Here is a 57,671-nt window from a genome sequence, read left to right as displayed (position 1 = left end):
CTTGCGCCGGGCGGCGCCTATCCGCCCGTCAACGCGCGCGAGCCGCGTTACCGGGCAACGCGATGCCCGGCGTCGCCCATGGAAACCGCAGGATGCTCCCGCTCGCCGACTCGGTGACGAACACCTCGTCGCGCGATGCGCCGCCGAACGCGACGTTGCTCGTCGCCCGCCCCTCAAGCGAGCGAAAACGGCGGATCACCTCGCCATCCGGATTCACGACGAACACGGTCCCCAGCGAGACGTGCGAGACGAACAGGTTGCCGGCTTCGTCCATCGCGAGGCCGTCCGGCCCGCCGGTGCCGTGGAATGCGCAGAACCGCCCGACCTTCGTCGCCGAACCGTCGGGCAGCAAAGGCAGGCGCCAGATCGCGTTGTCGCGGGTCATCGCGACGAACAGCACCGACTCGTCGGGCGACAGCACGAGGCCGTTCGGACTCGGCCCGTTCGAGATCAGCAGGTCGAGCCGACCGTCCGAACGCAGCCGGAACACGCGGCCGGTCGGATCGTGGAGCCCCGTCTGCCCCTGGTCCGTGAAATACAGGTCGCCCGAACGCGCGAACGTCAAATCGTTGAGCCCCTTGAAACCCTCCGCGTTGCGCCGCGCGAGCACGTCGTGCACAGCGCCGCTGTGCGTGTCGATGCTCAGCAGGCCGCGCCGGCAATCCGCGACGAACAGGCGGCCGTCCGGATGCAGCGCCAGCCCGTTGGGCTCGCCGTCGTACTCGGCGAGGACCGACCACTCGCCGGCCGGCGTCACGCGAAAAATCCGGCCGTGCGGAATGTCGACGACGAACAGGTTGCCCGCGTCGTCGAAGCACGGCCCCTCGAGAAAGCTGTCCACCTGGCGGCCGCCCGCGTTGGCCCGCGACCACGTCGTCACGACCGGACGGCGAAGCGCGTCGGGCAGCCGGGTCCATACGGACATGTCGATGCGCGCAACGTCCGTCATCAGAGGTCCCCCTGTGCCATGTGGAGCGCGCCCGACGGGCCCGATGAACTCGACGTACCCGCCGCGTCCCGGTCGTGAACCGGCGGACCGCCGAGCGGACGCGACGCGAAGACCAGCACCGTGAAGGCGCCGACGATCGCGAGCACGCCGGCAATCGCGAACGCGGCATCGAAATGCCCGGTCGCCCGGACCACGTAGCCGGTCACGATCGGCGCGACGATGCCGAACAGGTTGCCGCCCAGCGTCAGCGCCGCGAACGCGACGCCCGCATCGTCCGCAGAGCGCAGCAGATCGTTCGTCAGCGCGAAGTTCCAGGCCATCGCGCAGGCGCTGGCCAGCATCGACAACGAGAACAGCACGATCACGAGCGGCGTCGAGCGCAACGACGGCGCAACGAGCACGTCGGCCGAGAGCAGCAGGAACAGCGCGACCGCATAGCGCCGCTTGCCCGCGTACAGCGCCTGCATGTCGAACAGCCGGTCCGCCGCCATGCTGATCAGCAGGCAGCCGACGACCGTCACCGCATAGGGAATCGCCGTATAGAAACCGCTGCTCAGGATCGTCAGGCCGCGCGCGGTCTGCAGATAGGTCGGAAACCACGTCAGAAACAGATACTGCGTGTACGTCATGCAGCCCTGCGTCAGCGCCAGCGCCCACATCGTCGGCGACGCGAGCAGCCCGCGCAGGCCGGCCGGACGCGCGGCATGCCGGTCCGCCTGCATGTCGCGCCGCGCGAGAATCTGCTCGCGCTCCGCGGCCCCGAGCCAGCGCGCTTCTTCCGGTAGACGAAACCGCGCGAGCCACAGCGTGAGCCAGGCGAGGCCGAGCACACCCGTGACGATGAACGATATCCGCCATCCGTAGCGGGTCACGAGCCAGGCGACGACCGGCGCGCCGAGCGCCGGTCCCGCATACGATCCCATGATGAACGCCGACGTGGCGCTGCCCCGTTCGTTGCGCGGCGCCCATTCGCGAATGGCCCGATTGCCGGCGGCGTTCGTCGGCGACTCGAACACGCCGAGGCCGATTCGCGCCGCGACCAGCGACACGAGCCCGAACGCGCAGCCGCCCAGAATCTGGCAGACCGACCACAGCCCGATCGCCACGCCGATCACGCGACGCGTGCCGAACCGGTCCGTCAGCGCGCCGGCGGGCAGCAGGCACAGGATGTAGATCCACAGCGACGACGAATACAGATAGCCGAGCGCGACCGGCCCGAGATGCAGCTCGGCCGCGAGCGGCTTGCCGGCGATCGACATCGCGATACGGTCCAGATAATTGATGAGCAGCAGCAGAAACAGCAGCGCATAGACGAGCAGCCGCTTGCGATTCGCGAACATCGGTGTCTCCTGCACGACCTTCCGGTCGTGCCCAGGTTTTTGTTATTCGTTTTGCGGCGCCGAAGCGTGACGGGTTCAGTGTGCCGCCGCGCCCGCATGGTCGGGCTGGGCGAGGCCGGCCGCGCCGACCACTTCGAAACCGGCCGCGCCGAGCTGTTGCTGCAACGTCGAGCGCTGCGCCGCGTCGAGCTCGACGAGCGGCGGCCGCACCGTCGCCCACTCCGCATCGCCCGACTGCCAGGCGATCGCCGCCTTCATCGCGGCGATCATCGGAAACTGCTGGAAAATCGCGCGAATCGCATCGAGCTTCTGCTGCCGGAGCGCCGCGTCCGCCGCCCGCCAGTCGCGCGCGAGTCGCGCAATCGCCTGCGCGTTCACGTTGCCCGTCGCCGTAATGCAACCGGCGCCGCCGCCCTGCAGCGTGCGCAGCAGGAACGTCTCGCTGCCGGCGAACACGTCGAAGCCGCGCGGCTGGAAACGCTCGAGCATTATCGCGGTGTTCGCCCAGTCTCCCGAGCTGTCCTTGATCCCGGCGACGATTCCCGGGAACGCGTCCAGCAGCCGCTCGATCAACGACGTGCCGATGCCGACCTGCGATACGGGCGGAATGTGATAGAGATAGATGCGCAGCCGGTCGTCGGCCACCGCATCGATCACCCGCGCGAACGCACGGAACAATCCCTCGTCGCCGACGCCCTTGTAGTAGAACGGCGGCAGCATCAACACGCCGGCGCAACCGCTCGCCACCGCATGCCGGGTCAGTTCGATTGTGTCGGGCAAGGCGCAGGCGCCGGTGCCGGGCATCATCCGGGCCGCGGGCAAGCCGGCCTCGAGCAGCGCGTCGAGCAACGCGCGCTTTTCGTGCAGCGACAGCGAATTCGCCTCGGAATTCGTACCGAAGATCGCGAGCCCGACCGACTGTTCGAGCAGGGATCGGCACAGCCGCACGAAGCGCTCGCCGGACGGCGCGCCGTTCGCGTCGAACGGCGTGAGGACCGGCGAGAGCACGCCGGTCAGGCGCGGCGCCGCCGCGCTCATCGCCCGGCTCCCGACTTGACGACGCGCTGCCACGGCCCGCTCTCGCCCGTTTGCGTCACGCCGTAACGCGCGATCGCGTCGTCCGAGAAGCGGAAGCCGAGCCCCGGCGTCTGCGGCAGCAGCAGATGCCCTTTTTCCGCGACGATCTGCGTGTCGATCAGCTCGCGGAAGTTGACGATGTGGGCGTCCGGCATGAATTCGACGTAAGTGGCGTTCGGCGCGGAAGCGACCAGATGCACGTGCAGATCGTGCCACGCATGCGGCGCCACGGAGATGCCGAAGCTGGCCGCCGTCGCCGTGATGCGCCGCCACTCGGTCACGCCGCCGCACACCGTCGCGTCGGTCTGCAGCAGCGTGGTGGCCTCGCGGGCCAGCAGCTCCTTGAAGCGCCAGCGGCCCGCCTCGATCTCGCCCGTCGCCACCGTCACGCGCGTCGCCTTCGCAAGCCGCGCATGGTTGTCGATGTCGTCGGGCGAAAACGGCTCCTCGATCCAGAACGGGTCGTAGCGTTCGAAGCGCCGGACGTATTCGAGCGCGGTCGGGAAATCCTGCCACGCGTTGTTGGCGTCGAGCATCAGCCGCACGTTCGGGCCGATCGCCTCGCGCACGTGGGCGAGGCGCGATTCCTCTTCGGCGGGGCTCAGGCGCCCCGTCTTCATCTTGACCGCATCGAAGCCGTTCGCCACGTGCGAGGCCATCTCGTCGGCCAGCGCCTTGTTGGTCTTGCCGGGCCAGTAGTAGCCGCCGCTCGCGTAGGCCGGCACGCGCTCGTCGCGGGTCGAGCCGAGATAGCGGAAAAGCGGCAGCCCCGCGGCACGCGCGTTGAGGTCCCAGATCGCGGTGTCGAGCGCGGACAGCGCGCGCAGCACGACGCCGGCGCGCCCCTGCAGCAGCGCTTCCTGATACATCGACTGCCACAAGCCCTCGACCCGCAGCGACTCTTCGCCGACCACGACCGGCGCGAGCAGATCGGTCACGGCCACCGCCAGCAGCCGGCCCGACGTGTTCACCGCATAGCAGTAGCCCACGCCTTCGATGCCGTCGACGCTGCGCACGCGGACCAGACAATATTCGCGCGCCTGCACGGTGCGGGTGGAAAAGGTGACGGGATTGCCGAGCGGAACGCGGGCGACACAGACGGAAACCGATTCGATAAGAGCCATGAAGAAATCCTGTTAGCAACCGATGGATAGCGGGGATAAGTCCGGGCGACCGCGCGTCTCCCATCTGTTCCTGCGAGACCGGACCGCCCTCATGCGCCGCGTGATCCGGCGCATCGATTCGAAAAACGATACGGCAGTTGCAAGGCCATAACAAATCGATTAATTGTATGGATTAATCCGCTTTACGGATCAATTGGAAAACTCTGTCTGCTACGCTGCGCTGTCTTTCCCGCGAGCCTACCGCCATGAATCTCTCGATCCGTCATCTACGCGCATTCACGACGCTCGCGGCCGTACGCAGCTTCACGCGCGCGGCCGAACAGTGCCATCTGTCTCAACCTGCGTTCAGCGCGCTGATACAGAACCTCGAAGACCATGCCGGCGTCCGGCTGTTCAACCGCAGCACGCGCAACGTCGAACTGACCGCCGAAGGCGCACTGTTCGAAGCGGTGGCGGCGCGCCTGCTGAACGACATGACGCATGCGTTCGACGAGCTGAACGACCATGCGAACCGCCGTCGCGGGCGCGTGACGATCGCGGCCCTGCCGACGGTCGCGGCCGGCGCGCTGCCGCCCGTGCTGACGGCGTTCCGCGAGCGGCATCCTGGCATCGAGATCGTACTGAAGGACGTGACGGCCGACACCTGCCTCGAGATCCTGCGCAACAACCAGGCCGACCTCGCGCTCAGCGCGCCGATTTCGCCGGGCCGCGATCTCGTCAGCGAGCCGCTCTTATCCGACACGTTCCACTTCGTGTGCCGCGACGACCATCCGCTCGCGGCGCGCCAGGAACTGGTCGCGCGCGACGTGCTGGACCAGCCGATGATCAAGTTCGCCCGCACGAGCAGCATCCGCCAGCACATCGAGGCCGCGTTCTATCCGTCGTCGCCGCCGACCGAATTCGAGGTCTACAACCTCGTGACGGCCGCGGGCCTGATCTCGAGCGGCATCGGCACGACCCTCGTCCCGACGCTCGCCCTGTTCCAGTTCCAGATGCCGGGCCTCGTCGCGATACCGATCCGGCTGCCGATCAGCGACCGCCGGATCTGTCTGATCCGGCGCCGCAACGACGCCGGATCGGCGGCCGTCACGGCCTTCGTCGAACTGCTGCGCGAGCGCTGGTCCGACCTGGCGCAGGGGCGCACGACCCGGCGGCAACGCGCGACGACGCGGGCGCTACCGGCCGCGCCCGGCCAGCGACAACGCCGCCAGGCGTCCTGATCGCGCCGCGGCAAAGCCACGCCCGCCATTCAGTTGAAAACCCGATAAATTAATCCGCAATATCGATTTGATTGTTCAATCAGGCCTCCATAGTATGTGCCCCACGAACCGGCCCTGACCGGAGAACAATGCCGCGGCGCATCGAACGCCGCCGGACAGACGGAGGAGACATGCCCCGAGCCCGTTGGACGATGATTGCGATGTGCTTTGCCGCCAGCGCAATCAATTACATCGATCGCGCGAACCTTGCCGTCGCCGCCCCGTTCATCCAGCGCGAGCTGCATCTGAACGCGGCTGCGATGAGCTTCGTTCTCGGCGCGTTCTTCTGGACCTACGCGGCGATGCAGATTCCGTTCGGCTGGCTTGCCGACCGGATCGGCGCGCGCGTGACGATGGCCGTCTCCGTAGTCTGGTGGTCCGCCTTCACCATGCTGACGGGCGCGATGCGCAGCGTGCCCGGCCTCGTCGCCGCGCGCCTGCTGCTCGGCGCGGGCGAGGCCGGCGCCTATCCGGCCTGCACGAAGGTCGTGTCGACGTGGTTTCCGCGCAGCGAGCGCGGACTCGCCTCGGGCATCTTCACGAGCGGCGTCGAGATCGGCGCGGCGCTTTCGCTGCCCGTCGTCGCCTGGGCGATCGCCAGGTTCGGCTGGAAGTGGTCGTTTCTCGTGACCGGCACGTTCGGCTTCGCATGGGTTGTCGTCTGGCTGCTCGTCTACCGCGACCCCGAGCGGCATCCGCGCGTCGAACCTGCCGAATTGCATGCGTTGCAACTCGCGCGCGGCGCGCAGGACGCACCGGACGCCGACGCGCCGAACCTGCGCTGGGCCGCGTTGCTGCGCCATCGCACGATCGTCGGGATGATGCTCGGCTTCTTCTGCATGAACTTCGTCAAGTACTTCTTCATCACGTGGTTCCCGACCTACCTGATGAGCGCGCGCGGCTTCTCGCTCGCGCAACTGGGGACGCTGGGCATGCTGCCCGCGCTGTGCGCGATACCGGCAAGCTGGATCGGCGGCGGCACGTCCGACCTGCTGTTCCGCCGCGGCTGGAGCATGACGGCCGCGCGCAAGACCTGCCTCGTCGCCGGCATGCTGCTCTCGTCCGCGATCACGCTGTGCGCGTTCGCCGATAGCCGGACCGTCGCGCTCGCGCTGTTCGTCGTGACGTACTTCAGCCTGTCGTTCACGTCGGCCAACGCGTGGTCGCTGCCGGCCGACGTCGCGCCGACGCCGCGTCACGTCGCGACGCTGAGCGCGGTCCAAAACACCGCGTCGAACGTCGCCGGCATTCTCACGTCCACTTTCACCGGCGTCATGCTGACCCTCACGCACGGCTCGTTCGTCGTGCCGCTCGTCACCGCCGGCCTGTTCTGCGTGATAGGCGCATGCAGTTACCTGTTCGTCGTCGGCCCGGTCGAACCGATCCGGCCGGACGGCCCGTCACGCTGTCCCCACCCCCAGCTCGGCGCCGCCTGAACGGCGCGCCCCTACAGGCTCGCCCATAACGACACGGCACGGCGTGCCGCGGAACGGCGCGCGAACGCCGGCCCCGGTCCGTCACGTTCCACTTTCACCACGACCCGTTCGAGGACATTCATGAAGCGAATCGTTCCGCTTGCGGCATGCGCCGCGTTTTCCCTGCATGCTCAGGCACAGAGCAGCGTCACGCTGTACGGCATCATCGACGAGGGCATCAACTACAACAGCAACATGGAGGGCGGCCGCTCGTACGGGCTGGAAAGCGCCGTGATGCAGGGCAGCCGCTGGGGCTTTCGCGGCGACGAAGACCTGGGCAACGGTTTGCATGCGATCTTCACGCTCGAAAACGGCTTCGACAACAACACGGGCAAATCCGACCAGAACGGCGCGCTGTTCGGCCGGCAGGCATTCGTCGGGCTGTCGAAGAAATCGTGGGGCGCGCTGACCTTCGGGCGCCAATACGACGTCAACGCCGACTTCGTGGGTCCGCTCGAAGCCGCGTCGCAATGGGCCGGCAACATCGGCGCGCACCTCGGCGACATGGACAACCTGAACGACGCATGGCGGATCAACAATTCGGTCAAGTACACCTCGGCGGTGTATCACGGCCTGTCGTTCGGCGCGCTCTATGGTCTCGGCGGCGTACCCGGCAGCGTGGGACGCAACCAGGCATGGTCGGTCGCGCTTCGCTATGCGCAGGGACCGCTCGTCCTCGCCGCCGGCTACAACAACGTGCGCAACCCGAACGTCAGCGTGTTCGGCAACGAGATCCCCGCCGCGCAGGCGGCCGAGACCGAAAACTCGACCTATCCGTCGTTCAGCGGGTTCATGTCGGCACGCACGTGGCAGGTCGCGAGCGTCGGCGGCAACTACACGTTCGGCGCATCGACCGTCGGGCTCGTCTATTCGAACATCGCGTTCCAGTCGCTCGGCGACACGTCGAGCGGGCCCGATCCGTCCGGTTACGAAGGCAGCGTCCACTTCAGCACGATCGAAGGCAGCTACCGCTACCAGTTCACGCCCTCGCTGCTCGTCGGCATCGCATACGTCTACACGAACCGCAGCCGCATCTCGTCGAGTACCGGAGTCAATCCCGGCGCGACCTACCAGCAGGCCATGGCGGCAATCGACTACTCGCTCTCGACGCGTACCGACGTCTACCTGCTCGGCGTGTTCCAGCAGGCGTCCGGCACCGATTCGCTCGACCTTCCCGCCGTCGCCTCGATCACCAACCAGGCCGAACCGTCGTCGAGCGACCGCCAGACCGTCATACGCATCGGCATCCGGCATCGGTTCTAGCCGGCCGGGACATCGCGCGAGAACTTCGTTGCCGCAGGCGCGCGCCGTTCGCGAGACCGGTGCGCCGCCCTGCCACGCGATTCACCTACCCCGCATCCGCCGACGCAGGCGGCGCAACCGACACGCCCTCGATGCCATGCCGCGCGAGCAGTTGCGCGACGCGCCCGGACGCCTTCATCTCCTCGACGAACGCCGCCACGTAGCGCAGCGCGGCGTCGCCGCGCCCCTGGGCCACGCCCATCGCCTGCCGGATCACCATGAACGGCTCGTCGATGAGCCGGAGGTCGTCGTGGCGCGCCCGGTCCGCCTCGAGCTGCTGCCGCACGCCCGCGGCCACCTCGAGCCGCTGCGCGACGAACGTTTCGACGACCGCCTGGGAAGTCGTCACGCGCACGATCTGCGCGGCCTTGAGTTCGCGCGACAGAAACAGGTCGTACGCGCTGCCGCCGCCGACGGCCACGCGGTTGCCGTCCCGATCGACGTCGGCGTTCGCCACGATCGGCGAATCGTCGCGCACGAGGTAGCAGCCCTCGATCAGGACGTACGGCGCCGTGAACGAAATGCCGGCGCCGCGCACCGGATCGACGGCGAAGAATCCAACGTCCGCCGCGCCGCTGCGGACCGCCTCGACGGACTTCGCCGCAGCGTCGACGACGACGTGCTCGACGGCCAGGCCCAGACGCCGCGCCAGCTCCGCGGCGAGATCGACCGACACGCCGGCCGGCCGGCCGTCGGCCTCGCGTCGCGCGAGCACCGCATTGCCGAGGTTGATCGCCACGCGCAACGTACCCGAAGGCGCAATGGCGGAAACGGGAAGGGTATCGGGCATCGTCATCTCTCTTCGTTTCGGGAAACAGGGAAATTCATTCGTCGCCGCATTCGTCGGCATCCCAGGTCGCGCCGGCCATGCCGTCCATCTGTTTCTCGCAGGGATCGGGGCGGCCCGTCACGCGCAGCAGAATCCGGTCTCTCGCAACCGGATCCGCCCGCAGGCTGTCCATCCGAAAAAACACGCCCTCGCTCGGGCCGCCCCGCATGTAGACGGTCGGAATCCTGCTCTGGGCCATGAATCACTCCTGGAGTCGCCCGCATCCTGCAACGAGGATGCGCCTGGGCTTATGGGTATCGGCAAGGATACCAGTCTGGCGGAGAGCGGCGCGTCGACGCTCTCCCCAGGCTCGGGAACGGGAGCCCTGGTTTCGGCGATCGAGCAAACGGGCCGTCGACGGCGGAACGCGGCGCCGGGCCCGATGCCTCACGCCGGAAGAAACCGGTCCTGAAGATCTCGAAGAGCCGATGCAATTTTCCGGACCTCTGGCGCACGGCACCGATTTCATATAAATTTCCTTTTACGAAAGTCACTTTCAGAGGAAATCGTGAATCCGAGAACCGGCAAGGACTATGTCGAAGCGTTGCGGGACGGCCGCAACGTCTACATCGACGGCGCGCGGGTCGACGACGTGACGACGCACCCCGCGTTCCGCAACACGGTGGCGTCGTTCGCGAACCTGTACGATTTTCAGGCCCGACCCGAGAATCAGGCGCTGATGACGATCGCGAGCCCGGGCAACGGGCGGCGCGTCAGCCGGGCCTGGGACCTGCCGACGGACCACGCGGGACTCGTCACGCGGCGGCGCGCGCTCGAAGCGTCGTTGCGGCTCCATCACGGGTTTCTCGGGCGTTCCCCCGACCATCTGGCGACCACGCTGAGCGGCATGGTGATGGGCATCGAGATCTTTCGCCGCCACGACGCGCGGCGCGCGCAGGCGCTTGCCGACTACTTCGCCCATGCACGGGACAACGACCTGTTCGTGAGCTACGCGATCCAGAACCCGCAGGCGGACAAGACGCGTACCGCCTCCACGCAGGCGAGAGATCTCGTCGCCCGCGTGATCCGCGAGGAGGAAGCCGGCATCGTCGTCAGCGGCGCCAAGATGCTCGGCACCAGTTCGATCATGGCCGACGAGCTGCTGGTCGCCAACATTCAGCCGCTCAGGCCCGGCGAAGAGCGCTACGCGTTCAGTTGCGCGGTGCCGTCGGCGACGCCGGGCCTGCATTTCCTGTCGCGGCGCTCGTACGAGCAGGCGGCCGCGTCGCGATTCGATCATCCGCTGTCGTCGCGTCTCGACGAAAACGACGCCATCGTCTATTTCGACGAAGTCCGCATGCCGTGGCACCGCGTCTTCCTGCTGGGCGACATCGAGGCGGCCCGCCGGCAATGGAGCGATACGCCGGCCCACGTCTACCAGAACTATCAGGCCCAGATCCGGCTCTCGGTGAAACTGCAGTTTCTCGCCGGCCTTGCGCACCGGATCGCCGAAACCACGGGCAGCATCGACATCCCGCAAGTCAAAGGGCAGATCGGCCGGCTCGCGGCACAGGCGACTCTCGTCGAGGGTCTCGTCAGCGGGATGGAGGCCGCCGCGCTACGCGTCGGCGATTACGTGGTCCCCAACGCCGCGATGCTGTATGCCGCGCAAACCCTCACTCAGGAGCTTTACCCCGCCTTCATCCAGACGATTCGGGAAATTTCCGGCGGCGGGCTGATCATGCTGCCCTCGTCCGCCGCCGACTTCGAGAATCCGGCCATCGCCGCAATGATCGACGCCACCCAGGTTTCCTCCGCCACCGACAGCCTCGGCCGCGTGCGGCTGTTCAAGCTCGCATGGGACGCGATCGGCTCGGAATTCGCGTCGCGACATCTGCAGTACGAAATGTTTTACGCCGGCTCGGCCTACGTGAATCACGGCAACATGTACCGGCATTACGACTGGCCGGCCGCGCTCGGGCAGGTCGACGCCGCGTTGCGCGACATGGGCGCGCCCGCGATGGACGCGCGGTCCGCCGCATGAGCGCGTGCTCTTCGCGCGACGACGGCGAATCAGGCCGGTCGCCGCAGCGCGACCGCCAGGGGATGCGAGCCGTCAAGCCGGGACGACAGCAGCGCCCGGTCGACCATCGCATGGACGCCCTTCTCGCCGTTCACCATCTGCGTGACGTGCAGATCGCAGGCCATGCTGCAGAACACATAGGCGTCCTCGCGCGCCCATCCCGTCATGTCGCCGAGCAGCGCGATCATTCCCCGCAGCGCCTGCCGGGCCGCGGTGTCCAGGTCCTCGTCGAAACCCATCGTGATGAGATGCGTGGGAGACAAACCGAGCGGCATCGGCGCGTGCACCGCCTTGTGCAGATGAAACTCGAACAACCCCGCGAGCGACGTCTCGAGCGCCGTGAGAATGACTTCGCCGTCGCCCTGCACCGCGTGCCCGTCGCCCGCCGAAAAAAGCGCGCCGCTTGCGTGAACCGGCAGGAACAGCGTCGCGCCGGCGCCCAGCTCCTTGTTGTCGATGTTGCCGCCGTGCTCGCGCGGCTCGATCGAACTGATCGCGCCGTAGGCCGGCGGCGGCGCGACGCCCATCACGCCGAAGAACGGGCGCAGCGGCAAGGTGATGCCGAACGGCAGCGTCGCCGTCCGCTGCACGCGGTCTATCGGCACGTGCAGCAGCCGGGTGCGCGGAAAATCGTCGGGCAACGTGCCGCGCAAAGGACGCATCGCATTCCAGCCCCAGTCCTGGCGCAGTTCGATTTCGCGCACGCGCACTTCGAGAAGATCGCCCGGCTCCGCGCCGTTGATCGCGACCGGGCCCGTGACGATATGCGGCCCGAGCTTCGGCGCACAGGCCTCGTGGATGCGCCGATGCTCCGGCAGCATGTCGAACGGCAGGCCGACGAGATCGCGCGGCTGACCGTTCACCGACTCGATACGGACCGAGTCGCCAGGCTCGACCGTGAGCACAGGCGCGAGCGCGGCGTCGAAGTAGCCCCAATGGACCGTCTCCGGCCCGGCATGCAATACGTGTGACCGTCCCATTCATCCTCCGGTACCTGAAAAATACGTTGAATCGCATTCCCGGGCGCCGACCAGCCGCGCAATAACTTATCCGCACGGCCGATCGGGAGCCGATCGGGAAACCGGCTTGGCCTTTGCAGGCATCTTGCCCATTTATAATGCGGCTTTCAACAGCCACGCCTGTCTCGCGAGGAAGCGCCGAACATGCCGCGAACGAAGAAAGATTCACCCGCCGCTGCCGGCGCGTCTCGCAAAACCGGGGCGCCCTCCCGCTCGACCGCCGTGAAGAAAAGCCCGGCCCGCGCGACGAACGTCGACGCGCGCCGCGAGGCGGTACACCATGCCGCCGAGACCGACGACGAGCCGTACATCGGCGTCCAGCTTCGCCATTACCGCACGCTGCGCCGGCTCAAGCTGAGGGAGCTGGCCGAACTCGCCGACTGCTCCGAGAGCCTGCTCTCCCGCATCGAAAACAACCGGCTGAATCCGTCGTTCAGCACGTTGCGCAAGCTCTGCAAGGCGCTCGACGTGAACGTGGGGCAACTGCTCTCGATCAGGGAGGAAACCCTCTGCACGACCTACGCCGAAGGCGCGCGGCCGGTCATCGGCCGAACCCGTCTGCGGACCGACCTGCGGAAAGTGGCGGCCGAGGTCTTCATCCCGTATGCGGAAGGACGCCTGCTCGAAGGTTTCGTGATGGTGTTCGAGCCGGGCGGCGGCAGCAACGGCAAGGTCTCCCATCGCGGCGAGGAAGCGGGTTACGTCGTCGAAGGTCAGCTGAAGCTGGTCGTCGACCGGGAAACCTACCTGCTCGAGACGGGCGCGACGTTCTTCTTCCGTTCGGACATTCCGCACGAATACTCGAATCCGGGCACGACGGTGACCCGGGTCGTCTGGATCAATACGCCGCCCTCGATCTGACCGCGGCGCACGGCGCGGCGGCAGGCCTTCGGCGGCCCATTCACGCGTTTCAGGCGCCAACCATCAACTCCCCGCCCGTCAGGCCCAGCACGTTGCCGGTCATGTAGCTGGACCGGTCCGAGGCGAGGAACTCGACCAGATTGGACACGTCCGCCGGTTCGCCGTAGCGGCCGAGCGGAATGCCGTTCAATCTCGCCTCGCTGGCCAGCAACAGGTCCGTCCTGATGCCGCCCGGCGCCACGCAGTTCACGTTGATCGACCACGGCGCCAGCTCGCGCGCCCACGATTTCGTGAAGCCGAGCAGCGCGGCCTTGGTCGCCGCGTAGAGCGACGAGTCGGCCTGCCCGGTCAATCCCCAGTTCGACGACGTATTGACGATCTTGCCGCGCCGCCGCGCCTTCATCGTCCCGACGACGGCCTGCGTCGCGACGAGGCTGCTCAGTACGTTGACGCGAAACGCCACGTCGAACGCATCGGCCGTAATCGCTTCGAGCGGACAGTCGGCGGCAATCCCGACGTTGTTGACCAGCACGTCGATCCCGCCCAATTCGTCGCCGACGCGCTCGATCCCGGCGCGAAAGCGGGTGCACTGGCTCACGTCGGCGATCAGGGGCACGGCGCGGCCGCCCGCATCGACGGCACCGTCCACGACCTCGCGCACCCGTGCCGCGTCCACGTCGTGCACGATCACCGTCGCGCCGAGGCCGGCGAAGTGCATCGCGTGCGATCGCCCGATGCCCGAGCCCGCGCCGGTCACGAGGACCACCTTGCCGTCGAATTCGCGTCGATCCATCCGTTTCACCTCTCCCGTGAACCCGCAGACGCGTAGGTCGACAATCCCTGCTCCAACGACACGCGAGGGATGAAATTCAGGTCGCGCGTCGCCGCGCCGATGTCGAGCGCCCCGATATGCCCGTCGGAAAAGCGCGGCGCCTCGAAGAGCCGATAGCGCACGCCCGCGTATCGCGCCGCCACCGCCTGCGCCAGCCCGGCTTCGGAGATCGTCGTGCCGCTCGCGATGTTGTAGGCGAACTGCAACGGCGCGGTACTGTCCAGCGCGAGCAATACACCGTGCACACAGTCGTCGATGTGGATTAGCTGCCGCAGACTCAGCGGCGATGCGCTCACGTCCACATGCTCCGCATCGTCGTTGGCCGAATCGATCAATGCCTGAACGAGGCACGGCGTACGGCGCGCGGGACCGTAAATCGACGATACGCGCAACGCAACCACCGGCACGCCGAACGATGCCCTATAGCAGAGCGCGAACCGTTCGGCCACCGCCTTGCTGGAACCGTACGGGTCGTCCGCCAGCAGCGGCGCGTGCTCGGCGACGGGCGTTAGCGCCGGATGATCGCCGTAGACGGCGATCGACGACAGCAGCACGAACCGCCCGACCCGATGAATGCGGGCGGATTCGAGCAGATTCAGCGTGCCCGCCGCATTGACCCGATGCATCGTCAACGGGTCGTCGCGACAGAGCATCGGTCCCGAGATCGCGCCGGCATGCACGACGCGGTCGATTGCGCCATTCCGGAACAACGCTTCCACCTGCCCGAAATCGGTCAGGTCGCATCGCACCCGCTCCAACGAAACGCCCCCGAAACCCTCGTCGAACTCGACGTCCGCCGCGACCACGCCCGTGCCGCGCGCCGCGAGCATGCGGCACACCGCACGGCCGACGAAGCCGTTTGCGCCGGTGACCAGCACGCGGGCGCTCATCGGCGTGGCGCCTCGCGACCGGGCGGCGGAAACGCCGCCGCCCAATGATGGGCGATGTCGGCACCCGTGCAGAACCAGACCCCGGGCTTTTTCGACGCGTAGTCGAGGAAATCGACGAGCCCCCTGATGCGCGCCGGCCGACCGATGAGCCGGTCGTGCAGACCGATCGAGAGAATCGCCGGCCGATGTATGCCCTCCGCGTAAAGCCGGTCGAACGCGTCGATCATGTACTCGGAGAAATGGCGGGCCACGCTGAACCCTGAGTTTTCGTTGAAACGGTTGTCGTTCGTCTCGTACGAGTACGGAACGACCAGATGGGGGCGGCCGCCCACGGCGGTCCAGTACGGCAGCTCGTCGTTGAGTTCGTCGCGATCGTACAGAACGTGGCCCGTCGCCGCGATCAGCGAGCGCGTGTTGATGCCCGGCCGTCCCGTCATCCAGCCGAACGGTGTGCCGCCGGACACCTTGAGCATGAAGTCGACGGCGGCCTCGACGTGCGAGCGCTCCTCTTCGAGCGGCATCGTCTGATAGTCGAGCCAGCGGTAGCCATGGCAGACCAGTTCATGGCCGTCCCGCCGGACCGCTCGCAGCACGTCCGGCGCACGCGTCAGCGCCGTGACGACGCCGAGCACGCTGACCTTCAGCCGGTATTGGCGCAGCACGTCGAGCACCCGCCAGACGCCGACCCGGGACCCGTACTCGAATACCGATTCGGACAGCGGACTGCGCAATCCCGCATAGCACGGCATGCCGATGTCGTTCAGCATGCCCTCGGAACACGCGTCGCCGTCGGCGACGTTGCGCTCCCCGCCGCCTTCGAAGTTCAGGTTGAGATTGACCGCGATGCGCGCGCCTGCGGGCCAGCGTGCATCGGGCGGATGCTCGCCGTATCCGGCGAAATCGCGTTCCCGCGTCATGGGCGTTTCTCCTTCTTCGGTCTTCGCCGCGCCGTCCGGCCTGCAGAATCGTTCACGGCGTCACCTCGCCGGGCACGGGAGCATCGTGCGCGACGACGTTCAGGAACTTGCGCGTGCGTTCGTGGCCCGGGTTGTCGATGACCTGCTCCGGCGGCCCCTGTTCGATCACCTCGCCGCCGTCCATGAAGACCACCCGGTCGGCCACTTCGCGCGCGAAACGGATTTCGTGCGTGACGACGATCATCGTCATCCCCGCGTCGGCAAGACCGCGCATGACGTTCAACACGTCTCCGACGAGTTCCGGGTCGAGCGCCGAGGTCGGCTCGTCGAACAGCATCAGTTTCGGCTTCACCGCGAGCGCGCGCGCAATGGCGACGCGTTGCTGCTGGCCCCCGGAAAGCCGATGCGGCAGATGATCCGCGTGCGCGGCGAGCCCGACGCTCGCGAGCAGCGCCCGGCCCAGCGTCTCGGCCTCGCGACGCGGCGCCGAATACACCCGGCACGGCGCCTCCATGACGTTCTGCAACGCCGTCAGATGACTGAACAGATTGAAATGCTGGAACACCATGCCGATGCGGCTCTGCGCGCGGGCGCGCGCGAGATTGCGCACCGGCCGCAGCGCGCCGTTCGGACCTTCGCGATAGCCGACGTATTCCGAATCCACCTTGATCGACCCCCAGTCCATGGGCTCGAGGTGATTGATCAGCCGGAGCAACGTGCTCTTGCCCGAACCGCTGGGGCCGAGGATGACCACGACCTCGCCGCGCTCGATCGTCAGGTCCACGCCGCGCAGAATCTCGCGGTCGCCGTACGATTTCCAGACCTTCTTGCAGACGACGAACGGCGCGCGGCCGTCGTGCGCGTGCGCGTCCTCCCGCGGCAACAGCGTGCGAATCCAGGCATGGGCGTCGTTCGACGGCGTGGGCTCGAAACCCGGCTGCGCGACGTCCGGTTCGCGAAGCGTTTCCCCGCCGGCTTCGCCGGGCACGGCCCGCCTGGCCGCGCGCAACCCCAGAAAGGAAAAACGCAGGCGATGATCGCTTTCGTAATCGAACCTGCGCTCGAGCGCGATCTGCAGCACCGAAATGGCGCTCGTGAGCGCCAGATAGATCACGGCGGCCGCGCCGAACACGGTAAAGAATTTGAAGTTCTGCCCGACGATCTGCTGGGAACGGAACGTGAGCTCGTTCACGAAGATCACCGACGCGATCGACGTCAGCTTCAGCATGTTGATCGTGTCGTTCGCGAGGCCCGGCACGAGGGCCCGCATCGACTGCGGCATGACGATGCGGCGCAACGTGAGGAACGGCCCCATGCCGAGCGCGGCCGCCGCGATGGACTGCGAACGATTCACCGACAGGATTCCCGAGCGGAACATCTCGGCGCTGAACGCCGCCTCGTTGAGCGCGAACCCGATCACGGCGGTCGTGAACGCGTCGAAGCGCAAGCCGATCAACGGCAGCGCATCGAAGATGAACACGAGCTGCAAAAGCTGGGGCGTTCCCCGCACGAACCAGATGTAGCTCCACGCCGCGCCGCTCAGCGCCTTGTACCGCGACAGCCGCATCAGCGCGAGCGCGAGGCCGAGCACGACGCCGATCGCCATTGCGCACACGGTGATCCTGACGGCCATCCAGGCGCCGCCGAGCAGAAACGACGAACCGACGTAGCCGAACAATTCCCTGAAGCCGCCGGCGACCGCCTCGCCCGACAATCCGGCCGCGCCGGCCGACTGGGCGGCGAACAGCGCGGCCGCGACGAGCGCGTAACTACGACAATGGCGAAGGTTGGGCATACCGGTCGACCTCGATGGCGCGGGGCACGACTACTGCGTCAGCACCGTGACGGGCGCGATCAGCTTCGGATCGACGTTGTACTTCCTGAAGATGGCGGCCTGCGTCTGGTTGGCCTGCATCGCCTTGAGGCCGTCGGATACGGCTGCCATCAGGTCGTTGTTGCCCTTCTTGATGCCGACGGCGATCTTCATCCCGCTCATCACCATGAAACCGCGCGTATAGAGCTGCGGATTCTGGCTCGCCAGTTGGTCGACCAGCGCGAGGTCGTACATCATCACGTCGGCGCGGCGGCTCGCCACGAGCCGGGCGCCCGAAGCAATGTCCTGGAACGTCATGAGGTTCACTGCCGGCTTGCCTGCCGCCGTGCACTCGTCGGACTGCTTCTGGGCCATCTGGTCTTCGACCGTGCCGACGCCGGCGGCAACCGTCATGCCGCACAGCTTGCCGATGTCGTCGATCTTCTTCGGGTTGCCCGCCTGGACCAGACCGCCCGTCGCCGCCTGCATGTACGTGACGAAGTTCGTCTGTTGCGCGCGGGCGGGCGTGTAATACAGGTTATCCCACATCACGTCGATCTGGCCTGCGTTGAGCGCCGGCAGCAGCCCCGACCATCCGCCGGAGAAGAATTCCACCTTGACGCCAGCGCAGGCGAAGACCGCGCGGGCGAGATCGGCGTCGATGCCGACGAAGTTGTTGAAGTCCTTGCTGTCGCGAAAGACGTAGGGCGGCGACTCGGGATCGATGCCGATCTTCAGCGTCTTGCCCGCCAGCGACGGATACTTCTGCGCGACCTGGCCCGGCTCGCAGGATTGCGCATAGGCGCCGGAAGCAAAGAAGAAACTCGCGACGGCCAACAACAGCAGTTTGAATATTTTCGATGAAAACATGGGTCACCTGACGAAGTTGAACATCAAATGGACTGCGAATCCTGGCCTGTCGGCACAGCCAAGGGGCCGTGCCGGTCGCGAGGTCGAGACGGCAGCTACCGCCGCCGCGATCCATGCGCGGACATTCCGACTGCGGATACGTCCGGCCGCCCCGCACGGCAGCCGGCCAAACGCCGGGCCGTCACGGCCGTGACGCTCTCAGCGCGGCGGTCGCTGCGGCGTCGACCGCCCCGGTGTCGGTCAGCGCGACGCGGTAGATATCGCGGGCGCGCGCGCGGCCAACCCATCCCTCGGCCACGTCGCGCGCGACGCGCTCCGGGTCGCGCGCCGCCGGATCGCCGTATCCGCCGCCGCCGTTGGTCATCGAGACGACCCGCTGATCGCGGCGCACGTAGACGTGCTCCGAGGTGCCGAGTTCGCGTACCTCGCCCGCATCGGATTCGAGGTATTGCCGGGCCGCCCGCGCGTTGCCGCCGCCGCGCGTCCCGAGCGACGGATTCACCGTGCCGTCCGAACAGAACCCGAGCTCGAAATCGCAATCGACGGGACGAAACGCGGTCACGATGCCCGGCGCGCCGCGATGGGTGCCCGCGCCCTCGCTGTCGGCGATGACCTTGCGAACCTCGATCATCATCGGGTGCAGCATTTCGTCGATCTCCACGCTGTCGTAGAACGGCATGCCGGCATTGCCCATGCAGAACAGAGAGAGCCATCCATCCTCGACCGGCGTGCCGGGGCCGCCGCCGGCGGCAAGGATCACCTCGTTGACGAAGGCGTGTCCGTTGCGCGGGTCGCGGCCCGAGATGACGCCGGCCGAGGGCGGCAGCGCGGCTCCGCCTTCGGCCATGCCGATGGCCGGATCGATCGCCGACATGGCGAGCTGCACCGCGTTCGACACGCGGTCGCCGAGATTCGTCGTCGCCACCGAGGTCGAATGCGGATGCGTCGGAATGCCGACGCAGCAGTTCTCGCGCAGCTTCACCCCGATTCGGCGCAGGCTGCCGGCATTGGGTGTGATGGAAACGGGAAGGCTGTTGAGCACGCCGACGAGCGCCGCCGAGCGGGCGCACGCCTCGCTGAGGTTCACGCCCACCGGCAGACAGTCGAGGTTGTCCGTGAGGTCGACGGTGATGCGGCCGTTCGCGGCATCGACGGTGACGTCGGCGTTGGCCGGAATGCCGCCGGGCGGCGTGCCGCGCAGCGGATCGTGCGTGCAGGTGCCCCGGGCGCTGCCGGACCGGATGGTGGAGATGACCTCGACCATCTGGCGCTCCGTCAGGTCGAACCACTGGCCGGCATGCGCAGTCACCGCCTCCCAGCCGAGCTCCTCGCCCATGCGCACGATCTCGCGCTCGCCGATGCGCGCCGCGCCGATCATGGCGAGATAGTCCCCGCGCCATTGGTCCGGCACGCGGATGCGCATCATGCACATGTTGACGATGTCGCGATTGTCCTCGTAGTGCGACTGGACCTTGACGGCCGGGAAGATCAGCGCGCCCTCCTCGTAGACGTCGCGCGCGTTGCCCATGTAAGTCGTCGGCAGCGAGTTGCCGCAATCGGCCTGGTGAGCCTTGGCGACGACCGTGAAGCGGTGGACGTCACGGTCGTCGAAGACCGGCACGAGGATGGTGTGGTCGGCCGCGTGCGAATTCCCGTGGTAGGGCGAGTTGTGCAGAAAGGCGTCGCCGCGGCGCAGGTCCGGATGGATGTCGAGCATCGCCCGCGCCATGAGATCGGCGCCGCCGATGACGTGGATCGGATAGCTGTCGGCGGCGGTGAGCAGCTCGCAATCGGCCGTCACGATCGCGCAGGAAAAGTCGCGCGCCGTGTTGATGACGCCGGAGCGCGCCGTGCGCAACAGCGTGTTCGCCATCTTGCGCGTCACGCCCTCGAAGCGCTTCTGCATGATGGCGAGCTTGACGCCGTTTGCCACAGGCGCGCTCGACTGGTTCGGGACCGGCATGTCCATCTCCCCTTCTACGTTGCGCAGTGGACGACGAGGTGCCCGCCGGCGCGGCGCACGGCCCGCGCCCCGGGATTCACCACGATGGTCGTGAAGTTGCTCTCGACGATGGCGGGCCCGACCACGTCCTCGTCTACGGCCATGCGTTCGAGACGCCAGGCCGGCGCTTCGACGAGCCCAGTCTCGCGGAAATACATGGGCCTCGACCTGATGTCTTTGGCCCCGCCTTCCTCGCCAAGTCGAATCGACGCCGCCTCGGACACGCGGCAGCGCGCCAGCGCCCGCCAGCTCATGATCTCGACGGCGTCGCCGTCGTCGCGGAACGAAAACAGCGCGGTGTGTCGGGCGTGGAAGTCGGCGATCAGCGCAGCCACGTCGTCGTCGCTCGCGAACCGGGCGCCTCGCAGGGGCACGTCGATCTCCCACACCTGGCTCGGATAGCGCGCCTCGATGGAAAGGTCGATCTGCTCGTCGCGGGCGTTCGGCCCCGCCTTGGCGAAGAACGCCTGCGCCTGGGCGACGAGCTCGGCGACGATCGCATTGGCCCGATCGCGATCGAAGGCCGTGGTCTTCATGAAGGCCGTGCGCGAGAACTCCGTGGTCAACTCGGACATCATGGCGCCGGCCGCGCTCAGGGCCGCGCCGACGTCCGGAAAAACCACGGTCGCGCAGCGCAGCCGGCGCGCGATCAGCACGGCATTGATGCCGGCCGCGCCGCCGCCGCCGATCATCGCGGTTTCTTCCGGGTCGATGCCCTGCTTCACGGTGATGTCCTCGATCGCGTTCACCATGCTCTCGGTGGCGAGGTCCAGGATCGAAAGCGCGGCCTCTTCGACGCCGATGCCCAGCGGCGCCGCGATTTGCGTCGCGATGGCGTCGCGCGCCGCCTCGAGGCCGAGACTCATCTGTCCGCCGAGGAAGAACGCCGGGTCGATATAGCCGAGCACCACCGCCGCATCGGTGAGCGTCGGACGATGGCCGCCGCGGCCGTAGCAGACGGGGCCCGGCGTCGAGCCCGCGCTTTCCGGCCCGACGTGCAGCAGGCCGGCGGCATCGACCCGTGCGATGCTGCCGCCGCCGGCCCCGACGCTCTTCACGTCCACCGACGGAAATCCCGTCAGATGGCCCTGGTAGATCGGCCCGAGCCAGGTCTCGCGCGTCCTCGGCAACGCGCCGTCGCGTACCAGCGAGACGTCGTAGGTCGTGCCGCCGGCATCGGTGACGATGGCGGTGCGCACGTTTTCCAATTGAGCGAAATGCCGGCCGGCGACCGGCGCCATGGCGGGACCGGAATTGAGCGCGAGGATCGGACGGGCGGCAAGATCGGCGACATCGACCAGGCCGCCCTGCGAAGTCACCGCGAAGATCTGCCCGGTCAGCCCGCGCGCCTGCAACTCCGATTTCAGCGTGCGCAAATAGTCGCTCATGATCGGCTTGAGGGAAGCGTCGATGGCGCAGGCCGACGTGCGCCGATATTCGCGCACGGTCGGATTGAGCCGGTGCGAGAGCGTATAGGGCACGCCGGGCAAATGCGCGTCGAGCAACGCCGCGATGCGCTCCTCATGGGACGGGTTGACGATCGACCAGATGAGCGAGACGGCCACGGCCTCGACTTTTCTCGCCTTCAGCTCGCCGATGACGCCGAGCACCGCCGCCTCGTCGAGCGGCGCGTGAACGCGGCCGTCCGCCCAGATGCGCTCCGGAATTTCGAAGGTCAGCGAACGCGGAACGTAGGGCGCCGGATAGGGAACGCGGTAGTTGAAGGGATCGGTGCGGCCGCCTTCGCGGATCAGCAGGATGTCCGGATGCCCCGCGGTGACCAGCAACGCCGTCCTCGCGACGTTGCCGGTGACGACGGCATTGATGGCCCGCGTCGTCGAATGGAACAGCATTTCGGTCCGGCCCAGCAGGTCGTGGACCTCCACGCCGCTCGCCTTCGCCGCAAGCGCCAGGGCGCCGAGAATGCCGCCGATCGGATGCGGATAGGTCGTGGGCGACTTGAACAGGGTCGCAGCCCGCCCGGGTTCGTCGACCATCAGATCAGTGAACGTGCCTCCGACATCAATCGACATCCGCATCGCGCAACTCCCTGTCCTTATTGATGCGCAGTGTGCAACCCACTTTCACAACTAGCAAGTAGTTTCAAAATAAACTCCAGGCTTGCGTGGTACACAAGTCGCTCGCGTTCTGCTATATACAGGGCGGAGGGGGCCACGCGCCTTGCCGGAAGCCGGCGGCTGCAGGCAAGACACACACATTTCAATGCATGGAAGCTTGATGGAAAACCTGAATCCGGAAGCCGACCGGGAGCGCGAGGATTTGCCCGACGTCGGCCCGCGCGTGCGCTATCTGCGTCGCCTCAACCGGCTGCGCCTGAAGGACCTCGCGGCCGCGGCGGGCTGCTCGGAAAGCCTGCTTTCACGAATCGAGAATTCGGTCGTCGTGCCTTCGCTGACCACGCTGCACCGGATCGCGAAGGCGCTCAGCGTCAATGTCGCGGCGCTGATGGACCCCAAAGAGGAAGCGGTCTGCACCATCTACGGGCCCAACGACCGGCCGCGCCAGCCGCGCGTGACCGACGGCGGCGACGGCAGCACGGCGGAAATCCTCACGCCCTTCAGCGAGCACCGCCAACTCGAGGGACTCCTGCTCGAAATGCCCGCCGGCGGCCCGATGTGCGGCCCGTTCCAGCACGACGGCGAGGAAGTGGGCTATGTGCTCTCGGGAGAGCTCGAACTGTTGATCGAAGGGGAACGGCACCTCGTGCCGACCGGCTACAGCTTCTTCTTTCTATCGGACCGCGTGCATAGCTATCGCGCCGCCGGCGACGAGAACTGCCGGGTCGTCTGGATCAATACGCCGCCTACTTTCTGAATTCCACGTGCCGTGCTGCCCGGCTGTACTCGGCACGTCATACCCCAGCGGATTCTGAAGGACGCTTTCTTTTCGAATATGCAAATCGCGATGACGCCATTCGTCATCGCCGGCGCCGCCAGGCAAGCAGCCCCGTTCGCAATGGCTCCCGTTCCGATACGCCCGGCGAGCGCCCGCCTGTACTCATGAACCTATCCCTTCGCGCTCGAGCCATGAACGGAACAGCACGACCCGTTCATCGCCGAACTTCGCGTCCGGAACGTAGGTGCAATAGCTGCGCGACGGCAGACGAGGACCGGCAAACGGCGTGACAAGCCGGCCGGCAGCGAGATCGTCGGAGACCAGTGCAATCGGCCCCATCGCAATGCCGATTCCGTCGATGGCAGCCTGCAAGGTCAGATAGAAGTGGTCGAAGGTCAAAGTGGCTGCCGGCTTCAGGGCAGGAATTCCTGCGCTCGCCAGCCAGTCGGGCCAAAGCCGGGGAAGACTCGAAGTGTGCAGCAACGTGTGTTGCTGCAGGTCGCCCGGCAATCGAAGCGGCACTCGCTGCAAAAGCGCAGGACTACAGACCGGAAGTCGCTCGTCGGACAGGAAAGGTCGCATCGAGTAGCCATAGAACGTGTCCGGACCGCCCCGAACGATGATGTCATAGGTCTCTTTCAGACTTTCCAGCGACTCGTTCGACGTCTCCACGTTGACGTCCACGTCGGGATGCCCGGCGCGGAATTTAGCCAGTCTCGGCACCAGCCAGCGCAGCGTGAATGTTGCGGGCGCGTTCACGGACAGCGTCCGGGAGGCCGTTTCGGAGAGACCAAATCTCGCGGTTGCCTGCGCGAGCTGCTCGAACACGGGGCCGATTTCCTCCAGATAAGCCTTCGCCGCCGGCGTCAGCGCCACGCGCCGGTTGTACCGGTCAAACAACGATGCGCCAAGCCATTCTTCGAGCAGGCGCACGTGCTGGCTCACCGCACCATGCGTCACGTGCAATTCGGCGGCAGCTTCCTTGAAACTGCCGAGCCGGCCCGCGGCCTCGAAAGCCCGCAAGGCATTGAGCGGGGGCAATACCCGTTTCATCCGAAATAGTTTATCTAACTCGACTCGTCAATTTATCTGGTTTGTTTGACCTCCACAAGATAGATATCCTGCCAATTACATCGCTGATTCAATCTCTCGCTCACTTTCCGGCCCACAACCCGCATGCTCAGTTATACCGGCGGCATCGTGCTCCTTGCTGCCCTGCTCCACGCGAGCTGGAACGCGATGCTGCACGGCAACCGCGACCGGTTTTTGTCCATGACGTGGATGAGTATCGCCATCGCGGCGGTCTCCACGCTCGTCGTCCTGTCCACGCCCTGGCCGGCCGGCGCCGCCTGGCCGTACATCGTCGCATCGGGGCTCGTGCATATCCTCTACAACATGAGCCTCGTGCGGTCGTATGGCCGCAACGATCTGGCGCAGGCGTACCCGATCGCGCGCGGTTCGTCGCCGCCGCTCGTCACGCTCGGCGCGGCGCTCTTCGCGCATGAGGCGATCGGCCCCTTGCACGCGCTCGAGATCGCGATGATCTCGGGCGGTATTATCGCGATCGCGCTGCAGGGGAATCACGTGTCGCGCACGGGTGCACTGGCCGCGCTGACGACCGGTGCGACGATCGCCCTCTACACCGTGATCGACGGCGTCGGCGTCAGGTTGTCCAACAGCCAGCCGCTCACCTACACCGCGTGGATGTTCCTGTTCTATTGGCTGATGCCGGTGCTGTTTATCGCGGTGCGCGGGCTCGCGCCGCTATGGACGCCGATACGATCCGAGCCGCTGGCGGTCGGCTCGTCGCTCGCCGGCGGCCTGGTGTCGATCACGGCGTATGGCATCGTGATCTGGGCACTGCAGTCGGGCGCGATGGGCGCGGTATCGGCATTGCGCGAGACCAGCGTGGTGTTTGCGGTGCTGATCGGGCGAGTGTTTCTGCGGGAAGCGGTCAGTGGAACGCGCTGGCTCGCCTGCATGGTCGTCGCGGCCGGAGCGATTTGTCTGGGGCTTTGACACGACCTGAAGCGCCATGGGTTACCGCCGAAATCCGGCAGGCGCAGCGTCAGCCAGGCCACAATTCAATGGCTATGGCGGAGCACTATGTGAGGAAGCGCAGAGGCGACCAGGTGGGACCGAGATGCGCTAGATTTTGCGGAACAACGCGTATCTTGCGGAAAAATTAAAGTGTGCCGTTAAGCATAACTTGTCCGCGAAATAAAGCATAAGTTGTCCGAAATCGTTGGAGTTTTCGCGCTACGGCTCACTACTGATAAAGCATAAATTGTCCGAACGTGACAAAATAAAGCATAACCTGTCCGCAGAAAATCTCCCTTCGAGACAAGCCTATTTTTAAACTGCGCTACCCGACAATTTCTCGTATCCAGCACGAATCACATTGGCAATCAGTGGCCTACGTGCTATCAAGAACTCGTCATAGCCCATATTCCACCAACCGTCTGGCAAGGCGTGCCATTCGAGCATTTGTTCCAATTCCGTAGTCGAAAAGCGTGCAGCGTACTGCAACCAATAGTTCGCTGGCGGAACATCGGAGATGGCGATATTGTCATCCCACTCGACCAATGCGTAATTCGCAATCTGATTGATGTCGCGCACGCTATCGATACCCCGCTTCTTCAGATACTGTTTGGGAAACAGGTGGTGGCGTTCTAGCGCTTTTTTCTGTCCCTGAGCTGGGGGGTCCAGCAGGTCAGCCACTGGACTCTTGGAAAACAGCGCTCGTGCACCCAATAGAGTCTGCGCCGCATAAAAGCCGAATAGTGCAGGACTACGGCTCGCCGAAGTAGCCAGGTCTATCGGTAACGTCTTGGTCCAGTAGTCGTCCGTCAGGGTTCCGATCTCTACTGCAGCCAAGCGCATCAGAAACTGGTCGGCAGACTTCAGTTCGCGCAACTCGGCCAAATCTTGCTCCATTCGCGATTCTGGTGATGAGGTAAAGCGGCCAGTCAGCAACGACATGAACAGCCAGCGTGCGATAGCGTTTTTGAGTTGAAACCCATCGACACCGTATTCCGTACGCCCTAGCAAATAGAGCTGATAGGCAAACACCAGCGCGTTAACCGAACTGATGGTTTTCGTGCTGCGAAAGCCAGCGGCGCGCACTATGTTGAGGAAATCGGCCCAGTAGGTAACGTTCAACACCCGGGCCTGGGCATCACGCAGCTTGCCGAACTGATTGTCACGCTGACCAAGATTGACCTCTCCGGTTGCCAAGTCCTTCCCGCGCAGCAGCGAATAAACGTGCTCCAGACGCGCACGCCGAAAGGCCACGCCCACGTCAACGCGTAAGAGGTGGTCGGGGTCCGGCTGGAAGATTTGATTAAACGGACTCGGCTGTCCCGTTGGTCCAGGCTGGCGCGCTGCGCGGCAGAATGCTTCCAGCTCGGTGCGTCCGTCATCCCAAAAAACTGACATCAGAGTCAGGATAAAGTCCGACTGGTTGAGCTTCTTACCTTCGCTGTTGATGCGCACGAAAACGTCGGCAACCTGCTCTTCGGTGCATTGCTGCGATAGCTCAAGCGCGATGAAAGGAAAGTTAGTCAGACCGGCCAACCTCCCTATAGCGTCGGCAATCTTTTCTTCTTCGGCGTCGGAAACCTCACGCGCAGCCGCCAGGCGCCTGAGATATTCGCCTATGGTTTTGTGGGTCGGCCGATTGAATACCCCGGAGATGTCGAGAATGTACTCGGGGTCCCGTTCCGTAGTTGCATCGGGAACGACAAAAGTGCCGCTCTGCGGCCGGAAGGCGATACGGATGTATTCGCGCTCAAAGTTCTCGCGCAGCACGGCTTCACGACGAATGACTGCATATAGCGAGGTCAGACGTTGCTGGCCGTCCACGATAAGTAGCGAGGGCGCCTTTTGCTTGTTCGTCTCTCCGATAACTTTGGCATCGGTACCTTCTGCGCCGGTTTGCCAGAACAAGAAGTAACCAACCGGATAGCCACGGTACATCGAGTCAAACAAATCACGAACCTTGGAATTGGCCCAGACAAACGGACGCTGGATGTCCGGCAGACCAATTCGACCAAGTCCGATGTCCCCGATAAGGCCACCGAGGCTATAGTGGACCTCTTTGAAGAGAGTGTCGGTCATAGTTCTTAAAAAAATCCCCGAAGCATGTGACTTCAATACACATCGAGTACCGAGCCGTTGCGTAGGTACAAAAGCCTGAATGACAGACCTACCAATGCTAGAGATGCCACGTTATACGGGATGGTCACCGCTGTTGTTTCCGCGGCGAGCTCACGCCTATCTAACATCCTCGGTATACGGCGTTGCATTAATCTCGCCCCAGAAAATTACGTATGATTAACCATCCTGAGTGACAGAAGAATTAATAAAGAAATTTTCAACTTCAGCCCGTCCTATTGTAGAGTCAATCAATTCCTATTTGGCATGTGTTGACCCAACAACAATTCGGCGGAATTTATTCGCTGTGATTTTTTCTTGATCAATTTCGTAAATTAGGCAGCCCTCAAAATCCTTTGACGAATTTAATTTACCGGCCACCACAACTTCGCGCAAAGCAATGGCCGAATCCGACAGAAAGTGATCAAGCGGCCGTTGATCGCCGACGGAGAACACCCGAACTAACAGTTCGCGCCCTTCGTGCTTCCTTACTACAGATGCCATACTGCGCCTCCATTCAGGTATGTACAGTGTAGAAATAGCCAACATACCCACCTCATGACTGACGACGGGCAAATCATGCGGCAGTTTCTTCGTCATCGTCCTCAACTTGCCGGTCGTCGGCACGTTCATCCCATACACCTACACCCAACTTGCAGATTGCGGGATATCCCCACAGCTCAGTTGCCGCCAGTCGAATCTGGGCTACACGTTTCCGGCAATTGTTGGGCCCCCAGTGTGGGCGATCCATAAGATTACCCCGGTAATCACTATTCGCAAGAAGTTCATTAAATGATACTTTACGCTGATCCTGCAGCCATTTAAGCTTGCTCGGCTCCCCAACAAAAGGCACATTCTTCATCCCGCGGTTGTCACGAATCGGAAGAACGGTAAGATTGCCAAGATGATTGAGCCAGCGCTCCATATTCTTTTTATGGAGTCGCCCCTCTCTCTGATCTTGATCGTCAGGAGTCTGCGGATAAATATGCTCAACGTCCCAAGACCGGAAAGCCCCCTCTTTGCCGAACCAGACGCTGTCCTGGAAAGGGGAAATATCTTCCCGCGTATATGGTCCCCACTCGTCTGACTCAGGAAGATGCCGCCCGTATTTCCAGAAGAGATAGTGAATGAGGTGCCGATATTGAATATAAAACTGCGGACTCTCCAGCGCACCATCAGGGAAAACTTGCGAATTCTTCTGCTCTTCGGACAACTCTTCGCCCAAGCGAGAGCCTTCTTCTACGTTCCAGTAGGGGGTTGTATGCCAAAACACTTGATGCGCTGCATCTGTGGGAGTGGAAACAGCATGACCAAGGCCGTCAGTCCAGTTGTCTTGATACAACTGGCGCGCGACACGCCACTTGAAGGAGCGACCGCGGTTGCTCTTCTCCTTTGATAACGCGCTTCGGAAAGAACTGATTTCACAAAATCGCACCAACGCCTCAGCCTGGTCCCTCCACCGTCGAATAGCAGCAACGATAAGCGGTTGCAACTCGCCATCTCGGCCCAACCGCGCAAAGTCGAGCAGAGCATCCCGCAAGGATTGCCCATATTCCTTGGGCATGCGTTCATAGGGGCGCTCCACAGCAACCCATATTTCGGCCACTTCTACCAGCGTATTCAGGTACCGCTCTATCCACGTACCAACACCCATTCCATCGCTTGCTACGGCCTTCAAAGCACTGTCAACCTGCTGAAGCACTCGGTCCGAGCTTTTGAACTGTCTTTCCGTGAACAGTATCCAGTGCACCTTCAACAACTTGTCGGAATCGAGCGGCTCTCCGTGGCTGGTGACATCCAAGCGTTGATATAGAATGTCGTAGCGTCGTGTAATCAGATCCTCCAGCTGATGCCTAACCTCTTCGTCATGCTCAGCTCCAGCCCACTCAATGAGTTTGTTCTTTACCAGATCAAACTGACACACTTCTTTGCCACGAAGATTGATGCGCTCGAACAGGCTTGTAGCGCCAGCAAGTCCAGGAGCAACATACAGGATCACCTGAGCATCAAGCAGAGTCTCTTCCTTAAATTCGCCGCTACGCTCGATCAGCAGATTATACGCATCGACCATCAGCCTCTGGGACAAAGTTTGCTCAACCTCTCGGCGCCCGCTTAACAGCGCAATTGAGAAATCGCCATCGGCTTTACGCGGTGATACCCAGAGTGAGGTCAGACCTCCCGCAGTCGCTCGAACAACCTTGTTTCCACCACCCTGCGCCGCAACCGCCAGCATGAGCGTGGTCAGACGCTGCTGGCCATCGATGATTCCAAGGGCCCCTGTATTGTCAGGGCAAACCACGACTAAGCCGAGGAAGAGAGGCATGCCCTTGAACTCAGCGTCCTTGAGATCGCGGACAAGATCGACAACCTGGGAACTACCCCAGTCATATGGGCGCTGGAACGGCGGAATATAAAAATCGTAAGACAGCAATTCCCGGAGCGTTAAAAGTTTCGATTCCCCGGTCTCAAGTTTCAGCGGCAGCATGTATTTTTCTCGTCAACGTGTTGGGTCACAATGGGCTAGCTCCGTCCGTCATCGACTTCAGACGCGCATCTCGTCTCATACGCCAGGAGATATCGCCGATCTCCGGCGGAGATAGAGTTTTGTCCCCGTCAACAAGCCCAGCGCCATTTTCATCCATGATTCGGACTTACACAAACCCAATAGCGACAGGCGGCGTTTCTTTCAACGCGCATCCGCCTTCAAGCGTCGCAATGAAACTCTGCCAACAGCAGCGCTTGGAACCGATGGCGACGGGCTACCGCCGCAAAATCTCCCGGTGTGAGCATACTCAGACGATCCGGCCCCGAGCACAGCTCAGAGCCGGCGCAGGCAACCCAAGTGCCTCAACCTGCCGGCAGAGTAGTCTGCCAAGACTCGCCCCGCGTGAGATAGTCAACCGGACCTTGAGATCAAAGCGCCGAAGCGCTGCCCGGTCGAAGCCGTCCGTCAGGTTCGTTGACGCAATGAAACCCCCGTGAAAGATTCCCATGCAAGCCAACATCTCGTTAACGGCAGTCACTTCCCGATTCCTTACCGCGCGACGACGACGATCCTGCAGGAGTCCGTCGACCTCATCGATCAGTAGCGTCGCCCCGTCCTCGGCGGCCTCGCGAAATATATTCGCAATATTCTTTTCGTTTACCCAACGGACATGCCGAGCAGATCCGATCTGCGCTTGGCCCGCAACGGCAACTCGAGCTGCTGTGCCGGCCATCGGGCCAATACCATTTCCCAGTACCGAGCGGTCCATACAAGCACAGTCGCCGGAACGGCCCGCAGCCAGCTCGCTACCCGCGCGAATGAGCCCAGGGTTGTATCGGGCAACGGATCAGGTACATCCGCACCGACTGGCTCACGCAACTGGGCCTTGAGCGTCGCATTGATCATGCCGCTCCGCGCCACACCGGGCTGATCGGTGCTGAGGTCCGCCCCGGACTGTGTGCGCGACCGAGGCCGCCCGGGAAATCAGCGGACACCAGTACTTCGGATCTGGGCACATGCGCGACATATGTATCCCAAGCACCACAATTTTTCCAACACAGGTTTGCATTCGTTCTACGCATTCGGACATACACAAGTACCCACCAGTGTTGACGAAGTCTGCCCATCAGAACAGTCTATCAGGCGGAATATTTCGATTGAACATGAGGAATACGCAAATAAGAGCTTTCCACACAACTAATATGTTCCAAGAGAGAATAAAATCCTTGCAAAAGAATCACAGTTAAGCGCGTGATCAATATCATGGTTCAACTTGGATAACGTCACCTGCAGCAATAGCGATCTGGTTGAGCCCAGCACGAAAAATGGGGAACGGGGATGATGCAGGAACAGGCAGATGACGCCGGGGATTGGACGACCGATACCGATGTGAAACTACCGAGCGTTCAGGTTATTGCCGACCCGACCATTGGGTACGCAGCAATCCAGAACAACGTCCCGGTCGTCCGTGAAATTCTCGTCGTAAACGATGGGGAGACAACGCTCGCTGATGTCGAGCTACTCGTCAAATGTGTGCCAGCTTTTGCCGAGAGTATTCGCTTCCGTTTTGAGGCGTTGGCGCCCGGTGAGAGCCGCCGCCTCGCACCAGTCGATCTGCGTCCGGACCATCAGTATTTCAGCCAGCTCGACGAATCTGAGCGAGCCATCATCACGGCGACGTTGCGCGTCCAGGAAACGGCACTCGTAACGGCAACGCACAACATTGATGTGCTCGCCTACGACCAGTGGGCCGGTACACGGTCGTTACCCGAACTGCTGGCCGCGTTTTGCATGCCAAACTCGCGGGTCGTAGACAAGCTCCTCGCGCGGGCATCCGGGTTGTTGCGCCAGACGTCGGCCGAGCTGTCCATGGATGGATACCAATCCAAGAATCGCGAGAAGGTCTGGAAACAGGTATCGGCCATCTACAGCACGATAGTTGCCGAGGACATCCAATATTCCAATCCGCCGGCGTCGTTCGGAAATGACGGTCAGAAAATCCGGACGCCGGAACGCATTCTGGATGGCAAGCTTGCGACATGTCTGGACCTCGCCATGCTGTTTGCCTCATGTCTGGAGCAAGCAGGTCTGCATCCCGTCGTGCTCTTCAAGGAAGGTCACGCCTGGGTCGGTGTCTGGCTGATAGACACCAGTTTCCCGACCGCATTGATAGACGATGTCCAAGCGGTTCGCAAGCGAGTGAAATCTGGCGAGTTCATGGTCTTCGAAACCACCGGGGTAGCCGGCGGACAGAAGCCATCGCTTCGCTGGGCCTGCACCCGTGGCGAGGAACACCTGAATGACGAAGCCGAATTCGCGTACGCCGTCGATGTCCGACGCGCACGCGAAGTTCAGATTCGCCCGCTCCCGTCCCGTTCATCACAGTCCGACGAGAAGAATATCCCGGTTGCCAGGGTCGAAACGCCCGTCATCGAGGACGTACCGCCGTTGCCGCGACTGGACCCCATCGTCATCCCCCTACGCGATGATGTCACGCCAGAAACCCCAGAGGGCCGCTTGGCAAAATGGAAGAGCAAGCTGCTCGACCTGACGCTCCGCAACAAGCTGCTGAATTTCAAGCCGACGAAATCTTCGCTGCGCGTCATCTGCCCCGACCCGAGTGCACTGGAAGACCGACTTGCGGACGGAAAAGAATTCCGCGTTCGTGCGAAGCCGAAGCTGATGTCCGGTTCGGACGGCCGCGACGCCAATGTGTATGCCGGCCGGAACGGCACGGCCGCTATGGATGACCTCGCAACCGACGCACTCGGCCGGAACGAAATCGTCACGGATGTCGAGGAAGAGGCGCTGGAAGGTCGACTTCTCGAGATATTCCGAACGGCAAGCACAGGCATGGAGGAAGGCGGTGCCAATACGCTGTTTCTGGCTTTCGGGATGCTGGAATGGCAGGAGAGCAAGGATGCTGAATCCAGCCACCTGGCTCCGATTCTGCTAATCCCCGTCACGTTGTCCCGCCAGTCTGTCCGAAGTGGGTTCCGCTTAACCCGTCACGATGACGATGCGCTCGTGAACCCGACGTTGCTGCAAAAGCTGCAACAGGACTTCAGCCTGAAGCTACCGTCGTTTGACGTCTTGCCCGCAGATGACCATGGCATCGACGTCAACGGGATTCTGCAAACCTTCCGCCTGCATGTAGCTGAGCTGAAGGGATGGGAGGTCAAGGAACAGGTCCATCTGGGTATCTTCTCGTTCACGAAGCATCTGATGTGGAAGGACCTCCAGGACCGCCAGAAGCAGCTCCAAGAAAACAGCGTTGTTGCCCATTTGATTAACAACCCCGGCAAGGCCTTTGCTGACAGCGCGACAGGCTTCGAACCTGGCACCCTGGATGAGAAATTCCGGCCCCAAGACCTGTTCACCCCGCTGCTGTCGGACTCGTCGCAGCTGCGTGCCGTTTGCGTCGCCGCCGAAGGCAAGAATCTTGTCATTGAAGGTCCGCCGGGTACGGGCAAAAGTCAGACCATCTCGAACCTGATTGCGCACCTGCTGGCTACCGGGAAGACCGTGCTGTTTGTCTCGGAGAAGATGGCCGCGCTGGAGGTGGTCCATCGTCGGCTCAGCAGCCTCGGCTTGGGGCCATTTTGTCTCGAGCTGCATTCGTCCAAGGCGAAGAAAGCAGATGTTCTGAAGCAGCTCGGCGTCGCGCTCGATGCAGCCGGCACACGTACGGTGAAGGACTGGGAGCGAGAGTCAGAACGGTTACTGACGCTTCGAGCAGACCTCAACGGAGTCGCGCGTGCGCTGCATCACATCCATCCGAACGACCTGACCATTTACGATGCCATCGGAACCAGCCTGCAGCATGCGGAATGGCGACCCGGCACGATGCTATGGGCCGATGCAGATGTACATGACCGTACGCAACTCGAGGCACTGCGCGAAACCTGCCGCCAGATGGGAGCATTGGCTAGCCAGTTGAGCGGCTTGCAGAACCATCCTCTGTCAGTCGTTCACAAAACTGAGTGGACGCCATCCTGGCAGCAGGAGTTTCTCGATACGATTTCGAAGTTCGAAGCACAAATCAAGAAGCTGGACGAGGCCGCGTCAAACCTGCTGAATCAGCTGGGTCTTCCGAAGATTGCGTTCTCCCTGAATGGGTTGGGCAAGTTCGATGTACTGGCCGACGTACTTTCTGCCGCACCCACTGTGCCGGTCGATGTTGCCCGGTCGGCGCACGACGAGTCCGCTCGCAACCGACTGGCCAACTTGCGGCAACACGGCCTGGCGCGCAATCAGGCATGGGAGCCGCTTAGCAAACACTACGCGGATGACCTTGCCACCCTGAACGCGTCCGAACTGAAGCTGCAATGGGCGGCGGCAACCAGTACCTGGTGGCCTAAAAGTCTGTTTGCCCAGCGTGCTGTTACCGGGCGACTGCGCCTGTATCGGCAAGACCAGCGTCGCCCGCAAAGTGGAGATGTGCCGGCTGTCATCACCGCACTGACAACCGTCAACGCCGAAGACAAAGCCCTCGAGGCCATGTCGCACGATGCGACAGAACTGCTGCATGAAACGTTCGCAGCGTCGAAAACGGACTGGGCTGCCGTTGAGTCGGCCGAGCGGTGGGCAACTTCGTTTGCGGACGCGGTAACGACTATTGCCGGCAATGACATCGAACTGGCCCCAACGCTTCGCACGAAGCTTCAGCCATTTGTTGCGGACAACCGAAGCATGCTGAAGGCGGATATGCCGCTTGGCGCAAGTTTGCTCTCGTACCGAGATTGCTATCGAGATTTCACGGCTCAACTCCGCCATGTTGTTGAGCTCGGGCACTGCCAGGCCGAACTCGGTTTGGACCCAACTGCCGCTGGCGTGACTCCTCGACTGTTGAGCCTGCTTCAGGAATGGCAATCTGCCTCGCGACAATTGCAGCCGTGGTGTCTGTGGCGGAAATCCCGCACCAATGCAATTAGCAGCGGATTGCAGGGAATTGTGGACGCAGTGGAGGTCGGCGAGGCACCGTTGTCTAGCGTGGCAGTGTTCTTCGAATACAGCTACCAGAGCTGGTGGTTGCGAAAAGCGATTGACCGGGAGCCCATACTCTGCAACTTCGCGAGTGCCGAGCATGACCGTAAGATTGCTGAGTTCAAGGAGGCTGACGAACGTTTCCAGAAACTAACCCAGCAATATATTGCGGCCAAACTGGCGGGACAAATTCCCGCGGGCGTAGAGGTTGCGCCCGGCGCAGATTCTGAGCTGGGAAAATTGCGACGCGAACTGCAGAAGCAGCGCAAGCACATGCCGATTCGGCAACTGGTGCAAAACCTGCCGAGCTTGATGACCCGGCTGAAGCCATGCCTGCTGATGTCGCCTTTGTCGGTCGCCCAGTATCTGGACGCGTCGCACGCCCAGTTCGACGTGGTCATCTTCGACGAGGCTTCCCAGATTCCTGTATGGGATGCCGTCGGTGCCATTGCGCGCGGCAAGCAGCTTGTCTGCGTCGGCGACCCGAAACAACTGCCGCCGACCAGTTTCTTCTCGCGGTCAGATGACTCTGACGATGGCGTGGATAGCGACGACGTTCAGGACCTTGAGAGCATCCTGGACGAATGCCTCAGTATCGGCCTCCCTGAACTACGCTTGACCTGGCACTTCCGAAGCAAGCATGAAGGGCTAATTACCTTCAGCAATGTCACGTACTATGACAATGAGCTGGTCACGTTCCCATCGCCCGTCACGAACGACCAGAGCGTGCGCTTCGAACGCGTCCACGGCGTCTACGACCGCGGCGGCTCGAGGACCAACCGCGCGGAAGCCGATGCCATCGTCAAGGCGATTGAACAGCATTACCTCGACCCGACGAAACGGCAACTAACGCTTGGAGTGGTGACTTTCAATCAAGCGCAGCAGAGCCTGATTGAACGGATGCTGGATGAGCGGCGCCGAGCATCCCAGCAGCTGGACCAAGCTATTGCGCAGGCGGCGCAGGAGCCGCTGCTCATCAAGAACCTGGAAAACGTTCAGGGCGATGAGCGCGACATCATTTTCTTCTCCATCACCTATGGTCCGGACACGTCGGGCAAGGTCAGTCTCAACTTCGGTCCGTTGAACCTGGAAGGCGGCCATCGGCGTCTCAACGTAGCCGTCTCGCGTGCCCGTGTCGGCATCGTGATTTTCAGTACGCTGTTGCCCGAGCAGATTGACCTGTCGCGTGTCAGGGCCGCTGGCGTCCGAGACCTGAAGAACTATCTGGAATTCGCCATCCGTGGCCCGCGCGCCCTGATCGAACAAAGCATGCCGACCGGGAGGGAGCCTGACAGTCCGTTCGAGCGGCAAGTCATTTCTGCGCTTCGCGAGAAGGGTTGGACAGTTCATCCGCAGGTCGGCGTGTCTGGGTACCGGATTGATATTGGCGTAGTCGACCCGCGTGCGCCGGGTCGCTATCTGCTGGGCGTTGAGTGCGATGGTGCCATGTATCACTCGGGCGCAACGGCCCGCGACCGAGACCGACTCCGCCAGCATGTCCTTGAGGGGCTTGGCTGGGAGTTGTATCGAATCTGGTCTACCGACTGGTGGCTGAATCCTGAAGAGCCAATGCGAAAGCTTGTGGCCCGGCTGGAAGAATTGGTAGCGACGATGCCCACCGAGGGCGAGCCGACGGTTAAACTGCCAGAAGAAACGGCCCACGAGGAAGAATCACATACCTTATACACAGGAGCCGAGTCGGTCATGGAGTCGGTTGCTCCTGTCGCACAGCTTCCCGAATATGAACTGGTCAGCCTGGATAAAGGCAATCCGGATCTTTTCTATGAAAGCCGGTCAATGTCGACCTTGGCTGGTCAGCTAGTCCAGGTAATTCAAACGGAAGGGCCCGTGTCGCAGGGGGTGTTATTCAAGCGCGTAACGCGAGCCTGGGGACTCTCTCGAGTAGGTAGCCGCATCGAAGCTCATCTGAGCGCATTGGTGCCCGGACAGGTAGCTCGTACTACAGACAACGCCACCATTTTCTACTGGCCAGAACACGTCAATCCGAGCACGTGGGAAGGTATCCGCGTTCCAGGAAACGACGCCGAAACGCGCCGAAGTATCGACGAGATTACCCTCGAAGAACTGGGCAACGCGGCCGTGTACATCCTCATGCAGCAAGGCGGCACGTCGCAGGACGGGCTGGCAAAAGCAGTGTGTCGGTTGTTGGGTGTGGCCAGGACAACTGCCGAGGCCGGTGCGCGCATTTCCCGAGCACTCGCCCACGGACGACTTCAGGCGGTGGTAGTTGTCGAGGGTGGTTTAGTCCATTTGAGGAAATAAGCCATCCGAAAGCGTCGAGGTGACCTGCCTCCGGTTTTAGTCCGGACCACAGTTAGAGTCCGAGGTTAAAAACTGCTGGGTTGCGTCATGCGCCCGCGCGAACTGCTCGGGCGTCAGATAGCCGAGCGAGCTGTGGGGCCGCTCGGTGTTGTACTCGATCCGCCACGATTCAATCAAGCTTCTGGCATGACGCATGGAGACAAACCAGCTCGTTCAGGCATTCATCCCGGAAGCGTCCGCTGAAACTCTCGATGCAGGCGTTCTCCACTGGCTTGCCGGGCCGGATGAACGACAGCGTTACACTGGCTTCGAAAGCCCATGCATCCAGGACCTTCCCAGCGAACTCCGGACCGTTGTCGACCGTAATTGAAGCAGGCAAGCCACGCATTTCAGCCAGTCTCGGCAAGACCTGCTTCACACGAAGGCCGGGCAGCGAGTTGTCGACTTCAATGGCCAGACATTCCCGGGTGTAGTCGTCGACCACGTTCAGACATCGAAAGCGTCGTCCATGAGCCAGGCCGTCTGAGACGAAGTCCATTGACCAACTCTGGTTCGGGCCGGTGGGCGTGGGCAGTGGCTTGCGCTCGACAGCAGCGATGCGTTTTCGCCTCCTCTTGCGCACGCTCAGCCCGGCCTTGCTGTACAGGCGCCAGATACGCTTGTGGTTCGCCAGCCAGCCTTCACGCTGCAACAGCACGTGAATGCGGCGATAGCCGTAGCGGCGCTTCTGCGCTGCGATAGCCACCATCCGCCCCGTCAGCGCCTGGTCATCCGCCGGTTCGACGCGACTCGTAGCGGAACAGCGACCGCGAAATCCCAACCAGCCTGCAAGCCCCGGGGGATACCCATCGCGCGCTCGGTCATCAATATCCGGACCGCCTCTCACCCACCAGTTGTCCAACGACGACGCATGTAATTTGACACTCGTTCGGCCGAATTTCCGAACTGGAAGATTTCTCCGAGATACGTTTACCGCTCCGACAACGACTGCTTCATTCGATAAAAGTGCCCCTTGTCGCATGCCTCGATAAGTTCCAGCAACTCCTTGAGCACATTCGGCGCTTCAGACAATGCCGACACGTCATCGTGCCCCTCTCCAATTTGTTCAGCGTGTGAATGGGTGTCGACGAACCGCAGAATCCTAGTCTTTTTGTGCCCGTCAAACTCAACAGCCTCGAGTCTCGCATGCAGCGTGGCTTCATCCGGAACTTTGAAGATGAGAAACGCTTCGAGCAGCCGTCTAGCCAAGTTAGGCAGCTCGTAGTACGTCTGCAACGCTCCTCCGCCCTTGATTTCACTTGCCTCGAAGATCCGCTTGAACAGATAGTGATACTCCGACTCGTAATCCTGAAGAAAGCGGTCCATGGTTTCCAGAATAGAACTGCGCTGCCCGTCAGAATACGATGCACGCAGCATGTAGAATTTCGCAGGCTTCACCTTTTTCCCGCTGTTCACATGCTGAAACCAGTTCCGGACCTGGCGCAGGAATGTGTAGTTGTGCGTTAATACGAATAGTTGTCCAGCATCGCTCAGTTTCCGCTTCATGAACCCAAACGCGCTGTATACGGAATTCGAGTCAAGACTGGAAATCGGATCATCCACTACGACGATGCCCTGCCTAAGATCAAACGACCGATCCTCAAGCGACTTCAGAAAGTAGAGGAACGCGATGGCCGTGCGCTCCCCTTCGCTCAGGTTCGTCGCCGCTCCGCCACGTCGTACCAGCCGATAGCCCGTATCCTCGACGGCGACCTGAATTTCATCATGACCGAGGTAACTGTATAACTCCCGGTTCAGATCGTCGGCTGGCTGCCTGTGCTCGAGAATGGCAGCTTCCAGCACGCGGATCTGTTTCTCGACCTCGGCCGTCCTCCCTTTTGCCCGAGAATGCACTTCGGTCGTGGATTTAATCTGGCTTTGCAATTCCAGCCAGCCATCAAGCGCCACAGCAAGTTCGTGGTTGTGCAACCGCTCGCGTATGGACTCAATCTCCTTGGAAAACGACTGAGTCTTCTCGTTATGCTTCTGAGCAGCACTCATTATGCTGGCGAAAGCCCGTTGACCCATGAATTCGCCAACGGCATTCAAGCCTGCGTCGAGCGCCCCAAGAAGTATGGACAGGAAAGATTTGCTTTCTTCCTGTATACCACTCTCGCCAGCAGCGAAGCTGTCCAGATCCAACACCTCGAAGACGCGGAACTGTTTCTCCTTCACGGCATCCGCAAGCCCTAATAGTCCGCGCCGGACGTTCTCAAGACTTGCCTCAAATTTGAGACATGCATCGTCATATTCCGGCCGAAGTTCAGGATATAGATCCTTCGAATCTACTAACGCAACATTGTTGAGTCCCGCAGCAGTTCTCTCAATGCGATTAGCCAGCGCCTGCAGATCTTGAGTAAAACGCCGGAACTCGTCGTTGAAATGAGCCTCCAGCCTTCGCAGTCGCTCTGCAAGAAGCGGTTGCCCACAAAACATGCAGACCTCCGCATCTCCTTCATGCGCGTGAATACTCAGGCCGTCCCGAACCCAGGCACTGACTCCCGGGTTGGCAGCAAGCTGCCCAATAACGTTCGACACGACCGTCTTCTGCAGGGCCTGTCGCACCTCGTTTCTCAGGCCTAGCAGATTCAAAGACGGCGCCTCGCCGACCCGAACGGCAGGAAGAGGCTGCGCATCCTTAAGGCCAAGTAGAGATTCGCGCTCCGCTACCGACAGCAACTGCTTCGTTGAAGAGGAAATCCGCGCGATGTTTTCCCTGAAGTTCGCCGCGTTGTAGTTATTGAAGCTGCCCCTTGGAGCAACCAGCAAGTTCTTTATTGCCCTAGCCGTGGCAGTTGCGTAGTCATTGAGTTCCTTTTGCGCACGTTCGATACTGGCACTCGCGGTCGTCACGGCGTCCGCCAGACTCGAAAGCTGCGGCTTGAGCTCATCCAGATGACGCTGCTTCTCCGCACTCTCCTCGCCGAATACATAAACCGGAGGAAGCTGACCGAGGACTCCGCTACTCGTCTCAAACACGCTGCGCGCTATCGTATCGCGATTGAAAACACGAACGGGAGGAAGTGCGACCTGACTGAGATTCCGGCCAGACACAGAGGTTTCGTCGAAGACGAAATCTACATCGCCGTCGACAATAGGAGCAGACAGCTGGAGCGGCTTGAAAAGGCCGGAAAGTGTGGTCTTTCCAGAACCGTTCCAACCATAGACGAGATTGAATCGACCAAAATCTTCTAGATTTTTTGGCCATATAAAGTCCCGGAAGATTCGGTACCCACGGATTTTCGCAAACCGACTGAGCTTCATCACTACCCCGCAGATAAATCTGTCTCTCAACGACTCTGTTTCTTTTACTTCCTTGTTCAAATCCACTCCGCCACCCGGTGCTACGACGCCCGTTGGGGGAGCCTAGTTACCACTGTCAAAGCAGCTTCCGAACTAGCTTACTCGATACGCATTACCTGGCCCAGTACTAGATACGTTCGGCTCGTCGCAGCAAATATTACCGCACTTGGTAAAATTGGCCGATACTACAAAACCCTGCGGGGCGACACAGTGTGAGCAGATTTATACAGGCTGTTTCGTGCAGAAACTTGCGATCAATCTCAAAATAATTTGACTCAGATGACATTCCGGCAGCCCAAGCTACTTTCCGATGAACCAGCGACTGAAGATTCGCTCGGCACGCATGAGAGGATCGCGACCGCACTTGCCGCGTTGATTGACACGTCGGAAGGGGGCAAGAGCATCCGACTTGACGGTGATTGGGGTACCGGCAAGTCGACGGTTATACAAATCCTCAAGAGGCTTTTGTCCAAGGATCAAACGCCACAGCACGAGAAGAATCCCGCTACCTGGATGTTTGTCTATGACGTGTGGGTTCACTCCGGCGATGGCCTACGACGCGCATTCTTCGAAAGCCTTGTCAAGGATCTTCTTGCATGCGGATGGATTCGGCCAGAGTCTGATTCCGAGCGGAACTGGAAACAGAAACTCGTGACAATGGCAGGAAAAAGTAGGCGTGTCACCAAATTATCATGGCCACAACTTACATGGCGTTCGCGCCTCGTATTGGCGCTCGGCGTGACGTGCGCACTGCTTGCTCCCGCAGCATACAGCTTACTGGCGAAGATGCTTCAGGATTTGCCAACTCCTCAGTTATGGTGGTTAATCGGATTAAGTGCAGCTGTCTTATTCTCACTCGTTTTAGGCGCGAGCGCGCCGGACCTTCGTGTTCTGCTGACCAGATCCACGCTGGATGAGACGACCGAGACGTTGACTGACCCAGAACCAACCTCTATTGAATTTCAGGAGGAATTCGAACGATTGATGATGGACGTGCTGAATCCCCGTGAGCATCCAAAACGCAAACTCGTCATCGTCGTTGATAATCTGGATCGCATAGAGTTTGATGAGGCAAAGCAAGTCTGGACGCTGCTCCGGTCATTCCTCGACAACCCCGTATTTCGTGAAAGCAAATGGTTCAAACGACTATGGCTACTCGTTCCCATTGCCAACGAAAGTCATTTCTCGAAGCTCGCCAGCACAAACGAGGCAAATCCGGCCCAAGGCAGTACCAATATACTCGAAAAAGTCTTTCAGGTACGCATGTCACTACCACTCCCCATGTTGCGGTCGTGGAAAGATTTTCTGGCCCAAAAGCTTGAAGACTGTTTCGGTGCGGACGTAGATGGCAGCTACGAGGTCATTGCACGACTGCTGCACTCTATTACAGCTGGTGCTGCACCGACACCCAGAAAGCTGATCGTATTCGTGAACGAACTCGTCGCTCTTTTTACAGAGCGACAAGGCGATATGCCGTTATCTACGCTGGCTGCGTACATCCTGTCTCGGGACTTGACGAGAACCCAGCCATGGCAGGTACCTGTGGAGTTGGCCAATGTACTCTACTCGCCAGCCATAGAACAGGATTTCGCGACTTTGTTCCTTCACGCGGAAAAGTCGGCGGATTCGCTATATTTGCTGATTATGCCGAATCTAACCAGAGCCCTAGAAATGGGTAGCCCGGACGAACTTTCCAAGATTCTCCATGCCACCCCGGCCGCGCAGGACATTCTTGATCGTCATTTAATCGAGCGCTTCTCCAGGATGTCTCAGTCGACTGAGGAGGCGCAGAGAGAACAGGTGATCTTCTTTGCGTTTTTACGTGCGTTGGCCATGTTCACCGATTCTGAACTCTCCGATGGCATCCCGACGAACTTCCTGGCCCATATTCGTCCAAGAATCGACGAGATCATGAAGCGCCTCCAGTCTCTCGATCTATCTAACCCTAGCATAGCTGACGGCGTAAGTGCCTATCTCAAGCTGACGAATGACAGCACCGTCGCCGCACCTACAGTAAACCGTCTTCTGCACCAAATTTCCGCAATTCCTGAAGCGAACAGTTCTATTGCCGCTGCCGCGTGGGACAACTGGACAAGATCCCTTGTAGAGCTACTCTCTGTCGAGGAGGTACACGCGTGCATCGATATTATGGCCGGTCAACGTATTTTATTGCCGGCCCCCATTGAACGCTGGGCGATTATCTGTGCGGGACTGGAAGCGGACACATCTCCGGGCTTCATACTGGATATGATCGATATTTCAACAGATGACGACAAGCTCGCCGACTGGATTGCGAGTGAATCGTTGCCGATGCACATCGACAACCGTGCAGGAACAGTTCTACAACAGGGATTGCGAGCAAGAGGCTCCGGTTTTTTCGATCTCGTAACAAGGAAGATCGGCGCGATCATTCGCACACGAGCCGACTTACCTCGATCCGAAATAATAGTTTGCCTGACCTACCTCCTAGAGGTATCGAACGAGTACACAAGACCCTTCCTGAAAGAATTGGCAAACGAAGGTAAATTCGTTTCATGGAGCATGAACGATCCCAAAGGAGGATCCATCATCCTTGACGAAAATTTCATTCGCCTTTCGTTGCTTTATATCTGGACGCAGGATGGTCTCACAAAAAATTTTCCCAATAAAAGCATTGCCTTAATGTTTACAAACAGTATCGCAGGTCTATTTAAGGGAATGTCCTCGACTTCAAGCATCGCTGCCAAGGTCAGCGCAGAATTCATTGCTCGAACAAAAATATATGACGTCCTTCCAATTATCGCATCGATCTCCTCTGGATCGAACGAAATACTTGAAATGATTATATCTGGGTTATGTGACGATGCGGACTTTCTCAGTGCCGCAAGGATGGAATTATATGGAAACCTCGACTCGTCAGAGTTGAGCCTACTCATCGGGCAAGGTGCAGATGTTGTTCGAAACTTGCTTGCTCAAGTCATAAAACCTGTCGAATCGCCCTCTTCACCCTCAAGCGAGCAGACGGACATTTAGTTGTAAATACACCCTGCTGAGTCGACTATGGTCGTCAGTGAAAACCGAAGTTCAACCTACCGCTTCAAAACAACGGCAGCTGCATTAATTACTGATCACCGTCATTCTCCTTCCGTTGCAGAGCACATGGGTCCATGCGGACCAGGCAAAGGCACGCAAGCCGATCGGCGTGCCGCTGAATGCCGATGCAATAGCCACGGTACGCTGGCAGATATGGGCAAGCATCCGACTCGCGTTTTCACGCGCGATGGTGAGGCGGATCCGTACTTCGACAGCAAGCAATGGAATGCCGCATGCAAGCGGGTTGGCATCCGGCATTTCCGCTTCCACGACGTGCGTCACACGTGGGCGAGCTGGCACGTGCAGGGCGGCACGCCGCTTAACCGGCTGATGGAGTTGGGTGGTTGGGCAAGCTACGAGATGGTCCTGCGGTACGCGCATCTCGCGCCGGAACATCTCAGCGTGCACGCCGACGCGGTGCCGCTCGATCGCGTCGACACCGCCCACGGCGTGACGCTGGCCGTTGTATGACCCGCAAAAAATGGGCACACTTTGGGCACACAGGGAGGCGGATTTTTGTGACACAGAGCAGGAAAGGCCTGTGACATCACGCCTAACCTGTGCCGTTGATCATAATCCGTCCTCGGAGTAAAGCATAAGATGTCCGCTACGCAGGCAGTTATGCCGCAAGGAGCTGCCTCAGGAAAACATAAATTGGCCAATCGGACGCGAATAAAGCATAAATCGACCAAACGAAAAACTGCCTGAGTAGCAGGCAATTTTTCCGGCGTCGAGGCGATCCACTCTCTGGAGAGTGAATCGTGGGTGCCGAATCGGGTCCGGACTGGGAGTCGAACCCCGCGTCACAAGCAAATTTCTCGACCCCATCAAACCTCACCGATGAAGGCCTCTCTGCCCTCGAACGACGTGGCGCAACGGCCGATCAGGTTGAAGCCACGATGTCAGCTGGCATCCCCACTGGACTACGGCGATACATTGCACGTTCGCGTCCGCAATCTGCGCTTGGTGTAAGTACGAGCGCAGATCAGTGCGTGACGGCGTATACCCAGCAACCCAGTTCCGCCTCGCGGAAATTTGTCGCCGAGATTCAACCGGGCGAGGCTCGCAACACGCTCCCCTTCTAACTTCCTGGGTAAGAATTTCGTGTTGCTGGGCCAGTATTGCAGCCTAGTCCACAATAATCGCTTCTTTAGGACCGTCTGGTTCGGCAGCCGCAAGGTCATCTACGATTTGCCATTTCAGATATGCCGTCGACACGACTTCTTCGATCTCATCCCACGCTAGCCGCCTCAGATTTTCCTGCTTTGCGCCGCTCCGCCAGCCCGTATCAACGGGTTGGCGGACGATCCACGAAATAAACGAGCGGCGAACCACCTCCTTGGACAGCAGTTCCTCACGTGCAGACGACAACCACCAACGAACTTCTAGCGGACCGCGAGCTTCCACCAGCACATCGCTCTCACAGCGGCCGATTTGCTTTAGTTCGGCGCGGCGACGACGAAGGGTATTGAAACTAGCTCGCTTCTTCAGCATACCAACGGGAATAGCAACAAGGACGCTCAAAACACTTATGCCGTATAGGGCCATGAATATCACCGGCAGTGGTATTCCTGTCCATCGACTCAGCCCATATAGCCCCGATCCGATTATCCCAATAAGTCCCACGATCACGAGCGCTATCTTTGCGGCCGATCGAAGCATTGCACCGTACCGCGGTCGTCGGGTCTTGTACCAATGCCTGGCCGCGCCCAATATCGTTTCGGGCGTCAATCTCGTTGGCGTGTTCCGCAGCATGTAGCAGATGCTGGTGCGAATCGCATACGTCCACGCCAAGGCAAGCGACGCCCATAGAAATAGGCCAACCCTGATTTTCGCAAAATAGCTGAGGACGACTGTCAGCGAGGCCAAAGCCAAACCCGCCCACAACAGCAGCATCACAAAAGAAAATATGCTTCGGTTGATAGATTTTCCGTTCGGGTGCGCCGCCCGCCGCATGGCCGGCGCCGGTTGACCGATCAAGCCGAGAGACTTCACAAACAGCCCAGCGATTGGTACCAAAGGTTTAACAACCAAGTACGCCAAGACTATCGGACGTCGTAGCCGCCTGCACCGTTTCCAAATATTCTCAGCGCCTATGGACGATGGGAGACGAGCAACAACTGCCTCGATGCGCCAAAGATCTGCGAGTTTCCTCGCATCCAGTATCTGGTTGGCAAGTGAGAGTCTGACCCACGCAGCAAGGTCAGAAGAAAGGTTCCCGAGATAGCTCAGATTCTCAAAGGCAATCCGGTGCTCAAGTTCCGAGGGCTCCTGTATCACTTCGGATGTCTTACGTTCTATTTGTGCTGCGCTGGCAAGACCGTAGAGTCTCAGTGCTGTATGCTGGTTCACGAGATCCCCGCTCGACCAAAACGGGTCTAGTGTTTCCTCGACGACCAACGACAGCGCATCGGGACGTATGTCATGTCGGTTGCGCAATCCGTCTTGAAGCAGTTTCAGCACGTGCGCGTATGTCGAATCTTCCAGAGCAAAGTACTCGAACTTTTCTCCACCGAAACTACTAGCGACGGTTGTGACTTCAGCAGCAAGCACTGGGAGTCGCTTAATCGCGTCATCCAGATAAGGCTGAATGATGCAGGCCGGCTGTGTCTGAAAGAGCGTAACCGCATATTCCCTCCAGCGTCCGTCGCAGAGCATTGTCTCGCTTGCGACAGGCAACGCCTGGGTCGCAACTTGCTGAACAACAAGTGCCTCTTGGTAACGCCTGTGTACGAAAGCGAAATGGGAAGTCTCTTTGCTGCTTAGCCACGTGTCAGTTCGCAAAACCTTCATAAATACCAGCGCATCGAGCAATTGGCGAATCCGGTCTTCGTCGATGAAGGTTTCGCGGAGGTGATGACTTAACTGCTGAACCGACGGAGCAAGTCCGAGCTCCCTGTTGACCGCAAGTACACGCGCAACGTGCCGGGCCATGTCGAGGGCTTCCCCGGACGAAACATCCACGCCCGGCAGTTCGCTCCCATCCGATGTCAGGTTCTCAAGATGTCGATTAAGCAAGTCAAGATCATTGCGTGGAAGTTGCCCTTCCGCTGTGATGTCGGCGCACAACAGAGCAAGGAACATCGGATTTCTGAAAGCATCGCCGCCCCGTTCCGCAATATAACTTCTCACCGCGCGACGACTCTCCCGATTCGCCAGCGACTGGGCGATCATTCTCTCCTGACGCTCGGTTGAAAGCGGAAGGACGTGAAAGCGCGTCCATTTTTCCAGTGGCGGAGCCTTGTATTCACGTGATGCCACCATGACGCGACAACGCCCAGTGACGTCTGCAAATGCCTGGATCGCCTCGGCATACTGCCGAACAACCTTTGACCCGTTGCCCTCATGCAAAACGGCGGGAATTTCGTCAAAGGAGTCGAGCAGGAAACACCACTTCCCGTCTCGGAGATACTCATCCCAATGCTTCTGCACAAATTTGGCAGCAACACTGTCTACAACTGCATTGGACCGCACAAACGCTTCGATTCCCTGTGCCGTCGGAGGCACGTCCGAAATTTTTTCCAGTCCGCGGAGATTGACATAGAGCGGGATGACATACGAGCCACGGGCCTTTCTTGCCAGCAGGCCGAGATCCATCGCCAGCGTTCGCAGCGCAATGCTCTTACCACTTCCCGGTTCTCCAACAAGCAAAATCCGGCTAGCCTTGCTGTTCTGAATTGCATTTACAAGGCGATTGACTTTACGCCGACCATCAGTCGGTCTATCCAGCAGCTTGGCGAGCGCGGAATTGTATTGCTGACCCTCGACCTCAATTTCGGCCTCCAGGTCGGTAAAGGGTATGCTGCTCCATGATTCAGCATGATTCAGACTCTCAATGCGATGCTTGAGTACGTCGCAGATATGTTGTCGTTCGCGCCGCGCGGGCCCTTGCTCACCCGCGCTCAAGCCCCAGTTATCCGCGAACATGGTCCACTGCGCCAAAGCCTTGTTTATCCATCCAAGCGCTGAGGCGATTATCCGAATTAGCCCAATGATCAGCCAGACAATCAGGACGATATTTGTCAAGGTGAGCGGGTGATGGCCAACAATCGAAGTCCACAGCTTTTCGACTACTCCGAGTATTGATTGAGCATCGAAATTCAACGGGACTATTGATTCGGGTTGCGCTGCCCCACCATCTGGACTATTCATTTTGGTTAGCCAATGAGCAAATGTACACCTGCAAGTTTAACGGCCGCTATCCAGAAATCTTTTACTCTGCCACACCTCTATCGGACAGAAGCGGACCGGGATTGATATGGTCCCGAGGCGGCAGGACTGGGTACGCAAGGTTTGCGAATTCATTATCGATCGACGTGGCACGGAGAGACCATCAGCACGGTCGCCGGCAACCGCCCCAATCCGGTGATTCGATGCCTCTGCTCTTCGAGCGCAGGACAGTCTTGCCGCTGAGCCCGACGACCGGTGTTATAACCCCAATTATCGAAAAATAACCATATATAGTGCCACCCTTGCCATTCTCACCTATATGCAGTATATTCTAGGAAGTAACTTGGGTTGTGCTTCCTGTGTGCAAACTTTTTCGCGAGTTCAGTCATGAGCAACAAAAAAGATAGCAACAACCTGTACGTCGAACGCCGTTCCCAAGGGGACTACGCCGTCCGGAAACCGGGCTCCGACAGAGCTAGCGCAGTCGCGCCAACCCAAGGGCAGGCAATTGACCGAGCGAAGCAGTTGAACCCGGACGCCGCGATCCATATCGAACGGGTTCGTAACACGAACGGCGGGAACCCGGACAAGTGGCGAAAGGAATAATGCGCGACCATCGAGCCAAGTTCTTCGCTTATCGCCTTGCATCGCCCCTAGGTGGCACGGTAACAACCAAATAGACAGAGATTTCCTGGCTCAAAGCCAGCAACAGCCAACCGATAACCAAAATTATGGCCGTCTCCGGGTTTGACAAATACCTGTTCGGGACGCGCTTGAACGAAGTTCTTTTCGCCTCGCAGCCCATACAGAGTGTTGAGCATCTATTTGGTCGTCAGCAGGAACTCGATCGGATAGAGAAGGCGCTCTTCGCCTCCGGGCGGCACATTTTATCTACGGAGACCGCGGTGTTGGCAAATCGTCCCTGGCTGCGACCCGCCGCGAACCAGTATCAGAGCGCCGACTCCCAGTACATCGACGTAGGATGCGGCCCCGACGCTACCCTGGCCGTCGACAGAGTTACTTTTTGCGATGGGGTTCTACATCGCGATACGAGATAGATTACCGCTTGTACGGCCAACCTTCTTGTTTTGCCAGATCGTCTAAAGCTTCGGGAGAGTGAGCTTCCGCTTCGTGAATCTTGCCATGTGGCCCAGGATTTACCAGAAGCAGGTTATCGGGATCCAAACTCTTGTTCGGTTGATCTGCTTGCCGTTCGATGTGGTGAACCGCAGCGTTCGGCTGCAACGGCTCACCACTAACCTCGCAGGTTGTGATGCCCCTTGCATTGAGAATCTGCTGCTTCAGCTTTGGAAGCTCCTTGCGATTCTGCAGTTCGTTGATTGCTCGACGTTTATCTAACTCGGGATGATCGCGGAAAGCAATGAGGCAAGCCTCAGTGTCCTTGAGCCGCTCACGTTTGTCGACATCTCTCGGCTCCTGGATACGCCGCGATACCTCCTTTTGCAAGGAAGCGGTGGTAACAAACCGGTCTTCGCCCCTGCGAGTCTTGTCCGTATTCGGCAGATCATTGACGAACTTATTGACGCCCGGCTGATCCGTTGCGAGCAAATGTGACAGACCTTTCGTTGGCACAAATGTCTGACCATCGCCTGTAAAGACGCAGCCGGATTGGATCAGTGCCTGCGTCTTAGCTGCGTCCTTTGGTGGAATATAGCCTTTCGCCTCTGGAAACTTGATATCCAACTCTTGCGCAGAGTGAATAACTGGAAGATTCTCCTTAGTCATCACCGCCTCCGTCGCCTTCGCCAGATTCGGTCATAACATCGTAGAGTTCTTGCAGAATGAGAAAGGCTGCGTCGTCGCCCCCCCGATCACTATGTACTTGTTGACGGAGCGAACGGAACCATTTTCGAGCTAAGTCTTTGTCTCGGTAATGCTCGTCTGTAATTCCGAGGAGCTTGTTCCGTTGCTCGCCGTCTAGCCGTGTCAGATAGAAGACCAGTTCGGCCTGCCGTGAAACGAAAGGCCCAGCGTGAAAACCCAACCAATTTTTTTGCAAAATTCGCACGACGTCCATAAGCCCAGCATACGTCGTGGCGCCCACTTGAAGCGGGTTGACTATTTCTTCGAGCTTCCTGCGTATCTCTTCAATGGAGCCAAGTTGCTTAAGTTGCTCCGTTGTTTCAATCTTTGCGATGTCCATAGGAATTCAGGTAATCGTTGTCCTTTCGCAGATCGCGGCCATCCGCGTCGTTGGATCTCAACATCGACTGGATGCAGCTCCTAGACCCCAAGCCAGCAGCAACGTCCTGTTAGTGGTTGTAAATCGGAAGCTTCTCGGAAAAGATCAGCAATCCGTTCGCGGATACGGTGAGGTTGGCCGCACATCCACGCCTACTCACTTGTCCGCGGCTTCCTAAACCCTTCAATTGCGGAGCGATTCTTCAGCGCTATTTGCTGTACCTCTGGACGCCTGGCGCTGCTATCGTCCAGTCCAAGCTGCCTGAGAGTATAGAAAAGGAGAGATTGCCTGCAACGCAGATCGATTTGACCATCTTCCATACCATAGTCCAGCTCGACAACACGCCGACGCTGCTCGCCAAGCCCGGGGTTAGCAATAATTTCTAACGTGACGACCGTATTCCATTCGTGGTCCTCTTCCTGCCCAGGACCAGGCTGCTCCGTAGCTTCGACGCGCAAAATGCGAGCGATCACAAAGTCGAGGAATAACTCCCGGATATGGCAATACGCCCTCACGTGCCAACGGAAGCCGTCGAAGGCAATCGCATGGGGCGTAATGACTCTACTGATAGCTTCGGGGCGTGACATCGACTGATATTGAATTCGCAGACCCTGGCGTTCCCGAATTGCCCTGAGCAGTGCGGTCAGCACATTGACATCAAGAATCCGGGTTGGTACTGGCACGACCGCTACGGACGGCCACCATCCGACAAAAGTCGCATCCCTCGGCAGCACCCCCGTGGCAGTCGCCAGCAGTTCATTCAGATAACGCGATGGATGGCTCACCGGAAAGACCGGTTTGAAGTCCGGCATCGCCACATACATCTTTGTGCTGCGATCGTACTCCATATTTTGGGGGCATACCGACTGATACCTCGAAATGTCCAGGGATGCCTGAGGGATGGATATGCCAAAAAAGTCCGTGAGATCGCCGCGATTCAAACGCCCTTCCCATTGCAGCCGAAAGTCGATGAACTCAAGCCTACGCTCTTGCCCCCAACGTGACCCTGTTTTTGGCTCGCCACCGCCCGGCGTGGCGTTCGTTTCCGGTTTCCTGTTCATGCCCGGAGTGTGCCACAAATATAGAAATTATACTAATCTAAAAATTATGCGTATAATAAAGCTACGCACACATCTCCATTGTAGCTCGCGCATGGACAACCAGCAGAACCTGAAGCCGTTTCACATCCTTGCCCTGTCAGGCGGAGGCTACCGCGGCCTGTACACAGCTACGATCCTGCGGCGGCTCGAACAGTCGTTTGGGCAACCGCTTGCCAGGCACTTCGACCTTATTTGCGGGACTTCTGCCGGGGGCTTACTCGCGTTGGGTTTGGCTGCAGAAATTCCGGCCGAAGAATTGGAGACGATGTTCCTGCGCGACGGCAAGCGAATCTTCGATTCTCGAGATTTGCTGCGCCGGACCATCGGAAAATGGGTGATAGCCAAGCACTCCCCCGCTGGACTTCGAGACGTTCTCACCGAGAAACTTGGAACGAAGACGATTGGCGACCTTCGACACCGGGTGTTGATCCCTGCGGTCAACTACAGCAAGGGAGGCGGTCAGTTCTTCAAGACACCACATCTACCGAAGTACGAAGCCGATCATCAACGCAGCCTCGTCGACGTCGGACTGGCAACTGCGGCGGCCCCGACATACTTTCCGCTGCACCGAATCGACGGCGTTGGGGTATTCGCGGATGGCGGCCTCGTCGCCAACTCGCCTGGCTTCGTCGGGCTGCACGAGGCGCGACGGCTACTTCGCGTCGACGACAACGTTCCGGTCAGGGTTCTTTCCATCGGAACGATGACGCGCGGCGCCACGGTGCGCGGTTCTGCACGCCTTGATCGAGGAATATTCCTGTGGGGCGCCAGGATTTTCGATCTTGTCATTTCGGCTCAGGAAAGCGCAGTCCACGACATGTTGACCCATGTTCTCGGAAGCAACTACTTCCGGATAGACGATAACGCCACGCCGGACCAGAGCAGGGACATCGAGAAACTCGATGTCGTTACAGCGGGGGCAACTCATGTTCTCCGGGAACGAGGGGCGCACGCCGCCCAGCGTGCGCTCGGCGACCCGGCACTCGAAGCGTTCCGAAATCACCTGGCAACACCACCCATGTTCTACCACGGGGCTAACAAAAACGCAGGAGCCGTATCGTGTTGAATCTGAGTTCACTGTTCCATTCGACCGTCGAGGATTCGACGCTGCTGTCGAACATCGAATTGACGCTCCAGGAGCGATCCTTCATCGCGGAAGCGAAGTCCGCAGTGCGGATTTGCCTGCGGGAAAATTTGATGCGGGTACTGCGCAATCACGGCTACACTGGCCCGACAGTGCGACCGCGCTTCTTCACGCAGGGCTCCTGGGCGTACAAGACGCTTAACGCACCGGCGCAGCACCCACAGCAAGCCGATGTCGACGACGGGACGTATCTGCCTCTCAGCTTCGTTTCGCAAACGGCCAGGCCGAGTGTCGCCAGCGCGATCTTCTTCGCCGCAGCAGAAGAGGCGTTGCGCCCGCTCGTTCGGGCGCGTGGCTGGAAGCTCATCACCGACAAACCAACCTGCATCCGGATCGAAATCTCGGCTTTCGCACACGTCGACATTCCACTGTATGCGATTCCGGACGACGAGTTCGACAAACTTCAGAAGGCCGCGCTCAGCCAGTATGGGTACATCGCCCTGGACTCGGCCGTTTCGGCAGCCGAGCGCGACGCGTGGACTGCGTTGCCTCGTGATCACGTGCTCCTGGCTCACCGCGAAGACAACTGGGCGAAGTCTGACCCCCGCCCCGTGAAGGACTGGTTTCTTGATGAAGTGGAACGACACGGCGAACAGTTCCGACGAATCGTCCGGTATCTCAAGGCGTTCCGCGACTGGCAGTGGGTATCCGGCGGCCCATCCTCCATCCTGTTGATGGCTGCTTCGGCCCCAGTGTTCGACTCGCGCGATCGCCGAGATGATCTCGCGCTTCTGGACCTGGTCGACAAGCTCCCTTCCGTGCTGCGCGACGGCGTATCGAATCCTGTCGACACGGGCGAGTCGCTGACGGACCGCCTGGGTCGCGATGGAGTCGAAGAAGCCGCCGGTAAAATCGAACTCTTCGAGACGTTCCTTCGCGGTGCACTGGGTTCCAGCAGTTCCAACCAGGCATGCACGTGGATGATTCAACAATTCGGCCCGAGATTCCCGAACGCACCGTCGCGGATTAAGATTGCCTCTGTCGCGGCAACCGTGCTTGCGACACCCGTCAGCGCGGTGGCGTCGCCGCTCGTGGGCAGGAGCCAGGCCGGATGAACGCCGATGACACGAGTGGTGCGCGCATATCCCGCGCGCTCGCACAACGCGGCTTTCTCTACAAAGGGCGTACGCCGGACAAGTGGTACCTGTTCGAGGGGGCGCTACATGTAGACGGCATCGCATATCCGGTGAAACTATCCGTCGACCCGAGCAGTCAACGGTTACCGCAGATTCACCTGACACCGGTTCCGGAACGGCTAAAACCTGTCTCACCGCACATCATCGGCGGCGGATTCCTTTGCTATGCCGCAGCGGGTTCTATTACGCTTGATGTTTTTGACCCAGATGGTCAGGTGCTGGCGTGCATCGAACGGGCCGAACATGTGCTCGGGCAAATCCTTCGCGGCGAGCCGACAGCGGATCTTGAAGAAGAATTTTTTGCATACTGGCCTGTGGCAGGCCACTGCCTGCTCGATTTCGGGGCCAATCCGACTCGACCTTTACACGCCATTCTGCTCAATTCCCGTGACAGCACACGTCCGTTCGTTGCTGTGACTGACGATCCCACCGCAACAGCCGAAAAGCTCAAGACCATCGGCGCATCTATCGACGACAAGCATACTGTCGCCGTCCGTCGTGTCATCACACCAGCCCACCCTCGCCCACTCCAGGATCAGTGGCCTCCGCGAACAGTCGCAGAATTGCTGCGTTGGCAATCGGCGCTCCACGCAAAGACGCGCAAGAAGCTTGAGCAAGTGATTCATGCCGAAGCCAAGACGCGCGCGAACAGCGTTTTATGCGTAGTCGAATCTCCGAAGTTCAAGTACGCCTTCATCGTGGTGTATGACCGCCAGGCGCGAGACAAACAGACTCGTCCATCTTCGCTTGAAGTTGTCTACACGAGCAAGATCATCCCACTGTATTGCTTGCGAATGGACGATGCGTATATCGCCCAGCGCAACATTCCAGAGCAACAGACACTTGCCGGCAAGCGCATCATGCTGGTCGGCTGCGGAACCATTGGTGGTTATCTCGCGGAGTGCCTGGTCAAGGCCGGAGCCGGTACCGGAGGAGGCGAACTCGCGCTTGTTGATTACGACGTTCTCCTCCCTCAAAACGTCGGTCGCCATCGTCTCGGGATGAATCATGTTCTTCACAACAAGGCGACAGCTCTGGCTGACGAATTGAAGCGTGGCACTCCTGGTGCCAATCTCCGACCGCTGCCTGCAGACGTACTTCAAGTCAACCTGCTTAATGCGGAATTCGTCATTGATGCGACGGGCGAAGAAGCACTCGGACACCTGCTCGTTCAACGGCTAACGGGGCAGCATTTCAGGCCATCACTTACAGTGTGGATCGAAGGGCCCGGCACGGCCGTTCGCGGGCTGTTACGTGACTCCGATAGTGCAGCCTGCGTCCGATGCCTCAAGAGCGATGATAGAACTGCCCTATATCCGGTTGTTGAGGGAGAAGTCCCACTGCGCCTCGCCGGCCATGGGTGCGAAAGCCTTTATGTCCCCTTCCCCGCCACGGTATCGATGCACGCGGCCTGCCTCGGAACTGAAATGATGCTCGATTGGGTACGTGACACGCCGACTCCCCGCCTGAGAACACACATCCTTGACGGTCAATATCGAAAGGGGCACGACGATACCAATCCTGAACGCAGGCCAACTTGCCCTGCATGCAGGGCATGAATTCGTGGGCGACACCTGACAAGCGAATTTTGGTCCTATTCTCCGATACTGTGATCAACATTCTCCTCGCTTATCGTCAGGACCGACATCAACCAGAGGCCGGAGGGATTCTCGTCGGACGCCGGCGCGGAAGTCACTTCGAAGTGACCCACGCGACTGAACCGCAACCAACAGATCGCCGTACGCGCGTTTCATTCGTTCGTGAGAGCCATGGCCACCAGGAGCGCGCCGTCGAACTATGGAAGCGCAGCCTCGGCACAATTGGATACATCGGAGAATGGCATACACATCCAGAAGTCACTCCTTCCCCGTCGCTCGTCGATATTGATCAGTGGAGCAAACTCCCATCGCGCAACACGGGCAACGCCACTATGCTCAGTGTTATCGTCGGAACCCGTCATCTCTACGTTGCCGCTCTACAGCCGAATTTCCCACACACGATACTGCAGCCGGAGCATGTATAGACGTGGCCTGCAATCGTTCTCCCAGACCCGTCGGCTCAGCTGTGGTGCGACAGGCTGGGCGACTCGTACCGAGTATCAAGGCTGACCATGCTCCCAGCTCACACACGTTGTCATGGATACATTGACGAGCGTAACGAGCAGACCATGCGGGAAGCCATGAATTCAGCATTCGCGCTGGCGCGAATGCACGGCAGAAATGCAGCGACGTGGAACGCCACCGGAGAATTTGCCGCATCCGTGCGCTTCGATTACGAGTACAGCGATGAAGAATCGCGCTAGCCTGCAGCAGCCATTCCAAGCATCGCCCCACGAATCGCCAAGATACACCTGGTCTCAACAACTGCTACGAGGATCCGGATAGCGCAATACGGCAACGCTAATCGAGATCTTCCATGGCGGCATGCCATCTCCGTGAGCAAACGCGCCCATTTCCATGATCCTTAAAAATAACGAAGGGGAAAAGATGAGCCCGATATTCAATGTAGATGATTTTACAAAATATAATGGCTTTTATCGCAACAGACAATGTCGATCTGTTGTACTTAATCTCTACAGGAGTAGATGCTCGTCGTGCAACAATCCGATTTCCGGCGAAAAATATCACGTCGCACACATAATTCCCCGTAGCCATCCAGAAGTGATGGAGAAATACTATCCGGGACTGGACGTCGACAATCTCGTGAATCTCAAGCTATCCTGCACGCACTGTAACCACAAGGAACGCAACTTCCTGATCGATTCGTCAATTGCCTTGATGCATTCCATCAATTCTTCGGCCGGTGTCATCTCGCTACGATTGCACTCGGTCCTGGAAAAACTCAATGGCTCCAGGCAGGCAATCCAGATGAGTCTCATTGATCCGAGAATCTGCACGAACGTCCTCCATGTCAGCCATGACGAGCTGAAGGACATCTCATCCGACTGGCGCGGCGCCATGGCCATCTCAAGGAAAAAACTGGAAGACCGAGTCCGTCAGGCGATGAAGCAGGCCTTCGAAGAAGGGGGGGCTCCATCGATATACACGACGCTTGGAGAGGCCATCGACTACTTCCGCGACAGCATCCAGATAAATGGCAGCACCGTTATATCCTCCGGCAAACGGCAGCCGGCCTGGTGGGTGGAGGCCAATTCATATTTTTTCAGCGACAGGGGCCCACGCGAACCTCTCTCTGAAGCCGATTCCGCAATGAAGGCCGCCGACGGCATCTACCTGGATTCAGCTGAAGTGGCAGAACTGCGAGGTATGGTGATTCCATTGCGGACCGAATCCCAACGGTGGTTTCGGGATGTGTTCGTCACCATCGTCAGTCTGCAGCGCAAAATCGACTCTCAGTACAAACCTCGCCATGTCGTGCTCGGTGAACACGAATATCGCGCTCTCCTAGACTGCTTCCAAAAGCTGACTATCGTTGCATCAGGGATTAATGGAAGTGGCAGGCGCCTGAAAAGACCAGAAACCCTGGCCAATTTTGCGACTTACCAGGGTGTTCTCGAAATCTACCCTGACAGTGCAGCAATTCCGGAAAGCGTCAAGCAGCTGTGCCGTGCAGAAGGAGAGACATCGATATGGGGGGATGGGGCGATACTGAGCAAGTCCCAGTTGAAATCCTGGCTCGCCAACGCATTTCATCTCGCAAACATGGGTGTCCAGGCAGTCACAGGCTCCGATCTGGTACGTATTGAAGATGCGTCGTTCGGGTACAGCTGGGTTCCTCCGTTACCGAACATCAAGGGGAAAACGCGGAAAGAGGTACAAGCTGAGGACGCATTGAAGTGGGCGCCTCGTGCACGGGGCCGCAAACGTCGTGGCCCGACATTGTCGGCTGGTTAGTCTTCTTCGTGGCTATCGTGATAGGCATTTGAATCCGCAGAAAGCCTCCAAGATCAACCAAACATCCACCCTTGCCAACTCCGCCGGGAGCAATACGCTTCGGAAGAAACAAACCTGCTACCATCCGTCAAATTCTCAACCATCCGACGAGGAAAGCATGGTGAGTGGCCCCGGCTTGCAGTGCCAAAGGCAGTGTTAGTCTTCGGCGTTCTGTTGGTCCGTCAGTTGGGCCTGCAGGCCCAACTGACGGACATATTCGGCAGGTGACACTTCGCCAAGGGCCCTGTGAGGCCGACTCTCGTT

Annotated in this window: 41 protein-coding genes and 1 pseudogene; 17 read left to right on the top strand and 25 right to left on the bottom strand. The window is 60.4% G+C overall.

Annotated elements, in window-relative coordinates:
- Positions 1-28 precede the first annotated feature (28 nt).
- The 4 genes from CY652_RS07985 to CY652_RS07970 form a co-directional block, all read right to left on the bottom strand.
- Entirely contained in the window at positions 29-949 is a 921-nt protein-coding gene (locus tag CY652_RS07985; protein ID WP_102130180.1) for an SMP-30/gluconolactonase/LRE family protein, read from the bottom strand.
- Positions 949-2,289: an MFS transporter gene (locus tag CY652_RS07980; RefSeq protein ID WP_102130179.1), complete on the bottom strand. Its 1,341-nt coding sequence runs from the start codon at positions 2,287-2,289 to the stop codon at positions 949-951. The genes CY652_RS07985 and CY652_RS07980 overlap by 1 nt, the downstream gene beginning before the upstream one ends.
- A gap of 75 nt (positions 2,290-2,364) precedes the next feature.
- On the bottom strand, positions 2,365-3,327 hold the full coding sequence (locus tag CY652_RS07975; protein ID WP_102130178.1) for a dihydrodipicolinate synthase family protein: 963 nt from the start codon (positions 3,325-3,327) through the stop codon (positions 2,365-2,367).
- Complete coding sequence (locus tag CY652_RS07970; RefSeq protein WP_102130177.1) at positions 3,324-4,490, bottom strand: mandelate racemase/muconate lactonizing enzyme family protein; 1,167 nt, start codon at positions 4,488-4,490, stop codon at positions 3,324-3,326. The genes CY652_RS07975 and CY652_RS07970 overlap by 4 nt, the downstream gene beginning before the upstream one ends.
- A 245-nt stretch (positions 4,491-4,735) precedes the next feature.
- Here CY652_RS07970 and CY652_RS07965 point away from each other — a divergent pair, with 245 nt between their 5' ends.
- The 3 genes from CY652_RS07965 to CY652_RS07955 all read left to right on the top strand — a co-directional run bounded on the left by CY652_RS07965 (position 4,736) and on the right by CY652_RS07955 (position 8,487).
- Complete coding sequence (locus CY652_RS07965) at positions 4,736-5,710, top strand: LysR family transcriptional regulator (RefSeq protein ID WP_102130176.1); 975 nt, start codon at positions 4,736-4,738, stop codon at positions 5,708-5,710.
- A gap of 170 nt (positions 5,711-5,880) precedes the next feature.
- Entirely contained in the window at positions 5,881-7,185 is a 1,305-nt protein-coding gene (locus CY652_RS07960) for an MFS transporter (protein WP_102130175.1), read from the top strand.
- Positions 7,186-7,305: 120 nt separating this feature from the next.
- Entirely contained in the window at positions 7,306-8,487 is a 1,182-nt protein-coding gene (locus CY652_RS07955) for a porin (protein ID WP_102130174.1), read from the top strand.
- 85 nt (positions 8,488-8,572) lie between these two features.
- Here CY652_RS07955 and CY652_RS07950 read toward each other — a convergent pair whose 3' ends face one another.
- Positions 8,573-9,322, bottom strand: a complete 750-nt coding sequence (locus CY652_RS07950; protein ID WP_102130173.1) for an ABC transporter substrate-binding protein — start codon at positions 9,320-9,322, stop codon at positions 8,573-8,575.
- A gap of 28 nt (positions 9,323-9,350) precedes the next feature.
- On the bottom strand, positions 9,351-9,554 hold the full coding sequence (locus CY652_RS07945) for a PrpF domain-containing protein (RefSeq protein WP_102130172.1): 204 nt from the start codon (positions 9,552-9,554) through the stop codon (positions 9,351-9,353).
- 309 nt (positions 9,555-9,863) lie between these two features.
- Between CY652_RS07945 and CY652_RS07940 the strand changes: the two genes are divergently transcribed.
- On the top strand, positions 9,864-11,339 hold the full coding sequence (locus tag CY652_RS07940; RefSeq protein ID WP_102130171.1) for a 4-hydroxyphenylacetate 3-hydroxylase family protein: 1,476 nt from the start codon (positions 9,864-9,866) through the stop codon (positions 11,337-11,339).
- 29 nt (positions 11,340-11,368) lie between these two features.
- Here the strand turns inward: CY652_RS07940 and CY652_RS07935 are convergent, their stop codons facing one another.
- A complete protein-coding gene (locus CY652_RS07935; RefSeq protein ID WP_102130170.1) occupies positions 11,369-12,358 on the bottom strand; it encodes an acetamidase/formamidase family protein in 990 nt (329 codons plus the stop codon).
- A gap of 261 nt (positions 12,359-12,619) precedes the next feature.
- Between CY652_RS07935 and CY652_RS07930 the strand changes: the two genes are divergently transcribed.
- Entirely contained in the window at positions 12,620-13,258 is a 639-nt protein-coding gene (locus CY652_RS07930; RefSeq protein WP_180970473.1) for a cupin domain-containing protein, read from the top strand.
- Between the two features lie 49 nt (positions 13,259-13,307).
- Here CY652_RS07930 and CY652_RS07925 read toward each other — a convergent pair whose 3' ends face one another.
- From CY652_RS07925 to CY652_RS07895, 7 genes are all read right to left on the bottom strand, one after another.
- Positions 13,308-14,051, bottom strand: coding sequence for an SDR family NAD(P)-dependent oxidoreductase (locus CY652_RS07925; RefSeq protein WP_102130168.1), 744 nt, complete (start codon positions 14,049-14,051; stop codon positions 13,308-13,310).
- A 5-nt stretch (positions 14,052-14,056) separates the two neighbouring features.
- The gene (locus CY652_RS07920) at positions 14,057-14,980 is read right to left on the bottom strand and encodes an NAD-dependent epimerase/dehydratase family protein (protein WP_102130167.1); all 924 of its coding nucleotides are present in this window, start codon (positions 14,978-14,980) and stop codon (positions 14,057-14,059) included.
- Positions 14,977-15,897 (bottom strand): polysaccharide deacetylase family protein, encoded by a 921-nt coding sequence (locus CY652_RS07915; RefSeq protein ID WP_102130166.1) that lies wholly within the window; start codon positions 15,895-15,897, stop codon positions 14,977-14,979. The genes CY652_RS07920 and CY652_RS07915 overlap by 4 nt, the downstream gene beginning before the upstream one ends.
- Positions 15,898-15,949: 52 nt before the next feature.
- Positions 15,950-17,692: an amino acid ABC transporter permease/ATP-binding protein gene (locus tag CY652_RS25025; RefSeq protein ID WP_102130165.1), complete on the bottom strand. Its 1,743-nt coding sequence runs from the start codon at positions 17,690-17,692 to the stop codon at positions 15,950-15,952.
- A 30-nt stretch (positions 17,693-17,722) separates the two neighbouring features.
- Positions 17,723-18,580, bottom strand: a complete 858-nt coding sequence (locus CY652_RS07905) for an ABC transporter substrate-binding protein (protein ID WP_102130164.1) — start codon at positions 18,578-18,580, stop codon at positions 17,723-17,725.
- A gap of 181 nt (positions 18,581-18,761) precedes the next feature.
- Positions 18,762-20,543 carry a hydantoinase B/oxoprolinase family protein gene (locus CY652_RS07900; RefSeq protein ID WP_102130312.1) on the bottom strand — a complete coding sequence of 594 codons (1,782 nt, stop codon included), beginning with the start codon at positions 20,541-20,543 and terminating at the stop codon, positions 18,762-18,764.
- A gap of 14 nt (positions 20,544-20,557) precedes the next feature.
- Positions 20,558-22,615, bottom strand: coding sequence for a hydantoinase/oxoprolinase family protein (locus tag CY652_RS07895; RefSeq protein ID WP_258002229.1), 2,058 nt, complete (start codon positions 22,613-22,615; stop codon positions 20,558-20,560).
- A gap of 205 nt (positions 22,616-22,820) precedes the next feature.
- Between CY652_RS07895 and CY652_RS07890 the strand changes: the two genes are divergently transcribed.
- On the top strand, positions 22,821-23,417 hold the full coding sequence (locus CY652_RS07890) for a helix-turn-helix domain-containing protein (RefSeq protein ID WP_180970471.1): 597 nt from the start codon (positions 22,821-22,823) through the stop codon (positions 23,415-23,417).
- A gap of 183 nt (positions 23,418-23,600) precedes the next feature.
- On the opposite strand, the gene gcvA is transcribed toward CY652_RS07890, so the two are convergent.
- Positions 23,601-24,491: a transcriptional regulator GcvA gene (gcvA, locus tag CY652_RS07885; protein ID WP_102130161.1), complete on the bottom strand. Its 891-nt coding sequence runs from the start codon at positions 24,489-24,491 to the stop codon at positions 23,601-23,603.
- Between the two features lie 123 nt (positions 24,492-24,614).
- Between gcvA and CY652_RS07880 the strand changes: the two genes are divergently transcribed.
- Positions 24,615-25,457: a DMT family transporter gene (locus tag CY652_RS07880; RefSeq protein ID WP_102130160.1), complete on the top strand. Its 843-nt coding sequence runs from the start codon at positions 24,615-24,617 to the stop codon at positions 25,455-25,457.
- Positions 25,458-25,793: 336 nt separating this feature from the next.
- On the opposite strand, the gene CY652_RS07875 is transcribed toward CY652_RS07880, so the two are convergent.
- The 4 genes from CY652_RS07875 to CY652_RS25080 all read right to left on the bottom strand — a co-directional run bounded on the left by CY652_RS07875 (position 25,794) and on the right by CY652_RS25080 (position 30,811).
- Positions 25,794-27,557 carry a GmrSD restriction endonuclease domain-containing protein gene (locus tag CY652_RS07875; protein WP_102130159.1) on the bottom strand — a complete coding sequence of 588 codons (1,764 nt, stop codon included), beginning with the start codon at positions 27,555-27,557 and terminating at the stop codon, positions 25,794-25,796.
- A gap of 294 nt (positions 27,558-27,851) precedes the next feature.
- Positions 27,852-28,193: a hypothetical protein gene (locus CY652_RS23890; RefSeq protein ID WP_146010045.1), complete on the bottom strand. Its 342-nt coding sequence runs from the start codon at positions 28,191-28,193 to the stop codon at positions 27,852-27,854.
- On the bottom strand, positions 28,171-30,078 hold the full coding sequence (locus CY652_RS07870; protein WP_102130158.1) for a DUF262 domain-containing protein: 1,908 nt from the start codon (positions 30,076-30,078) through the stop codon (positions 28,171-28,173). The genes CY652_RS23890 and CY652_RS07870 overlap by 23 nt, the downstream gene beginning before the upstream one ends.
- A 307-nt stretch (positions 30,079-30,385) precedes the next feature.
- Entirely contained in the window at positions 30,386-30,811 is a 426-nt protein-coding gene (locus tag CY652_RS25080) for an AAA family ATPase (protein WP_374703637.1), read from the bottom strand.
- Positions 30,812-31,416: 605 nt separating this feature from the next.
- On the opposite strand from CY652_RS25080, the gene CY652_RS07860 reads away from it, so the two are divergent.
- Positions 31,417-37,347 carry a DUF3320 domain-containing protein gene (locus CY652_RS07860; protein ID WP_102130156.1) on the top strand — a complete coding sequence of 1,977 codons (5,931 nt, stop codon included), beginning with the start codon at positions 31,417-31,419 and terminating at the stop codon, positions 37,345-37,347.
- Positions 37,348-37,383: 36 nt separating this feature from the next.
- On the opposite strand, the pseudogene CY652_RS23885 reads toward CY652_RS07860, so the two are convergent.
- Both CY652_RS23885 and CY652_RS07840 read right to left on the bottom strand, forming a co-directional pair.
- Positions 37,384-38,368 (bottom strand): annotated as a pseudogene (locus CY652_RS23885) (IS3 family transposase).
- Complete coding sequence (locus tag CY652_RS07840) at positions 38,317-40,710, bottom strand: AAA family ATPase (RefSeq protein WP_146010043.1); 2,394 nt, start codon at positions 40,708-40,710, stop codon at positions 38,317-38,319. The pseudogene CY652_RS23885 and the gene CY652_RS07840 overlap by 52 nt, the downstream one beginning before the upstream one ends.
- A gap of 258 nt (positions 40,711-40,968) precedes the next feature.
- On the opposite strand from CY652_RS07840, the gene CY652_RS07835 reads away from it, so the two are divergent.
- Positions 40,969-43,701, top strand: coding sequence for a P-loop NTPase fold protein (locus CY652_RS07835; protein WP_102130153.1), 2,733 nt, complete (start codon positions 40,969-40,971; stop codon positions 43,699-43,701).
- 27 nt (positions 43,702-43,728) lie between these two features.
- Positions 43,729-44,232, top strand: a complete 504-nt coding sequence (locus CY652_RS24775) for a tyrosine-type recombinase/integrase (RefSeq protein WP_258002228.1) — start codon at positions 43,729-43,731, stop codon at positions 44,230-44,232.
- A gap of 657 nt (positions 44,233-44,889) precedes the next feature.
- Here CY652_RS24775 and CY652_RS23880 read toward each other — a convergent pair.
- Positions 44,890-47,913, bottom strand: a complete 3,024-nt coding sequence (locus CY652_RS23880; RefSeq protein ID WP_146010042.1) for an NACHT domain-containing protein — start codon at positions 47,911-47,913, stop codon at positions 44,890-44,892.
- Positions 47,914-48,318: 405 nt separating this feature from the next.
- Here CY652_RS23880 and CY652_RS07815 point away from each other — a divergent pair, with 405 nt between their 5' ends.
- Positions 48,319-48,537, top strand: coding sequence for a DUF2188 domain-containing protein (locus CY652_RS07815; RefSeq protein WP_102130150.1), 219 nt, complete (start codon positions 48,319-48,321; stop codon positions 48,535-48,537).
- Positions 48,538-48,990: 453 nt separating this feature from the next.
- Here the strand turns inward: CY652_RS07815 and CY652_RS23875 are convergent, their stop codons facing one another.
- The 3 genes from CY652_RS23875 to CY652_RS07790 all read right to left on the bottom strand — a co-directional run bounded on the left by CY652_RS23875 (position 48,991) and on the right by CY652_RS07790 (position 51,195).
- Entirely contained in the window at positions 48,991-49,677 is a 687-nt protein-coding gene (locus tag CY652_RS23875; protein ID WP_146010041.1) for a hypothetical protein, read from the bottom strand.
- The gene (locus CY652_RS07795; RefSeq protein ID WP_102130146.1) at positions 49,670-50,095 is read right to left on the bottom strand and encodes a hypothetical protein; all 426 of its coding nucleotides are present in this window, start codon (positions 50,093-50,095) and stop codon (positions 49,670-49,672) included. The genes CY652_RS23875 and CY652_RS07795 overlap by 8 nt, the downstream gene beginning before the upstream one ends.
- Positions 50,096-50,286: 191 nt before the next feature.
- A complete protein-coding gene (locus tag CY652_RS07790) occupies positions 50,287-51,195 on the bottom strand; it encodes a helix-turn-helix transcriptional regulator (RefSeq protein WP_102130145.1) in 909 nt (302 codons plus the stop codon).
- A 91-nt stretch (positions 51,196-51,286) separates the two neighbouring features.
- On the opposite strand from CY652_RS07790, the gene CY652_RS07785 reads away from it, so the two are divergent.
- From CY652_RS07785 to CY652_RS07760, 6 genes are all read left to right on the top strand, one after another.
- Positions 51,287-52,300, top strand: coding sequence for a CBASS cGAMP-activated phospholipase (locus tag CY652_RS07785; protein WP_102130144.1), 1,014 nt, complete (start codon positions 51,287-51,289; stop codon positions 52,298-52,300).
- Positions 52,294-53,433, top strand: a complete 1,140-nt coding sequence (locus CY652_RS07780) for a CBASS cGAMP synthase (protein WP_102130143.1) — start codon at positions 52,294-52,296, stop codon at positions 53,431-53,433. Before CY652_RS07785 ends, CY652_RS07780 begins: the two co-directional genes overlap by 7 nt.
- Positions 53,430-55,073: a ThiF family adenylyltransferase gene (locus CY652_RS07775; RefSeq protein WP_102130142.1), complete on the top strand. Its 1,644-nt coding sequence runs from the start codon at positions 53,430-53,432 to the stop codon at positions 55,071-55,073. The genes CY652_RS07780 and CY652_RS07775 overlap by 4 nt, the downstream gene beginning before the upstream one ends.
- Positions 55,061-55,537, top strand: a complete 477-nt coding sequence (locus CY652_RS25075; protein WP_102130141.1) for a Mov34/MPN/PAD-1 family protein — start codon at positions 55,061-55,063, stop codon at positions 55,535-55,537. The genes CY652_RS07775 and CY652_RS25075 overlap by 13 nt, the downstream gene beginning before the upstream one ends.
- Before the next feature lie 144 nt (positions 55,538-55,681).
- Positions 55,682-55,816: a hypothetical protein gene (locus CY652_RS24770; protein WP_258002227.1), complete on the top strand. Its 135-nt coding sequence runs from the start codon at positions 55,682-55,684 to the stop codon at positions 55,814-55,816.
- A 154-nt stretch (positions 55,817-55,970) separates the two neighbouring features.
- Complete coding sequence (locus CY652_RS07760) at positions 55,971-57,368, top strand: HNH endonuclease (RefSeq protein ID WP_146010040.1); 1,398 nt, start codon at positions 55,971-55,973, stop codon at positions 57,366-57,368.
- Positions 57,369-57,671: the final 303 nt, after the last annotated feature.

This window comes from Burkholderia sp. WAC0059 (genome assembly GCF_002870125.1).
GTDB lineage: Bacteria > Pseudomonadota > Gammaproteobacteria > Burkholderiales > Burkholderiaceae > Paraburkholderia.
Note: the sequence above shows the minus strand (reverse complement) of the source record. Positions and strands in the feature narration are given on the sequence as shown.

Excerpts from the sequence above, each read along its gene's own strand:
- CY652_RS07985 (WP_102130180.1), bottom strand. The coding sequence starts at position 949 with ATGACGGACGTTGCGCGCATCGACATGTCCGTATGGACCCGGCTGCCC.
- CY652_RS07980 (WP_102130179.1), bottom strand. The coding sequence starts at position 2,289 with ATGTTCGCGAATCGCAAGCGGCTGCTCGTCTATGCGCTGCTGTTTCTG.
- CY652_RS07975 (WP_102130178.1), bottom strand. The coding sequence starts at position 3,327 with ATGAGCGCGGCGGCGCCGCGCCTGACCGGCGTGCTCTCGCCGGTCCTC.
- CY652_RS07970 (WP_102130177.1), bottom strand. The coding sequence starts at position 4,490 with ATGGCTCTTATCGAATCGGTTTCCGTCTGTGTCGCCCGCGTTCCGCTC.
- CY652_RS07965 (WP_102130176.1), top strand. The coding sequence starts at position 4,736 with ATGAATCTCTCGATCCGTCATCTACGCGCATTCACGACGCTCGCGGCC.
- CY652_RS07960 (WP_102130175.1), top strand. The coding sequence starts at position 5,881 with ATGCCCCGAGCCCGTTGGACGATGATTGCGATGTGCTTTGCCGCCAGC.
- CY652_RS07955 (WP_102130174.1), top strand. The coding sequence starts at position 7,306 with ATGAAGCGAATCGTTCCGCTTGCGGCATGCGCCGCGTTTTCCCTGCAT.
- CY652_RS07950 (WP_102130173.1), bottom strand. The coding sequence starts at position 9,322 with ATGACGATGCCCGATACCCTTCCCGTTTCCGCCATTGCGCCTTCGGGT.
- CY652_RS07945 (WP_102130172.1), bottom strand. The coding sequence starts at position 9,554 with ATGGCCCAGAGCAGGATTCCGACCGTCTACATGCGGGGCGGCCCGAGC.
- CY652_RS07935 (WP_102130170.1), bottom strand. The coding sequence starts at position 12,358 with ATGGGACGGTCACACGTATTGCATGCCGGGCCGGAGACGGTCCATTGG.
- CY652_RS07925 (WP_102130168.1), bottom strand. The coding sequence starts at position 14,051 with ATGGATCGACGCGAATTCGACGGCAAGGTGGTCCTCGTGACCGGCGCG.
- CY652_RS07920 (WP_102130167.1), bottom strand. The coding sequence starts at position 14,980 with ATGAGCGCCCGCGTGCTGGTCACCGGCGCAAACGGCTTCGTCGGCCGT.
- CY652_RS07915 (WP_102130166.1), bottom strand. The coding sequence starts at position 15,897 with ATGACGCGGGAACGCGATTTCGCCGGATACGGCGAGCATCCGCCCGAT.
- CY652_RS25025 (WP_102130165.1), bottom strand. The coding sequence starts at position 17,692 with ATGCCCAACCTTCGCCATTGTCGTAGTTACGCGCTCGTCGCGGCCGCG.
- CY652_RS07905 (WP_102130164.1), bottom strand. The coding sequence starts at position 18,580 with ATGTTTTCATCGAAAATATTCAAACTGCTGTTGTTGGCCGTCGCGAGT.
- CY652_RS07900 (WP_102130312.1), bottom strand. The coding sequence starts at position 20,543 with ATGCCGGTCCCGAACCAGTCGAGCGCGCCTGTGGCAAACGGCGTCAAG.
- CY652_RS07895 (WP_258002229.1), bottom strand. The coding sequence starts at position 22,615 with ATGTCGATTGATGTCGGAGGCACGTTCACTGATCTGATGGTCGACGAA.
- CY652_RS07890 (WP_180970471.1), top strand. The coding sequence starts at position 22,821 with ATGGAAAACCTGAATCCGGAAGCCGACCGGGAGCGCGAGGATTTGCCC.
- gcvA (WP_102130161.1), bottom strand. The coding sequence starts at position 24,491 with ATGAAACGGGTATTGCCCCCGCTCAATGCCTTGCGGGCTTTCGAGGCC.
- CY652_RS07880 (WP_102130160.1), top strand. The coding sequence starts at position 24,615 with ATGCTCAGTTATACCGGCGGCATCGTGCTCCTTGCTGCCCTGCTCCAC.
- CY652_RS07875 (WP_102130159.1), bottom strand. The coding sequence starts at position 27,557 with ATGACCGACACTCTCTTCAAAGAGGTCCACTATAGCCTCGGTGGCCTT.
- CY652_RS23890 (WP_146010045.1), bottom strand. The coding sequence starts at position 28,193 with ATGACGAAGAAACTGCCGCATGATTTGCCCGTCGTCAGTCATGAGGTG.
- CY652_RS07870 (WP_102130158.1), bottom strand. The coding sequence starts at position 30,078 with ATGCTGCCGCTGAAACTTGAGACCGGGGAATCGAAACTTTTAACGCTC.
- CY652_RS25080 (WP_374703637.1), bottom strand. The coding sequence starts at position 30,811 with ATGGCCGGCACAGCAGCTCGAGTTGCCGTTGCGGGCCAAGCGCAGATC.
- CY652_RS07860 (WP_102130156.1), top strand. The coding sequence starts at position 31,417 with ATGATGCAGGAACAGGCAGATGACGCCGGGGATTGGACGACCGATACC.
- CY652_RS07835 (WP_102130153.1), top strand. The coding sequence starts at position 40,969 with ATGACATTCCGGCAGCCCAAGCTACTTTCCGATGAACCAGCGACTGAA.
- CY652_RS24775 (WP_258002228.1), top strand. The coding sequence starts at position 43,729 with ATGGTCGTCAGTGAAAACCGAAGTTCAACCTACCGCTTCAAAACAACG.
- CY652_RS23880 (WP_146010042.1), bottom strand. The coding sequence starts at position 47,913 with ATGAATAGTCCAGATGGTGGGGCAGCGCAACCCGAATCAATAGTCCCG.
- CY652_RS07815 (WP_102130150.1), top strand. The coding sequence starts at position 48,319 with ATGAGCAACAAAAAAGATAGCAACAACCTGTACGTCGAACGCCGTTCC.
- CY652_RS23875 (WP_146010041.1), bottom strand. The coding sequence starts at position 49,677 with ATGACTAAGGAGAATCTTCCAGTTATTCACTCTGCGCAAGAGTTGGAT.
- CY652_RS07795 (WP_102130146.1), bottom strand. The coding sequence starts at position 50,095 with ATGGACATCGCAAAGATTGAAACAACGGAGCAACTTAAGCAACTTGGC.
- CY652_RS07790 (WP_102130145.1), bottom strand. The coding sequence starts at position 51,195 with ATGAACAGGAAACCGGAAACGAACGCCACGCCGGGCGGTGGCGAGCCA.
- CY652_RS07785 (WP_102130144.1), top strand. The coding sequence starts at position 51,287 with ATGGACAACCAGCAGAACCTGAAGCCGTTTCACATCCTTGCCCTGTCA.
- CY652_RS07775 (WP_102130142.1), top strand. The coding sequence starts at position 53,430 with ATGAACGCCGATGACACGAGTGGTGCGCGCATATCCCGCGCGCTCGCA.
- CY652_RS25075 (WP_102130141.1), top strand. The coding sequence starts at position 55,061 with ATGCAGGGCATGAATTCGTGGGCGACACCTGACAAGCGAATTTTGGTC.
- CY652_RS24770 (WP_258002227.1), top strand. The coding sequence starts at position 55,682 with ATGCGGGAAGCCATGAATTCAGCATTCGCGCTGGCGCGAATGCACGGC.
- CY652_RS07760 (WP_146010040.1), top strand. The coding sequence starts at position 55,971 with ATGATCCTTAAAAATAACGAAGGGGAAAAGATGAGCCCGATATTCAAT.